The organism is Thioalkalivibrio sp. ALgr1 (assembly GCF_000378285.1).
In the GTDB taxonomy this organism is placed as follows: domain Bacteria; phylum Pseudomonadota; class Gammaproteobacteria; order Ectothiorhodospirales; family Ectothiorhodospiraceae; genus Thioalkalivibrio.
Window position 1 is genome coordinate 167,363 of record NZ_KB905135.1, and the last position, 56,687, is coordinate 224,049.

At 67.2% G+C, this 56,687-nt stretch carries 56 protein-coding genes and 1 tRNA gene (1 of these 57 cut by a window edge); 14 read left to right on the forward strand and 43 right to left on the reverse strand.

Translation table 11 applies throughout. The features are described 5' to 3' along the window. Window positions 1-98 precede the first annotated feature (98 nt). Complete coding sequence (locus F466_RS0110225; protein WP_018175465.1) at window positions 99-512, reverse strand: rhodanese-like domain-containing protein; 414 nt, start codon at window positions 510-512, stop codon at window positions 99-101. A 92-nt stretch (window positions 513-604) separates the two neighbouring features. Next, a complete protein-coding gene (locus tag F466_RS0110230) occupies window positions 605-2,638 on the reverse strand; it encodes a thioredoxin domain-containing protein (RefSeq protein WP_018994066.1) in 2,034 nt (677 codons plus the stop codon). A gap of 72 nt (window positions 2,639-2,710) precedes the next feature. On the opposite strand from F466_RS0110230, the gene lgt reads away from it, so the two are divergent. From lgt to F466_RS0110250, 4 genes are all read left to right on the forward strand, one after another. Further along, the gene (lgt, locus tag F466_RS0110235) at window positions 2,711-3,556 is read left to right on the forward strand and encodes a prolipoprotein diacylglyceryl transferase (RefSeq protein WP_018994067.1); all 846 of its coding nucleotides are present in this window, start codon (window positions 2,711-2,713) and stop codon (window positions 3,554-3,556) included. Between the two features lies 1 nt (window position 3,557). Further along, a complete protein-coding gene (locus tag F466_RS0110240; protein WP_018138440.1) occupies window positions 3,558-4,376 on the forward strand; it encodes a thymidylate synthase in 819 nt (272 codons plus the stop codon). After that, window positions 4,376-4,870: a dihydrofolate reductase gene (locus F466_RS0110245; RefSeq protein ID WP_018138439.1), complete on the forward strand. Its 495-nt coding sequence runs from the start codon at window positions 4,376-4,378 to the stop codon at window positions 4,868-4,870. Before F466_RS0110240 ends, F466_RS0110245 begins: the two co-directional genes overlap by 1 nt. Window positions 4,871-5,076: 206 nt before the next feature. Then, the gene (locus tag F466_RS0110250; RefSeq protein ID WP_018138438.1) at window positions 5,077-5,535 is read left to right on the forward strand and encodes an RT0821/Lpp0805 family surface protein; all 459 of its coding nucleotides are present in this window, start codon (window positions 5,077-5,079) and stop codon (window positions 5,533-5,535) included. Between the two features lie 39 nt (window positions 5,536-5,574). On the opposite strand, the gene F466_RS0110255 is transcribed toward F466_RS0110250, so the two are convergent. Then, window positions 5,575-7,119 (reverse strand): BCCT family transporter, encoded by a 1,545-nt coding sequence (locus F466_RS0110255; protein WP_018138437.1) that lies wholly within the window; start codon window positions 7,117-7,119, stop codon window positions 5,575-5,577. Between the two features lie 24 nt (window positions 7,120-7,143). After that, entirely contained in the window at window positions 7,144-7,575 is a 432-nt protein-coding gene (locus F466_RS0110260; protein ID WP_018138436.1) for a YbhB/YbcL family Raf kinase inhibitor-like protein, read from the reverse strand. 195 nt (window positions 7,576-7,770) lie between these two features. Here F466_RS0110260 and F466_RS0110265 point away from each other — a divergent pair, with 195 nt between their 5' ends. From F466_RS0110265 to F466_RS0110275, 3 genes are read left to right on the forward strand one after another with little or no spacing between them, the layout of a single operon-like run. Further along, on the forward strand, window positions 7,771-9,171 hold the full coding sequence (locus F466_RS0110265) for an MBL fold metallo-hydrolase RNA specificity domain-containing protein (protein ID WP_018138435.1): 1,401 nt from the start codon (window positions 7,771-7,773) through the stop codon (window positions 9,169-9,171). Between the two features lie 21 nt (window positions 9,172-9,192). Then, on the forward strand, window positions 9,193-10,872 hold the full coding sequence (locus tag F466_RS0110270; protein WP_018649297.1) for a Na/Pi cotransporter family protein: 1,680 nt from the start codon (window positions 9,193-9,195) through the stop codon (window positions 10,870-10,872). Further along, a complete protein-coding gene (locus tag F466_RS0110275; protein WP_018138433.1) occupies window positions 10,869-11,969 on the forward strand; it encodes an RNA ligase in 1,101 nt (366 codons plus the stop codon). The genes F466_RS0110270 and F466_RS0110275 overlap by 4 nt, the downstream gene beginning before the upstream one ends. Before the next feature lie 10 nt (window positions 11,970-11,979). Here F466_RS0110275 and F466_RS0110280 read toward each other — a convergent pair whose 3' ends face one another. Next, window positions 11,980-12,570, reverse strand: coding sequence for an RNA ligase partner protein (locus tag F466_RS0110280; protein WP_018138432.1), 591 nt, complete (start codon window positions 12,568-12,570; stop codon window positions 11,980-11,982). Between the two features lie 136 nt (window positions 12,571-12,706). Here F466_RS0110280 and F466_RS0110285 point away from each other — a divergent pair, with 136 nt between their 5' ends. Next, window positions 12,707-13,558 (forward strand): HDOD domain-containing protein, encoded by an 852-nt coding sequence (locus tag F466_RS0110285; RefSeq protein ID WP_018138431.1) that lies wholly within the window; start codon window positions 12,707-12,709, stop codon window positions 13,556-13,558. A 79-nt stretch (window positions 13,559-13,637) separates the two neighbouring features. After that, complete coding sequence (locus tag F466_RS0110290) at window positions 13,638-14,228, forward strand: BLUF domain-containing protein (RefSeq protein ID WP_018994068.1); 591 nt, start codon at window positions 13,638-13,640, stop codon at window positions 14,226-14,228. A 21-nt stretch (window positions 14,229-14,249) separates the two neighbouring features. On the opposite strand, the gene guaA is transcribed toward F466_RS0110290, so the two are convergent. Together guaA and guaB are read right to left on the reverse strand one after the other, a co-directional pair. Further along, a complete protein-coding gene (gene guaA / locus F466_RS0110295) occupies window positions 14,250-15,827 on the reverse strand; it encodes a glutamine-hydrolyzing GMP synthase (protein ID WP_018649294.1) in 1,578 nt (525 codons plus the stop codon). 64 nt (window positions 15,828-15,891) lie between these two features. Next, on the reverse strand, window positions 15,892-17,352 hold the full coding sequence (gene guaB / locus F466_RS0110300; RefSeq protein WP_018994069.1) for an IMP dehydrogenase: 1,461 nt from the start codon (window positions 17,350-17,352) through the stop codon (window positions 15,892-15,894). Window positions 17,353-17,545: 193 nt separating this feature from the next. Here guaB and F466_RS0110305 point away from each other — a divergent pair, with 193 nt between their 5' ends. After that, window positions 17,546-18,301, forward strand: coding sequence for a DUF4197 domain-containing protein (locus tag F466_RS0110305; protein WP_018138427.1), 756 nt, complete (start codon window positions 17,546-17,548; stop codon window positions 18,299-18,301). Window positions 18,302-18,348: 47 nt separating this feature from the next. Continuing rightward, complete coding sequence (gene xseA / locus F466_RS0110310) at window positions 18,349-19,764, forward strand: exodeoxyribonuclease VII large subunit (protein WP_018994070.1); 1,416 nt, start codon at window positions 18,349-18,351, stop codon at window positions 19,762-19,764. Window positions 19,765-19,772: 8 nt separating this feature from the next. Here xseA and gltX read toward each other — a convergent pair whose 3' ends face one another. Next, window positions 19,773-21,200, reverse strand: coding sequence for a glutamate--tRNA ligase (gene gltX, locus F466_RS0110315; RefSeq protein ID WP_018138425.1), 1,428 nt, complete (start codon window positions 21,198-21,200; stop codon window positions 19,773-19,775). Window positions 21,201-21,694: 494 nt separating this feature from the next. Between gltX and F466_RS0110320 the strand changes: the two genes are divergently transcribed. Both F466_RS0110320 and F466_RS0110325 read left to right on the forward strand, forming a co-directional pair. Further along, the gene (locus tag F466_RS0110320; RefSeq protein WP_018137548.1) at window positions 21,695-22,210 is read left to right on the forward strand and encodes a peptidylprolyl isomerase; all 516 of its coding nucleotides are present in this window, start codon (window positions 21,695-21,697) and stop codon (window positions 22,208-22,210) included. A gap of 8 nt (window positions 22,211-22,218) precedes the next feature. Beyond that, window positions 22,219-22,974 (forward strand): UDP-2,3-diacylglucosamine diphosphatase, encoded by a 756-nt coding sequence (locus F466_RS0110325; protein WP_018994071.1) that lies wholly within the window; start codon window positions 22,219-22,221, stop codon window positions 22,972-22,974. Window positions 22,975-23,851: 877 nt separating this feature from the next. Here the strand turns inward: F466_RS0110325 and F466_RS0110330 are convergent. The 17 genes from F466_RS0110330 to rnr form a co-directional block, all read right to left on the reverse strand. After that, window positions 23,852-24,694, reverse strand: a complete 843-nt coding sequence (locus tag F466_RS0110330) for a ferritin-like domain-containing protein (protein ID WP_018994072.1) — start codon at window positions 24,692-24,694, stop codon at window positions 23,852-23,854. 19 nt (window positions 24,695-24,713) lie between these two features. Then, the gene (locus F466_RS0110335; RefSeq protein ID WP_018994073.1) at window positions 24,714-27,218 is read right to left on the reverse strand and encodes a heavy metal translocating P-type ATPase; all 2,505 of its coding nucleotides are present in this window, start codon (window positions 27,216-27,218) and stop codon (window positions 24,714-24,716) included. Window positions 27,219-27,229: 11 nt separating this feature from the next. Further along, window positions 27,230-27,361: a hypothetical protein gene (locus F466_RS13830; protein WP_018138107.1), complete on the reverse strand. Its 132-nt coding sequence runs from the start codon at window positions 27,359-27,361 to the stop codon at window positions 27,230-27,232. A gap of 108 nt (window positions 27,362-27,469) precedes the next feature. Then, the gene (locus tag F466_RS13805; protein ID WP_081601197.1) at window positions 27,470-27,838 is read right to left on the reverse strand and encodes a hypothetical protein; all 369 of its coding nucleotides are present in this window, start codon (window positions 27,836-27,838) and stop codon (window positions 27,470-27,472) included. Window positions 27,839-27,934: 96 nt separating this feature from the next. Beyond that, window positions 27,935-29,407, reverse strand: coding sequence for a cardiolipin synthase (cls, locus tag F466_RS0110350; protein WP_018138105.1), 1,473 nt, complete (start codon window positions 29,405-29,407; stop codon window positions 27,935-27,937). A 27-nt stretch (window positions 29,408-29,434) separates the two neighbouring features. Then, complete coding sequence (locus F466_RS0110355) at window positions 29,435-30,625, reverse strand: O-succinylhomoserine sulfhydrylase (protein ID WP_026182194.1); 1,191 nt, start codon at window positions 30,623-30,625, stop codon at window positions 29,435-29,437. 34 nt (window positions 30,626-30,659) lie between these two features. After that, window positions 30,660-31,769, reverse strand: coding sequence for an alanine racemase (gene alr / locus F466_RS0110360; RefSeq protein ID WP_018994074.1), 1,110 nt, complete (start codon window positions 31,767-31,769; stop codon window positions 30,660-30,662). Between the two features lie 70 nt (window positions 31,770-31,839). Continuing rightward, window positions 31,840-33,198, reverse strand: a complete 1,359-nt coding sequence (dnaB, locus tag F466_RS0110365; protein WP_018138102.1) for a replicative DNA helicase — start codon at window positions 33,196-33,198, stop codon at window positions 31,840-31,842. An 88-nt stretch (window positions 33,199-33,286) separates the two neighbouring features. Next, a complete protein-coding gene (gene rplI / locus F466_RS0110370) occupies window positions 33,287-33,736 on the reverse strand; it encodes a 50S ribosomal protein L9 (RefSeq protein WP_018138101.1) in 450 nt (149 codons plus the stop codon). Between the two features lie 69 nt (window positions 33,737-33,805). Continuing rightward, entirely contained in the window at window positions 33,806-34,753 is a 948-nt protein-coding gene (locus F466_RS0110375; RefSeq protein WP_018175450.1) for a hypothetical protein, read from the reverse strand. A gap of 31 nt (window positions 34,754-34,784) precedes the next feature. Beyond that, window positions 34,785-35,009: a 30S ribosomal protein S18 gene (gene rpsR, locus F466_RS0110380; RefSeq protein WP_018138099.1), complete on the reverse strand. Its 225-nt coding sequence runs from the start codon at window positions 35,007-35,009 to the stop codon at window positions 34,785-34,787. A gap of 42 nt (window positions 35,010-35,051) precedes the next feature. Continuing rightward, the gene (rpsF, locus tag F466_RS0110385) at window positions 35,052-35,456 is read right to left on the reverse strand and encodes a 30S ribosomal protein S6 (protein ID WP_012983301.1); all 405 of its coding nucleotides are present in this window, start codon (window positions 35,454-35,456) and stop codon (window positions 35,052-35,054) included. 166 nt (window positions 35,457-35,622) lie between these two features. After that, window positions 35,623-36,078, reverse strand: a complete 456-nt coding sequence (locus F466_RS0110390; RefSeq protein ID WP_018994075.1) for a cytochrome c — start codon at window positions 36,076-36,078, stop codon at window positions 35,623-35,625. Continuing rightward, the gene (locus F466_RS0110395) at window positions 36,062-36,688 is read right to left on the reverse strand and encodes a cytochrome c (RefSeq protein WP_026296448.1); all 627 of its coding nucleotides are present in this window, start codon (window positions 36,686-36,688) and stop codon (window positions 36,062-36,064) included. Before F466_RS0110395 ends, F466_RS0110390 begins: the two co-directional genes overlap by 17 nt. Window positions 36,689-36,752: 64 nt before the next feature. Further along, window positions 36,753-37,067 carry a hypothetical protein gene (locus F466_RS13515; RefSeq protein ID WP_018994773.1) on the reverse strand — a complete coding sequence of 105 codons (315 nt, stop codon included), beginning with the start codon at window positions 37,065-37,067 and terminating at the stop codon, window positions 36,753-36,755. Window positions 37,068-37,094: 27 nt separating this feature from the next. Next, on the reverse strand, window positions 37,095-37,850 hold the full coding sequence (gene rlmB / locus F466_RS0110405) for a 23S rRNA (guanosine(2251)-2'-O)-methyltransferase RlmB (RefSeq protein WP_018994076.1): 756 nt from the start codon (window positions 37,848-37,850) through the stop codon (window positions 37,095-37,097). An 11-nt stretch (window positions 37,851-37,861) separates the two neighbouring features. Beyond that, window positions 37,862-40,342 (reverse strand): ribonuclease R, encoded by a 2,481-nt coding sequence (rnr, locus tag F466_RS0110410; RefSeq protein ID WP_018994077.1) that lies wholly within the window; start codon window positions 40,340-40,342, stop codon window positions 37,862-37,864. 238 nt (window positions 40,343-40,580) lie between these two features. On the opposite strand from rnr, the gene F466_RS0110415 reads away from it, so the two are divergent. Next, window positions 40,581-40,667, forward strand: a tRNA-Leu gene (locus tag F466_RS0110415). 149 nt (window positions 40,668-40,816) lie between these two features. On the opposite strand, the gene F466_RS0110420 is transcribed toward F466_RS0110415, so the two are convergent. The 18 genes from F466_RS0110420 to rpoE all read right to left on the reverse strand — a co-directional run. Next, the gene (locus F466_RS0110420) at window positions 40,817-42,112 is read right to left on the reverse strand and encodes an adenylosuccinate synthase (RefSeq protein WP_018138094.1); all 1,296 of its coding nucleotides are present in this window, start codon (window positions 42,110-42,112) and stop codon (window positions 40,817-40,819) included. 4 nt (window positions 42,113-42,116) lie between these two features. Then, a complete protein-coding gene (locus F466_RS0110425) occupies window positions 42,117-43,301 on the reverse strand; it encodes an ATP phosphoribosyltransferase regulatory subunit (protein ID WP_018138093.1) in 1,185 nt (394 codons plus the stop codon). A 216-nt stretch (window positions 43,302-43,517) separates the two neighbouring features. Beyond that, window positions 43,518-44,402 (reverse strand): protease modulator HflC, encoded by an 885-nt coding sequence (hflC, locus tag F466_RS0110430; RefSeq protein ID WP_018138092.1) that lies wholly within the window; start codon window positions 44,400-44,402, stop codon window positions 43,518-43,520. Next, window positions 44,402-45,622: an FtsH protease activity modulator HflK gene (hflK, locus tag F466_RS0110435; RefSeq protein WP_038038384.1), complete on the reverse strand. Its 1,221-nt coding sequence runs from the start codon at window positions 45,620-45,622 to the stop codon at window positions 44,402-44,404. Before hflK ends, hflC begins: the two co-directional genes overlap by 1 nt. A 124-nt stretch (window positions 45,623-45,746) precedes the next feature. Continuing rightward, entirely contained in the window at window positions 45,747-46,127 is a 381-nt protein-coding gene (acpS, locus tag F466_RS0110440; protein ID WP_026182192.1) for a holo-ACP synthase, read from the reverse strand. A 7-nt stretch (window positions 46,128-46,134) separates the two neighbouring features. Beyond that, window positions 46,135-46,902: a pyridoxine 5'-phosphate synthase gene (locus tag F466_RS0110445; RefSeq protein ID WP_018138089.1), complete on the reverse strand. Its 768-nt coding sequence runs from the start codon at window positions 46,900-46,902 to the stop codon at window positions 46,135-46,137. 46 nt (window positions 46,903-46,948) lie between these two features. After that, entirely contained in the window at window positions 46,949-47,608 is a 660-nt protein-coding gene (locus tag F466_RS0110450; RefSeq protein WP_018138088.1) for a DNA repair protein RecO, read from the reverse strand. Window positions 47,609-47,624: 16 nt separating this feature from the next. Then, the gene (gene era / locus F466_RS0110455; protein ID WP_018138087.1) at window positions 47,625-48,500 is read right to left on the reverse strand and encodes a GTPase Era; all 876 of its coding nucleotides are present in this window, start codon (window positions 48,498-48,500) and stop codon (window positions 47,625-47,627) included. Between the two features lie 41 nt (window positions 48,501-48,541). Then, window positions 48,542-49,252: a ribonuclease III gene (gene rnc / locus F466_RS0110460; RefSeq protein WP_018994078.1), complete on the reverse strand. Its 711-nt coding sequence runs from the start codon at window positions 49,250-49,252 to the stop codon at window positions 48,542-48,544. A gap of 15 nt (window positions 49,253-49,267) precedes the next feature. Further along, window positions 49,268-49,624 carry a DUF4845 domain-containing protein gene (locus F466_RS0110465; RefSeq protein WP_017925696.1) on the reverse strand — a complete coding sequence of 119 codons (357 nt, stop codon included), beginning with the start codon at window positions 49,622-49,624 and terminating at the stop codon, window positions 49,268-49,270. Window positions 49,625-49,682: 58 nt separating this feature from the next. After that, on the reverse strand, window positions 49,683-50,453 hold the full coding sequence (gene lepB / locus F466_RS0110470; protein WP_018138085.1) for a signal peptidase I: 771 nt from the start codon (window positions 50,451-50,453) through the stop codon (window positions 49,683-49,685). Between the two features lie 51 nt (window positions 50,454-50,504). After that, window positions 50,505-52,310, reverse strand: coding sequence for a translation elongation factor 4 (lepA, locus tag F466_RS0110475; protein WP_018138084.1), 1,806 nt, complete (start codon window positions 52,308-52,310; stop codon window positions 50,505-50,507). Next, complete coding sequence (locus F466_RS0110480) at window positions 52,307-52,546, reverse strand: glutaredoxin family protein (RefSeq protein WP_026182191.1); 240 nt, start codon at window positions 52,544-52,546, stop codon at window positions 52,307-52,309. Before F466_RS0110480 ends, lepA begins: the two co-directional genes overlap by 4 nt. Before the next feature lie 52 nt (window positions 52,547-52,598). Further along, complete coding sequence (locus F466_RS0110485) at window positions 52,599-54,017, reverse strand: DegQ family serine endoprotease (RefSeq protein ID WP_018138082.1); 1,419 nt, start codon at window positions 54,015-54,017, stop codon at window positions 52,599-52,601. A gap of 88 nt (window positions 54,018-54,105) precedes the next feature. Further along, window positions 54,106-54,591 (reverse strand): SoxR reducing system RseC family protein, encoded by a 486-nt coding sequence (locus F466_RS0110490; protein ID WP_018138081.1) that lies wholly within the window; start codon window positions 54,589-54,591, stop codon window positions 54,106-54,108. Between the two features lie 5 nt (window positions 54,592-54,596). Then, on the reverse strand, window positions 54,597-55,580 hold the full coding sequence (locus F466_RS0110495; RefSeq protein ID WP_018175441.1) for a MucB/RseB C-terminal domain-containing protein: 984 nt from the start codon (window positions 55,578-55,580) through the stop codon (window positions 54,597-54,599). Window positions 55,581-55,586: 6 nt separating this feature from the next. After that, window positions 55,587-56,156 carry a sigma-E factor negative regulatory protein gene (locus F466_RS0110500; RefSeq protein WP_018175440.1) on the reverse strand — a complete coding sequence of 190 codons (570 nt, stop codon included), beginning with the start codon at window positions 56,154-56,156 and terminating at the stop codon, window positions 55,587-55,589. 11 nt (window positions 56,157-56,167) lie between these two features. After that, window positions 56,168-56,687, reverse strand: the 3' portion of a protein-coding gene (gene rpoE, locus F466_RS0110505; RefSeq protein ID WP_018138078.1) for an RNA polymerase sigma factor RpoE. It continues 62 nt past the right edge of the window; the window shows 520 of its 582 coding nt (coding positions 63-582); the start codon falls outside the window, past its right edge — the gene reads right to left on this strand; its stop codon occupies window positions 56,168-56,170.

The window sequence follows — 56,687 nt, forward strand, 5'->3', positions numbered from 1 at the left end:
TTGAACTGTCCCGGAGACTACGCCCGCGATTTGACGGCCTCGTGTAACCCGCGTGACGTTCCCGTGAACACGCCACGGGTGTCAGCAGGGAGGGTTTTCTACGGCAGCTGACCGGTATAGGCGCCGGATTCCACCGGCAGGTCCTCGGCCTCCCAGCCCTTTATGCCGCCGGCCACGTTCACGACCTGGCCAAAGCCCATCTCGCGCAGGCGCTGCACCGACATCGCGGCACGTCCGCCCGTGGCGCACATCACGGCCACCGGCTTCTCGCGGGCGTTGACCAGTGCATCGATGCGATGCGGGGTGTTCGGATCCGCCGCGCCTTCGAGCAGGCCGCGCGGGATCAGCAGCGAATTCGGCACATGGATCTTTTCGTATTCATACGGCTCGCGCACGTCCACCAGCAGCCAGTCCTCGCCGGCCTCCATCTTTTCGGAGAGGTCCTCGGGGGAGATCTCCTCGACGTTCTGGCGCGCCTCGGCGACGAAATCCATCAGCTTCTTCTCGCTCATTCGAACCTTCCCTTTTGCAATGATCTGGATGTTTTTGTGGGAGCCTGCTTGCGGGGCTGACCCATTCTACTGTGGGTGCGCGACCAGGCGTTTCAACCCGGTGAGAGCGCGTTGTCCAGCGCCGCGGGGTCGGTTACCGGCGCCTCGCAGTGCAGGCCGCGGCAGAGATAGGCGCGCACGCCAGACTCCGGCGGCGCCTTCTCCGCCAGGGCCGCCGGCAGGTCGTCGACCTCGCCCGCGATGGCGAAGCCCCATGCCGGATGGCCCTGTGACCGCAGGCGCTGCTGCCAGGCCGGCAGCTCGTCCGCCGCGCCGCGCAGCACGACGAGCGGCGGCGGCTGCTGGTGCATATCCAGCGCAATCAGCAGGCTCATGTGGCCCAGCGGGGCCTGCTCGATCATCGGCCCGGCGTTGGCCAGCGTGCGTTCGGCGGCCTCCAGGTAGCGCGGCTCGGCCAGCAGGAAGCCGAGTTTCTGCATGGCCTGCGCGGCGATGCCATTGCCGGCGGCCATCGCGTCGTCGGCGTAGACCTTGGGCCGCTGGATCAGCGCCTCGTGATCGCGCGCGGTGTAGAAGAAGCCGCCGTGCTCGGTATCCTCGAAGTCGTCCAGCAGGGCCTCCGCCAGGGTCGTAGCCCAGCCCAGCAGGTCGCTGTCCCATTCGGCTTCCAGCAGCGCCAGCGTGGCCTCCAGCAGCAGGGCGTGGTCGTCCAGATAGGCCCGTGGCAGCTCGCCGGTCGCCCCTTCGCGGTAGCTGGCAAACAGCCGGCCATCGCGCCAGAGCCGTTCACGCACCGCATCCATCGCCGCGCGGGCGAGTCCCAGCCAGTCGGGCCGCCCGAGCGCGCGCGCGGCGCGGGCGAGCCCGGTAATCATCAGCGCGTTCCAGGCGCCCAGGATCTTGTCGTCGCGATGCGGCCGCACGCGCTGCTCCCGCGCGGCCAGCAGGCGCTCGCGGGCGCGGCCGAGGCGCGCGTTCGCCTCGGGCTCGTCGATGCCCAGGGCATCGGCCACGGTCGCGATCGGGACCACCTCGTGCAGGTGCCAGCGACCCTCGAAGTTCGCCGGGCCGTTCAGTCCCCAGACCCGACTGGCGACCGCCCATTCGTCCTCCGCCAGCAGGCCCTCGACCGTCTCCGGATCCCAAACGTAGAAGCGGCCTTCCTCCCCTTCCGAATCGGCATCGAGACTGGAGTAGAACGCGCCGGAGGGGTCGCGCATCTCGCGCTCCAGCCAGGCGACCGTCTGCTCGGCCACATGCCGCGCGCGGTCGTCACCGGCGGCCGCGCGCTCGGCATACAGGCCCAGCAAAGGCCCGTTGTCGTAGAGCATCTTCTCGAAGTGCGGGATCATCCAGCGCGCATCCACCGAGTAGCGGCAGAAGCCGCCGCCGACCTGGTCGAAAATCCCGCCGGCGGCCATCGCCGCGAGCGTCCGCTCGAGCATCCGGTCGGCCTCGGCGTCATCGTGGCGCGCCGCGTGCCAGGCCAGCCATTCGAGGCTGGCCGGGTGCGGGAACTTGGGTGCGTCGCCGAAGCCCCCGAACTGCTCGTCGAAGGTCTGCGCCAGTTCCGCCCGCGCCTTGTCCAGCACGCCGATCGCCGGGATCGCCCCGCCCGCCGGGCGGTAGATGCGTGCCAGCGCCTGCTGCAGCGATTCGTTCTGGCGCTGGATCTCGTCGGGATGCTCCGCGAGGAAATCGGCCACCCGGGTCATCAGGTCGACGAACGACGGCAGTCCGTGGCGCGGAGTGCTGGGGAAGTACGTGCCGGCAAAGAACGGCACCTGGTCAGGGGTCAGGAACACCGTCAGCGGCCAGCCTCCCGGGCGCTGGGACAGCAGCATGTGCGCGTTCTGATAGATACGGTCGAGGTCGGGACGCTCTTCGCGATCCACCTTGATGTTGATGAAACGTTCGTTCATCACCTCGGCGGTGGCCGGGTCCTCGAACGATTCATGCGCCATCACGTGGCACCAGTGACAGGCGGAGTAGCCGATCGACAGCAGGATCGGCTTGTCCTCACGGCGGGCGCGCTGCAGCGCGTCCTCGCCCCACGGATACCAGTCCACCGGGTTGTCGGCATGCTGTAGCAGATACGGGCTGCTGGCCCCGGCCAGTCGATTCATCGCACGACCTCCCTGGAAAGCGGATTCGCCCCGACGGGTACAGGTGCACGCCAGGGCCAGGCCGGGTAGCATGTGCAGCCGATTTTCCATCCGCAAGCGACCATGCCCACGCACCCGTTTATCGATCCGGTAGCCCTGTCGCTGGGCCCCCTGACCCTGTACTGGTACGGGCTGATGTACCTGATCGGCTTCGTGGCCTTCTGGGCACTGGGCGCCTGGCGTGCGCGCACGCAGGGCTGGGCGCCCCTGCAACCGGTTCAGGTCGGCGACCTGCTGTTCTGGGGCGCGATCGGCGTGATTATCGGCGGGCGCCTGGGCTATGCCCTTCTCTACAACCTGGATGCCACACTCGCCGACCCGGTCAGCCTGTTCCGTGTCTGGGAAGGTGGCATGGCCTTCCACGGCGGCCTGGTCGGGGTACTCGTAACCTCCTGGCTCTATGCACGCCGGCTGGGCGTGGGCTTCTTCCGCCTGACGGATTTCATTGCACCGCTGATCCCGATCGGCCTGGGCGCGGGACGCATCGGGAACTGGATCAACGGCGAGCTGTGGGGCAAACCCACCGACCTGCCCTGGGCGATGATCTTCCCGGCCGCCGACTATGTGCCGCGCCACCCATCGCAGCTCTACCAGGCGTTCCTCGAGGGGCTGGCGCTGTTCGTGGTGCTGTGGATCGTCTCGCGTCATCCGCGCCGCACGGGGCTGGTCTCCGGGCTGTTCCTAACGCTCTACGGCGGCTTCCGCTTCCTGGTCGAATTCGTGCGCGTGCCGGATGCGCATATCGGCTATCTGGCCTTCGACTGGCTGACGCTCGGCCAGGTACTGAGCCTGCCGGTCATCCTGTTCGGGATTGGTCTGATCCTCTGGTCACGCAAGAATGCCGTGCCGGAATCCCGCCCGGCCACCGAGAACGCCTGACATGCAGCAATACCTCGACCTCGTCCGCCACATTCGTGAACACGGCACCGACCGCCCGGACCGCACCGGCACCGGCACGCGCTCGGTGTTCGGCTACCAGATGCGCTTCGACCTGGCCGCGGGCTTTCCGCTGGTCACCACCAAGCGCACCCACCTGCGCTCGGTGATCCACGAACTGCTGTGGTTTATCCGCGGCGAGACCAACATCGGCTATCTCAAGGAACACAAGGTCCGCATCTGGGACGAGTGGGCCACCGAGGACGGCGATCTGGGCCCGATCTACGGGGCACAGTGGCGCAACTGGGCCGGGCACGACCAGCTGGCCGAACTGGTGGACAACCTGAAGCAACGCCCCTACTCGCGGCGCCACATCATCAGCGCCTGGAACGTGGCCGACCTGCCGGACGAGTCCGTCTCACCACAGGAGAACGCGACCGCCGGGCGCATGGCGCTGGCGCCCTGCCACACCCTGTTCCAGTTCTACGTCGCCGACGGCCGGCTGTCCTGCCAGCTCTACCAGCGCAGTGCCGATGTGTTCCTGGGTGTGCCGTTCAACATCGCCAGCTATGCCCTGTTCACGCACATGCTGGCGCAGGTGGCCGGCCTGGAACCGGGCGACTTCGTGCATACCTTCGGCGACGCCCACCTGTATCACAACCACGAACAGCAGGTGAACGAGCTGCTGGGCCGCGAGCCCCTGCCGCTGCCCACCCTGCACCTGAATCCCGAGGTCACGGACCTGTTCGCGTTCACCTTCGACGACATCGAGGTGCGCGACTACCAGTCGCACCCGCCGATCAAGGCGCCGGTGGCGATCTGATGGCGGCCCCCGAGATCCACCTGATCGTCGCGCTGGACCCGGACCATGTAATCGGACGCGACAACGATCTGCCCTGGCATCTGCCGAAGGACCTGCAGCACTTCAAGCGCGTGACCGACGGGCACCCGATGATCATGGGCCGGCGCACGTTCGAGTCCATCGGTCGCCCCCTGCCGAAGCGCCGCAACCTGGTGCTGACCCGCCAGGCAGACTGGCAGGCCCACGGCGTGGAGGTCTATCCGGACCTGGACAGCGCCCTCACCTCCATCCCCGAGGGCCCGGCCTTCGTGATCGGCGGCGCAGGGCTGTTTGCCGAGGCCCTGCCCCGGGCCTCCGTGCTGCACCTGACACGCGTGCACGAACCCCATGCCGGGGACACCTGGTTCCCGGCCATCAACCCCGATGACTGGGACTGCGTCTGGTCCGAACACCACGAACCCGACGACCGCCACGCCTGCGCCTTCACCTTCCAGCGTCTGGAACGTCGCCGCTAACCCCCACCCTGCCATGGGACACTGTGCCGGCCCGGAAAGCCTTCGCGGGCAGGCCGCGCCACTCGTGCCTATACTCGGTAGAAACACCCAGGACCGCAGGTCGCCCTGACGGCGCTGCACCCGATGGTTCCGGACCGGCAAGCTCACAAGCGGCGCGCTGTTGGTCGAGCCCGGTCATATCCAACAGCTTCGCGCGGAGGGATGCCATGCTGCGCAAGACGACCTACACGATCCTTGCGGCCGGGGCGCTTGCCCTTTCCGGCTGTGCACACTACGGGGGACAGGAGCAGGCCGGCATGGTGATCGGCGGCGCCCTGGGAGGCCTGCTCGGCGCCGAGGTCGGCGCGGGGCGTGGGCGCACCGCCGCGATCATCGCCGGCACCCTGGCCGGCGCGGCGATTGGCGGCGCAGTCGGCCGCTCGATGGACGACGTCGACCGCATGAAGACCGCCCAGACCCTGGAAACCGTACGCACGGGGGTGCCAGCGCAATGGGTCAATCCGGATACCGGACACCAGTATGCGGTGACCCCCACCCGGACCTTTGATACCGCGACCGGACCCTGCCGCGAGTACACCATCGATGCGACCATCGGTGGTCAGCGCGAACAGGTCTATGGCACGGCATGCCGCCAGCCGGACGGGAGCTGGCAGGTCCAGAGCTGACCGCAGCACACCCAGCCCGGTCGCTGCCCGAGCGATGGGTCAGCGCCAGGGCGGATCCACGCCCTCGACCCGGTACTCGCGGCCCAGCGCGCGCATCAGGCTGATGCAGCAGAACACCAGGATGATGGCGACCGGCAGCCCGGCGGTCAGGGAACCGGTCTGCAGGCTGTCCAGCGCGCGCTCGCCGCCAACGATCAGCAAGGTGGCGGCCACTGCCCCCTCGGTAATGCCCCAGATCACCCGCTGGCGCTTCGGCGAGTGCTTCGAGCCGCGCGAGATCAGCGCATCGACCACATAGGTGCCCGAGGCCGACGAGGTGATGAAGTAGGTCGCAATCAGCAGGGTCGCCACGCCGGAGGCGATCGTGGTCCAGGGCAGCTGCGCCAGGGTCGCGTACAGGGCCACGGTGGTGTCCTCGGCGACCGCCGCGGCGATACCCGCGCCATCGTCGAACAGCTCCATGTGCAGCGCGGTGCCGCCGAAGATCGCCATCCAGGCGAACACGAACAGGCTGGGCAGGGCGAGCACGCCGACGATGAACTCGCGGATGGTGCGCCCGCGCGAGATGCGCGCGATGAAGATGCCGACGAACGGCGACCAGGCGATCCACCACGCCCAGTAGAACATGGTCCAGTCCTTCTGCCACTGCGAGCCGCCGATGGCATCGGTGTGCAGGCTGAGCTGGACGATCTGCTGCAGATAGCCGCCGGTGGAGTCGAGGAAGAAGCGCAGGATGAACAATGTGGGCCCGGCGATCAGCACGAACAGCATGAAGCTGATCGCCAGTACCAGGTTGAACACGCTGACCCACTTCAGCCCGCGGTCCAGCCCGGAGATCACCGACAGCACCGCCACCGCGGTGATCGCGGTGATAATGCCCACCTGCCACCAGTGCGAGACCGGCATGTCGACCAGCACGTTGAGCCCGGTATTGAGCTGCATCGCCCCGAAACCCAGCGAGGTGGCCAACCCGAACAGGGTGCCGAATACCGCGAGGATGTCGATCACATGCCCGATCGGGCCGTAGATGCGGTCCCCCAGCAGCGGGTAGAAGATCGAACGGATGGTCAGCGGCAGGCGGTGACGGAAGCTGAAATAGGCGACCGACAGCCCCAGCACCACGTACACCGCCCAGGCGTGCAGTCCCCAGTGAAAGAAGGTGTAGACCATCGCCTGGCGCGCGGCCGCGTCGGTCTCGCCATCGCCGGTCGGCGGATGCTGGTAGTGCAGGATCGGCTCGGCCACGCTCCAGAACACCAGCCCGATCCCCATGCCGGCAGAGAACAGCATCGCGAACCACGCGGCAAAGCCGAACTCCGGCCGGTCATCCGGCTGCCCCAGGCGGATGGCCCCGTAGCGGCTGAAGCCCAGCCAGATCAGAAAGCCGAGGAAGAAGGTCACCACCAACAGGTAGCCCCAACCGAGATACTCGGTGATGAAGCCGTGGATCCTGGCGAACACCTCGCTGGCGGTGTCGGGGAAGATCACCCCGAAGGCGACGAACACCACCACCATAATCGCGGAGGCAGTGAACACCGTCGGGTTCACCGTGGCGAAGAAGGCCTCCGGTCGGTAGTGGCTCATGCCGCGGCCTCCCCGCGGGCGGAATCAGGCCGGCGCATCGGGATCCGCGCCCGCGTCCGCCGAGCACAGCGCCCCGGTGAGGTCCGCCTCGTCGAGCACGTGCCCCTCGGCCACGGCATCGAACTGGCTGCGGGTCGCCCCCGCCTCCAGCTCCAGCTCGGCATCCAGCGCCAGCAGGCGGAAGCGGTAGTGATGACAGCCCTCCGGCGGCACCGGGCCGAGATAGCCGACCTTGCCGAAGGCATCCATCCCCACGCGCCCCTCGCGGGGCAGGTGCAGGGCATCCACGCAATGCGTATCCGGTGGCAGGTTCCAGACCAGCCAGTGGGTGACCTCCCCCAGCGGCGAGTCCAGGTCTTCCAGGATCAACGCGAGACTGCGTGCACCCGCCGGCACATCACGAATGTCCAGCTGCGGCAACTCGTTGGCATCCCGCGCCGAGACCTCGATCGGCATCCGTTCTCCGTCTGCAAACGCCGGACTGCTCAGCCGCATCGCCTTGCAACCTACCCCGTGGTCCTGTTGACAGCCTCGCCCGCCGGCCGGGGTGGGTCAACCCATGCGGTCAACTGCCACGCCCGGGGTTGATCCGGATCAAGTGCGAACGCTTTGCTTGCCCATTACACCCACGTCCCGCGTACACTTCCCCTCATGGCACAACTGACCTTTCAGGGGGCAACCGGCGAGGTCACCGGTTCGCGTTATCTCCTCGAGACCGACGACGCCCGCATCCTGCTGGAATGCGGCATGCACCAGGGCAACAGCGAAGCGGACGAGGCCAACCGCGCCTCGCTCGTTGAACTGGCGGAAACACTCGACGCAGTGGTGCTGTCGCACGGCCACCTCGACCACTCGGGGCTCCTGCCCAAGCTGGTGCGCGATGGCTACCGCGGCCCGATCTACTGCACGCCAGGCACCGAGGAGCTGCTCGAGATCATGCTCGAGGACGCCGCGTTCGTGATGAGCAAGGACATCGAGTGGGAGAACAAGTGGCGCCGGCGCGCGGACAAGCCGCTGCTGGAGCCGGTCTATGACATCGACGACGTCGCCACCACCCTCGGGCTGTGCGAGGCCGTGCCCTACGGCCAGGCGCGCAAGATCGCGGGCGGAATTGGCCTGACCTTCCGCGATGCCGGGCATATCCTCGGTTCCGCGATCGTGGACCTGATCGTGCCCTCCGGCGGGCGCGATCGGCACCTGGTGTTCTCGGGCGATCTCGGCAACGCCGACGCCGTGCTGATGCACGACCCGGCACGCCCGGAACACGCGGATCACGTGCTGCTGGAGAGCACCTACGGCGACCGCGACCACCGCCCGATGGAGGAGACGGTCGAGGAGTTCGCGCAGGTCCTGGCCGAGGCCGACAAGAGCGGCGGCAACGTGCTGATCCCAGCCTTCGCCGTGGGCCGCACCCAGGAGATCCTCTACCACCTGAGCATGTTGCACCACGCCGGGCGCCTGCCGCAGCAGAAGGTCTTCCTCGACAGTCCGATGGCGATCAAGGTCACCGAGCTGTACGCCCGCCTGCGCCGCACGCTGGACCCGGAGGACATGGACCGGCTGCACCAGGCCGCGAATGGGGATCCGGCGGCCTACCTGCCGGGGCTGCAGGTCTGCCGCACGGTCGAGGAATCCATGGCGATCAACCGGATCACCGGCGGCGCGATCATCATCGCCGGCTCCGGAATGTGCAATGGCGGGCGCATCCGGCACCACATGAAGTACAACCTGTGGCGGCGCGAGGCGCATCTGGTGATCGTCGGCTTCCAGGCGACAGGCACGCTGGGCCGGCGCCTGGTCGACGGCGCCGAGCGAGTCAAGCTCCTGGGCGACGAGGTCGCGGTGAACGCGAAGGTCCACACCCTGGGCGGCTTTTCCGCCCATGCCGGGCGCAGCCAGCTGATCGACTGGGCGCGCGCCTTTCAGGACCAGCCGGTATTCCACCTCGTGCACGGCGAGCCGGAGGCGCGCGAGGCCCTGGCCACCGGCCTGCGTGACGAGCTGGGGGCCGAGGCGCATGCACCCGCCTTCGGCGAGACCATTACGCTGTAACTGCGCGAAAAATAAGGACCGATGCCGGAGGCCGAAGCCGTCAGCACCTACGCCCTGATCGCCGGCTTCCTCGGCGGTCTCGGGCTGTTCCTGCTCGGGATGACCCTGCTGACCGACGGCCTGAAGACCGCCGGCGGCAGGGCGTTGCAGCACATCCTCGGGCAATGGACCCGCACCCGGCCGCGTGCCCTCGCCTCGGGCATGGGCGTGACCGCGCTGGTGCAGTCCTCCAGCGCGGTCACGGTCGCCACCATCGGCTTCGCCAATGCCGGTCTGCTGACGCTGGGCCAGTCGGTCTGGGTAATCTTCGGCTCCAACGTCGGCACGACCATGACCGGCTGGCTGGTCGCACTGATCGGCTTCAACATCCGCATCGAGGCCTTCGCCCTGCCGGCGATCGGCATCGGCGCCCTGCTCTACCTGTTCATGAAGGCCGCACGGCCGCGCTATCTGGGCCTGGCGCTGGCCGGCTTCGGTCTGCTGTTCTTCGGGATCGACGTGCTGCGCGAGGCCTTCGAGGGACTGAGCGCCACCTTCGACCTGGGCGCGCTGGCGCGTCCCGGTTTCGCCGGGCTCCTGATCATGGTCGGCATCGGGGCACTCCTGACCGTGCTGATGCAGAGCTCCTCGGCCTCCATGGCCATGGCCCTGACCGCCGCGATGAGTGGCGCGGTACCGCTGGAAGCGGCCGCCGCGGCCGTGATCGGCGCCAACCTCGGCACCACGGTGAAAGCGCTGCTGGTCGTAATCGGCGCAACCCCGAACGCCAAGCGCGTCGCTGCGGCCCATGTGATCTTCAACGGCCTGACCGCGATCGTTGCGCTACTGATCCTGCCCTGGTTCCTGGCCGCGATCGCCTGGATCTGGGGCAGCACCGGCGAGGCCCCGGCGCCGGCGGTGCTGCTGGCGCTGTTTCATACCGCGTTCAACCTGCTCGGGGTGGCGCTGATGGTGCCAGTCGCCCCGCCGATGATCCGCTGGCTGCAGGGCCGCTTCCGCACTATCGAGGAGGACATCGCCCGGCCACAATACCTGGACCGCAGCAGCTCCGGGGTCCCGGATCTCGCCCTGCAGTCGCTGATCCAGGAGACCGAGCGCCTGGCCGACATCGGCCACTCGATGGCCCGCGAGGCCCTGCAGACCGCGCCGCCGGCGGCCGGCACCCTGGACCGCAGGCGCCTGGCCGCGGAGCAGCTGACCCAGGCCATCGCCGACTTCGCGGCCCATACCGCGAACCACCCAATGCCGGAACAGGTCGGGCACGGAATCGCCGAAGCCGTGCGCATTGCCCGCTACCATCGCGAGGTCGCCATACTGGCCGACGACATCGCCGACCTGCGCCGCCAGTCCAGCGGCGAGGAGCGCCCGATCGTGACCGAACAGCGCCGCGCCTGGCAGGAACAGGCGATCCGCGCCCTGGACCTGTGCAACCTGGAGGCGGACGATGGCGACAATGGGCATGAACTGGCCGCCGCAGAGGCTGTAGACACGGTGGAATCCGCCTATGCCGAATTGAAGGCCGCCCTGCTGCGCGAAGGCACCTTCGGCTCGCTGAGCATGGCCGAGATGGAACGACAGCTGCGGATCATCAGCATGGCGCGGCGCCTGGTAACCCAGGCCGGCAAGGCCCGCCGCCACACCGAGGCCCTGAAGGATCAGATCCGGGGCCTGAGGAAGACCCCGACAGAAGAGAACGCATGATCGACCACGAAACACTGCAGGATGCCGTCGCAAATCGCCGCGCCGAGGCCCTGACGTTTGACGGGCTGGAGTACGCACGGCTGCTGGAACCGGTTAATCACTACCCGCGCGGATCCGTAGTATTGCCGGACGGTTCAATAATCCCCGGCTACCCGGCAATCGGACGCATCCAGTCGCTGGAAGCCGGGCTGCCCCGTCAGTTCGACCAGCCCTTCTGGGCGGAGGAGAAGATCGACGGCTTCAACGTGCGCATCCTGCGCTGGCACGGGCGCATCTATGCCTTCAGCCGCGGCGGCTACGTCTGCGCGTTCAGCACAGACCGGGTGACGGATTTCATGGACCCGGTGATCTTCGACGCCGAGCCCGACCTGATCCTGTGCGCAGAGATCGCCGGTCCGGATACGCCGTACCTGGAAGGTTCCACCCCCCGGGTCGCACACGATGTGGGCTTGTTCGTCTTCGACTTGATGCGCCTCGGCCAGCCCGGCTTCGTGCCCCAGCCAGAGAAATTCTCTTTGATCGAGCACCACGCACTGCCCCCGGCGCCCCTGCACGGACAGTTCACCCCACACGACACCCAGGCGCTCGGGCAATTGATACGGCGGCTGGACGAGGAAGGGGCCGAGGGGCTGGTCCTGAAGACCGTGGACGGGCAGCACCGCGCCAAATATGTCACCGGGAGCTCGTGCATCTCCGATATTCGCGTATGTTCGGAACAACTGCTCGACCTGCCGCCAGAGTATTTCACCAACCGCCTGACGCGCCTCGCCATTTTTCTGTCCGAGCACCCGTCCCGGCACCACACCGATCTGGAACAGATTCTCGGCGATGCGCTCCTTTCAGGGCTTTACGGGGCGGTCGGGCAGCACCGCCGGCAGGGCCATGTCGGCCATCGCTATCGCTGCCGCTTCCGCGAGCGTGCCAACGCGCTGCATTTCATGAACCACATGCGTGCCACCGGCGGACGCCACGTGGCCTTCGCCGACGACGCACCGCGCCAGGAAGATGGCTACTGGCTGCTGGAATTCGACCGCCAGTTCGACCGCATCACCGGCACACTGGCCTCCGCCCTGGCCGGCGAACGCCAGTACGATTGAGCCGGCGCGCTCAAATGCCGGGGCGCTCCGCCTCTGCGAGGTTCTCCATCACCCGGCGCAGATAATCGGCGGTGACGAGCTTGATGCCCATGCGGTTGCCCAGTTTGCGCATGCCCTCATCGGCACTGGCCAGCTCCGCATCCAGCTCCATCGCCAGCAGAACGGCATCGACGTCCTCGCGCGAGTCCACCAGGCCCTTGCGCATGGCCTCGCGAAAGCGCTCGCGCAGCTGGGTGATGAGCTCGGGTTTGAGCGACTCCGCCGCACCCGCCTGGCGCGTGTGCTCCTCGGCGATGCGCAGCCCGCGGTCGATACGCGTGCGCACCTCGTCGATGAACTCGTAGAGGATGTCGCTGGGTAGTGTCAGGGCGAAGCGACGCGGCGAGCGCACCCAGACCACGGTCTCAAAATCCGCGGCCAGGGCCTCCAGGTCGCGCATGCCGCGGAATTCCTCGTACACCGACAGCGGCATGTAGAACTCGGCCGGGCAATCGCGCGCCAGATGCAGAAAGGTGCGCAGGATGTCCTCCGCGTCCGCGCCAAACTGGCCCGCCACATGCGGGTTGGTGAACACACTGGTATCCAGCACGAAGCGGCGCATCACGACCTCCTGTCGGGTTCTTTCTCCATCATCGGCGGCGACCGCAAACCCGTCAACCAAGGCCATGTTCGGATCGGCGCCAGGGGCACCCTGTGGCATAATCCCGCCTGACCTCCCAGCCATACAGGGACGACCCTTGGCCACCCGCGCGGAAGTGGAAAAATTCCTCGAGCGACTGCGCTCGGATCTGGAACGTCAGCAGATCGATATCCCGACCCTTCCGGATATTTCCGTGCAGGCGCTGTTTATCGTGCAGGACGACACCAGCTCCATCGCCGATCTGGTCAACCTGATTTCGCGTGACACGGCGCTGGCGACTCGGCTGGTGCGCCATGCCAACAGCCCCGCCTATCGGGGACTGAGCCGCTGCGCGACCATCCGCTCCGCGGTGACCCGACTGGGCATGGAGCGGGCGCGCCAGACCATCATCGCCCTGTCGATGAAAGAGGTCTTTCAAAGTGGCAACGACGCGATCCGGCAACGCATGGAAGCATTGTGGAACCACAGCCTCGAGGTCGCGATCATCAGCTATCTGCTGGCGCGCCGGCATCCGCATCTGGACCCGGACACCGCCCTGCTCGCCGGCCTGGTGCACGACATCGGGATGATCCCGATCCTGCGCCGTGCGGAGAAGACGCCGGCGATCTACGAGGATCCACGCGCCCTGCAGGCAGCGGCAGATGCCGCACACGTCGCGATCGGCCGAGCGATGCTGAAGAACTGGAACTTCGAGCCGGAGATCATCCGCGCGGTCGCGGACCACGAGAACCTCCAGCGCGAACCAGATGCCGAGTCCCCGATCAGCTACAGCGACGTCGTACAGGCCGCCAACATCGAAAGCCATGTCGGCACCCCCCACCGTCTGGCCCACATCGATCGCGAAGGGGTCGCTTCGCTGCGCCGCCTGGCCCCGCGTTCGTCCACCCGGGACCTGGACTGGGAAAGCGACGCGATTGGCCTGGAGCACGTCAACCAGATCATCGAATAGGGTCGACGCTCATCCCACTGCGGAACGTCCGACCCCGGGCGTGGTCTTCCCTACATATCCATTCAGAGATGTTCCGCTGATGACGCTCCAGCTGGTGTATGTCAGCCGCGCGGCCTTTGCGCGCCACGAACATCCCGCCCAGGGCATCGAGCCCGAGGTCGGGCGGATCCTGCTGCAGTCGCGCCAGAACAACCCCCGGGCCGGCATCGTGGGTGCCCTCTATTACGGCGACGGCCACTTCTTCCAGTGCCTGGAGGGCGAGCCCAAGGCCGTCTACGCGACTCTGGAGCGCATCCGTTGCGACCCGCGCCACGAAGAGATCACCGTACTGCGCGAACGCGAGCTGGAGCGCGCAGGCTTCGGAGAGTGGTCGATGAAATATGTCCCCGCGGCCGGCGAGGTACGCGCCCTGTTGCAGCAATTCGGGCAGCGCCGGTTCGATCCCTTCGGCTTCGACGACCAGCAGATTGAAGCGATGCTGGATCTCCTGCGCAGCGGACGCGACAGCGAACTGGAGACGACACCCGCGATCAGCGGGAGCACGCCTTCAACGAGCCCCGCCCCGCCGGGCGATCGGCGTCGCCTGCTAGCCCTGGCGGGCTGGGTCGCGGCCGCCGTGGCCGCAGGCATCGCCGGTACGGCGGGCTATCTGTTCCTGGCCGGGGGCTGAGTTAGCCACCCCCCGCAGCGGCTATTCCCACTCGATCGTGGCCGGGGGCTTGCCGGAGATGTCGTAGGTCACGCGCGAGATGCCGGGGATCTCGTTGATGATCCGGCGCGAGACGTGGTCGAGGAAGTCATACGGCAGGTGCGCCCAGCGCGCGGTCATGAAATCGATGGTCTCCACCGCGCGCAGCGCGACCACGTAGTCGTAGCGCCGGCCGTCGCCCATCACCCCAACGGACTTCACCGGCAGAAACACCGCAAACGCCTGCGAGGTCTTGTCGTATAGATCCGCGGCACGCAGCTCCTCGATGAAGATGGCGTCCGCCCGGCGCAGTAGCTCAGCGTATTCTTTCTTCACCTCGCCCAAGATGCGCACGCCCAGACCCGGCCCCGGGAACGGGTGGCGGTAGACCATCTCGGTGGGCAGGCCCAGCTCCACACCGATCTTGCGCACCTCGTCCTTGAACAGCTCGCGCAGTGGCTCCACCAGCCCCAGCTTCATGTTCTCCGGCAGCCCGCCCACGTTGTGGTGCGACTTGATCACATGCGCCTTGCCGGTCTTGGAGTCGGCCGACTCGATCACGTCCGGGTAGATCGTGCCCTGGGCCAGCCACTGCACGTTGTTCAGCTTCGCGGCCTCCTCGTCAAAAACGTCGATGAACAGCCCGCCGATGACCTTGCGCTTGGCCTCCGGGTCCTCGACCCCGGCGAGCGCGCGCATGAAGCGGTCTTCGGCGTCCACGCGGATCACGTTCACGCCCATGTGGCGGGCGAAGGTCGCCATCACCTGGTCGCCCTCGCCCAGGCGCAGCAGCCCGGTATCCACGAACACGCAGGTCAGCTGGTCGCCGATCGCCTTGTGCAGCAGCGCCCCGACCACCGAGGAGTCCACCCCGCCGGACAGGCCCAGCACCACGTGGTCGTCCCCGACCTGCTCGCGCACCCGCGCGGCCATGTCGTCGATGATGTTGTCCGCAGTCCACAGCGACTCGCAGCCGCAGATCTCGTGCAGAAAGCGCTCCAGGATGCGCTGGCCCTGAGTCGTGTGCGTGACTTCGGGGTGGAACTGCACGCCGTAGAAGCCGCGCTCCGGATCGGCCATGCCGGCGATGGGCGCGGAGTCGGTGGAGGCCATCAGGCGAAAGCCCTCCGGCAGCTCAGTCACGTGGTCGCCATGCGACATCCACACGTCCAGCAGGCCGTAGCCCTCCGGTGTGGTGTGGTCCTCGATGTCGCGCAGCAACGGGGTGTGGCCGCGCGCGCGTACCTGGGCATAACCGAACTCGCGGCGCTCGGACGGCTCGACCCGCCCGCCCAGCTGCGCGGCCATGGTCTGCATGCCGTAGCAGATACCCAGAACCGGCACGCCCAGTTCGAACACCGCATCCTCGGCGCGCGGCGGCTGGTCGACGTTCACCGACTCCGGGCCGCCGGACAGGATGATGCCGGTGGGATTGAACGCGCGGATATCCGCCGCCGGCATATCCCAGGCGTGCACCTCGGAGTAGACCCCGGCCTCGCGCACGCGGCGGGCGATCAGCTGGGTGTACTGGGAGCCGAAGTCCAGCACCAGAATGCGGTGGGCGTGAAGATCCTGGGTCATGAGGTCATCCGCTATACCGGCCGGACGGCCGGTGGGGTATCGGGACCGGGCCGTGACGGGCCGGTCAGTCCATTCGGTAGTTCGGGGCTTCCTTGGTGATCGCCACGTCGTGCACATGGCTCTCGCGCATGCCGGCGGCGGTCACGCGCACGAAGTGCGGCTTGCTGCGCATCTCCTCGATGTCGTGCGCGCCGACATAGCCCATGGACGAGCGCAGCCCGCCCATCAACTGGTAGATGATCGCGACAATCGAGCCCTTGTACGGCACCCGGCCCTCGATGCCCTCGGGCACGAACTTGTCGGCCGAGCTGTTCGGGTCCTGGAAATAGCGGTCCGAGGAGCCCTGCTGCATCGCACCCAGCGAACCCATACCGCGGTAGATCTTGTAGGAGCGGCCCTGATAGAGCTCGACCTCGCCCGGGGCCTCCTCGGTCCCGGCGAACATCGAACCCAGCATCACGCAGTTGGCGCCGGCGGCGATGGCCTTGGCCAGGTCGCCAGAGAAGCGCACGCCGCCATCGGCGATCATCGGCACACCGGTACCCTTCAGCGCCTCGGCCACATCCGAGATCGCGGTGATCTGCGGCACGCCCACGCCGGCCACGATACGGGTAGTGCAGATCGAGCCCGGGCCGATCCCGACCTTCACGCCATCGGCCCCGGCCGCGACCAGATCCTTCGCGGCGGCGGCGGTGGCGATGTTGCCGCCGATCACCTGCACGTCCGGATAGTGCGTTTTCACCCAGGCCACGCGATCCAGCACGCCCTGCGAGTGACCATGCGCGGTATCCACCACCAGTACGTCCACCCCGGCCTCGACCAGCGCGGCCACGCGCTCGTCGGTACCGGCACCCACGCCGACCGCCGCGCCCACGCGCAGGCGACCGCGATCGTCCTTGCAGGCGTGCGGGTGTTCGGTGGACTTCTGAATATCCTTGACGGTGATCATCCCGCGCAGCTGGAAGTCGTCGTTGACCACCAGCACCTTCTCGATGCGGTGCTTGTGCAGCAGCTCCAGCACGTGACCGCGGTCCGCGCCCTCGGGCACGGTGACCAGCCGCTCGCGGGGGGTCATGATCTCGGTGACCGGGGCCTCCATGCGAGTCTCGAAGCGCAGGTCGCGGGAGGTCACGATGCCAACCAGGTCATTGCCGTTCACCACCGGCACGCCGGAGATGTGATTGGCCTGGGTCAGCTCCACGACCTCGCCGATCGTCGCGGTCGGGCCGATGGTGATCGGCTCGCTGATTACCCCGCTTTCGTGCTTCTTGACCTGCTGAACCTCGGCGGCCTGGGCCTCGACCGACATGTTCTTGTGCACGATCCCGAGCCCGCCTTCCTGCGCCATGGCAATCGCCAGACGCGCCTCGGTCACCGTATCCATCGCGGCGGAGACGACCGGCGCGCTCAGCTGGATTTCGCGGGTGATGTTCGTGGTCAGATCAACATCGCGGGGGACGACATTCGAATGCCCCGGGATCAGCAGCACGTCATCGAAGGTCAGGGCTTCACCGAGTATCCGCATGCATCGCTCCAGGACAGTCCAGCGGGGGAAAGAACCGATATCTTTCCCGGAATGATAAATAGCCGTTCAGTATAAATTTTCCGGCCACCTCCCGACAAGCAGACCGGGCGAACGCCGTACATGTCGCCCGGCAGACGCGAAATCGGCACCCTGCTACGATGACCGTCCTCGTTTCAAGCCACCGAGCCCCTTCATGCCCTGCCTGAGCCGCCGCCGACTGCTTGCCCTGATGCTCGCACCCGGGCTGCTGACGGTTGCCGCGGCACCGACGGCCAGCGCCAGCTGGTGGCCCTTCAACCCCGACGTGCTGCGCGCGCTGACCCGCCGCCCGGACGCCTCCGACCTCACGACGGCCGAGATCATCGAGGCAGTACACGAGGCCCTGATCATCGCCTCCCATTCGGCCACCGAGACCCTGTCCCAGCGCAACGGCTTCTTCGGCAACCCGGACGTGCGCGTCCCGCTGCCGGAGGTACTCGCGACCGCCCGTCGGTCGCTGGATCGCATCGGCATGGCCACGCCGCTGAACCAGCTTGAGGAGCGGATGAACCGGGCCGCCGAGGCCGCTATACGCGAAGCCCGCGAGCCACTGGTACGGGCCGTCTTCGCGCTCGACCTGGACAACGCCCGCGAAATCCTGGTCGGCGACGACGACGCCGCCACCCGGCATCTCGAACACCACGCACGCGCCGAAATCACCGAGACGATGCGCCCGGCCATCCAGCAGAGCCTGGAGCAGGTGGAGGCCCTGGACACCTACGGTGAGCTGAAGGAGCGCATGCGCGACATCCCCTTCCTCGCGCGCGTGCGCTTCGACCCGGTCGAGCACGTCCTGGAGCATGCGATGGAAGGCCTGTTCTTCATGCTGGCGGAGGAAGAGGCCCGCCTGCGCGCCAACCCGCAGGGACGCGGCACCGATGTCCTGCACCGCGTGTTCCGGCGACAATAGCCCTTCGCCACGCACATCCCGAACACCACGTCCGTGAATCCCGAACCATGAGCGACGCCCCCGTACTGACCGTCACCGAACTCAACCAGTGTGCCGACGGCCTGCTGCGCGACGGCCTGGGCCGGGTACGCGTGGAGGGAGAGGTCTCCAACCTGCGCCAGTACGCCTCCGGCCACCAGTACTTCTCGCTCAAAGACGCGAACAGCTCGGTCAGCTGTGTGCTCTTTCGCGGCAATGCCCGCAACGCTGCCCGCTTCGCCGATGGCGACGCGGTGCAGATCCAGGGCCGTGCCGGGATCTACGCGGCACGCGGCCAGTTCCAGATCATCGTCGAGCAGCTGCAGCCGGCCGGCGAGGGCCAGCTCCTGGCAGCCTTCCAGCGCCTGAAGGAAAAGCTCGCCGCCGAGGGCCTGTTCGACCTCGAGCGGAAGAAGCCCCTCCCCACCTGGACCCATCGCCTCGGCGTGATCACCTCCACCCAGGGCGATGTGCGGCACGATATCGAACGCACCCTGGCGCGGCGTTTCCCTCTGCTGTTGCCCTTTACCCTCTACCCCACCGCGGTACAGGGCGCGCAGGCCGCCAGCCAGATCGTCGCGGCCCTGGAGCAGGCCGCCCGCGAGGGCATCGTGGACGTGATGATCCTGGCGCGCGGCGGCGGTTCGCTGGAGGATCTGCAGGCGTTCAACGAGGAAAGCGTGGCCCGCGCCATCGCCGCGTCGCCAATCCCGGTCGTGACGGGTGTCGGGCACGAGACCGATACCACCATTGCGGACTTCGTCGCCGACCTGCGCGCCTCCACCCCGACCGCGGCGGCCGAGGCAGTCAGCCCGGATGGCGCCACCCTGCGCCACCGGATCGAACGGGCGCGCGACCGGATGACTACACTTGCAGGCCAGCGCGTTGCCCAGCACCGGCAGACGCTGAACGCCCTGTGGACCCGACTCGAACGGCGCCACCCGCGCCAGCTGATGGAACGCAACGCGCAGCGCCTGGACGACCAGCACGAGCGCCTGCAACGCGCCTGGCAGCGCCGGCACGAGCAGGCCGGCCAGCGCCTGCAGCATCTACGCCTGCGCCTGGCCGGGGCCTCCCCCGGCAACCGCATCGCCTCCGCGCGGATGCGCCTCGACCATCTGCACCAGCGTCTCGCGCGCGCCGCCCCGGCACACGACATCCGCACACACCGCGAGCGCCTGGCACGCCTGCACCGGGATCTCGAATACCAGATGCGTCAGGCCCTGACGATCCGCCAGCAGCGGCTGCAGGCCACCCGGCGCCAGCTGAGCGCCCTCGGCCCCCAGGCGGTCCTGGAACGCGGCTATGCGATCCTGCAAACGAAAGAAGGACAGGTCCTGCGCGACGCCGCAAGAACCGAGATCGGCGCGCCGCTGCAGGCCCGCCTGGCGCGCGGCGCACTCGAGCTGAAGGTGACGGCGACGAAATCGCCCGAGGGAGACTGAAGGGCGCTTCAGCCCGCCTGCTCAAGCGCGGCCTGCAGGCGCGCACGCACCCGTTCACGCCCTAGATACTCGAAGATGCGCGGCAGCTCGGGCCCATGCGTCTGGCCGGACAGCGCCGCACGCAGCGGCATGAACAGCTTGCGCCCCTTCGCACCCGTCGCCGCGCCGACAGCCTTTGCCAGGGCCGGGAAATCCTCGGCCTCTTCCAGGGCGTCCAGGGCGGCGCGGTAGAAATCCGCGCCCGCCTGCTGCAGCTCGGCGGCGGCCGCCTCGCTCAGTGGGGCCGGATCGGCGGCGAAGGCCTCCACCCAGATACGGGCGTCCTCGGCGCGGGTGATGTTGTCACGCAACAGCCCCGCCAGTGCCGGGCGCTGGTCCTCTGACAGCTGCCCGAACACATCGAAGTCATCGAGATAGGCCAGCAGATCGGCATCGGACAGCTGGCGCAGGGCCTCGGTCTGCCAGTGTTCCAACTGCTGCGCATCGTGGCGCGCAGCGCTGTGACCAATGCGCTCCGGGCTGAACCCGGCCGCGAGTTCCTGCGCACTCAGTAACTCGTCCGACTCGTAGCGATGCCCGAGGCGTGCCAGGTGATTAAGGATCGCGAGCGGCAGGTAACCCGTAGTGCGCAACTCCTCGACACTGGCCGACCCATTGCGCTTGGACAACGGCGCACCGTCGTGCCCCATCACCAGCGGCAGGTGATGGTAGGCCGGCGCCGCCAGCCCCAGCGCCTCCAGCAACAGCATCTGGCGTGGGGTGTTGGCGATATGGTCCTCGCCGCGCACCACATCGGTCACGCCCATCAGGGCGTCGTCGATCGCATTGGAGAAGAAGAAGGCGGGCGTGCCGTCGGAGCGGCGGATCACGAAATCGCCGATCTCGTCGGTCCGAAAGCTCACCGGCCCGCGTACCCCGTCCTCGAAACGGACCGTCCGACCCAGCGGCACACGAAAGCGCAGGGTCGGCTTCTGCCCCTCGGCCGCGCGCCGCTCGGCCTCCTCCGCGCTCAGGTGGGAGCAGGTCCCCGGATAGCGCGGCGGCTTGCCCTGGGCGCGCATGCGCTTGCGTCCCCGCTCCAGCTCGGCGGGCGAGCAGAAGCAGGGGTAGGCCTGACCGGCATCAATCAACTGCTGGTAATAGCCATCGAAGATCCCGCCGCGCTCGGACTGGGCATACGGTCCGGCATCGCCACCGGCGTCAACGCCCTCGTCCCAGTCCAGCTTCAGCCAGCGCAGGTCGCGCATCAGCGCGACCACGAACTCCGGGCGCGAGCGCTCGGCGTCGGTGTCCTCGATCCGCAGCAGAAAATGCCCGCCGCGCGAGCGGGCGAACAGCGCGCTGAACAACGCGGTGCGCACGTTGCCGAGGTGGAGAAGCCCGGTGGGACTGGGCGCGAAACGGGTCTTGGTCGGCGGTGTCGTCATCGCGCGCATGGTAGCGGAGCACCCCGCGGGCCACCAGCCGGGCCTGCCGTGGCCCTAGGGCGACGCTGATTGAATCGCGCGTCCGCGCTCGAGTCGCTTTTGCGTGCGAACAAGGCGCGGTGACTGCCGTGCAGTCATTCTGCACAAGGGAACCGCAACGCCGTTCCCGCGCAAAAGCGGCCGAGCCCCTGCACTAAATGTCTTGTGGGGTTGGTGCCCCCTGCTCCTCGATCCTGCGTTGCGCCCCGAATCCATCAAAAACGGGCGGGTAGAACCACTACCCGCTGCACGACGCGCCTTGTCTCGGAAAACAGGGGGCACCAACGCGGACGTGCGATTCAATCAGCGTCTCCCTAGTAGCGTTGCTGGCAGGCACCCCGCCTGCCGGGTACCATGGCCGCCCGACACTCATCCGGAGGGCCAGTCCCGTGCAGCGATCCCGTTTCCGGCTCGGCATTGTGCTGGCCACCGCCCTTCTTGCCCTACTGCTTTCAGGAGCCCCCATGGCCGATACCAATCCGCAGGTCGCGATCGAAACCAACCATGGCCGCATCGTGCTGGAACTCAATGCCGAGGCCGCCCCGGAGACGGTCGCCAACTTCATGTCCTACGTGGATGACGGCTTCTACGACGGCACGATCTTTCACCGCGTGATCCCGGGCTTCATGGTCCAGGGCGGCGGCTTCGACAAGAACATGAGCCAGAAGTCCGCTGGCGAGCCCATCCGCAACGAGGCGGACAACGGCCTGAAGAACGAGGTGGGTGCGATCTCCATGGCCCGCACCCAGGATCCGCACTCGGCCACCGCGCAGTTCTTCATCAACGTGAACGACAACGACTTCCTCAACCACACGGCCCCGAATGCGCAGGGCTGGGGTTATGCGGTCTTCGGCAAGGTGACCGAGGGCATGGACGTCGTGCGCCAGATCGAGTCCGTACCCACCGGCCGTTCCGGCATGCACCAGGATGTGCCGCAGGAGCCGGTCGTGATGGAAAGCGTGAAGCGCGTCGAGGACTGAGCCACCCCGTGGCTTCCAGCGCGCCGGCCCTGGTCATTTCCGACCTGCACCTGGATCGCGAGCCCGGCCCCCTGCTGGAGGCCACACTCGCCTTCCTGAAGGGACCGGCGCGCAGCGCCTCGGCGCTGTACATCCTCGGCGACCTGTTCGAATACTGGGTCGGCGATGACGCCGGATTCCCGGCCGCCGAACAGCTCGCCGAGGCCCTGCAGACACTCGAGATCCCGGTGGCCTTCATCCATGGCAACCGGGATTTTCTCGTGGGCCCGGACTATGCCGCCCGCGCCGGGATGCAGCTGGCGCCCGAGCCGCTGCACGCGGCCCTGCCCTGCGGGCCCGCCGTGCTGCTGCATGGCGATTCCCTGTGCACCGACGACACCGAACACATGGCCTTTCGCCAGCAGGTACGCGGCGGCGAATGGCAGCGGGCCTTCCTGGCCCAGCCGCTGGAGGAACGCATCCGGCAGGCGGAGTCCATGCGCGCCACCAGTCGTGACAACAGCCGGATGAAGGCCGACGCGATCATGGATGTGAATGCCGACGCCGTAGCGGATACCTTCCGCGACGCCGATGTCCCGCTGATGATCCATGGCCATACCCACCGGCCCGCGATCCACGACCTGACGGTCGACGGCCAGCCACGGCAGCGCTGCGTGCTCCCGGCCTGGGACGAGCATCCGGGCTACCTGGAGGTCGCGGCGACCGGCCCCGTCCTGCGCAAGCTGGACGGCTCGCCCTACCCCGCGCACCTGCTGCACGCCTGAACCGCTGTCACGCCTCGGCCATTCTTGGCTGGGCCTGGTTCGGAATCTGGTGTTTCCGTGCCTTAGTCCGGCCGCCTGCCTGCGCTGTCTCGGCAGCGCACCCCGAGGTACTTTCTTGCTTGCCCAAGAAAGTACCCAAAGAAGGGCACCCGGACTCCGCCCGGGGACCTTGCTCCAGGGCCCTCGGGCCGGCGGCGCTGAAACTCGCTACGCCTTTGGCTTCGCTCAGACAGTCAGCGCCTCTCTTCCGTCCCGAGAACCCTTCCGCAAGGGGCTTCATACGGGGGGATGAAGGTCAAAACAGAAGTTATCCCCGCGCCTGCAGCCAACTCCAACGCCGTAGGGTGCGGTTGAGCACAGCGAAACGCACCGTTCCGACGTCGGGGCAACCCTGATGCGATTCGCTGCGCTCATCGGCATCCTACTCCCCCCCCGGCGCCCGCTGGCGGGCGCGGCACGCTATGGCCGAAGGCCGCGCGTGCCGAAGATGTCCGAAGACCTAGCCTCCATCCGTAAGCACAATCGTTGGGACAGCCGTTGTCTTGACCTTCACCCCCGTTGTCGTCGCGCGGAGTGGAGAGGGTTTTCGCGGGAAGAGAGGCGCTGACTGTCTGAGCGAAGCCGAAGGCGCAGCGAGTTTCAGCGCCGCCCGCGAAAACCCTCGGAGCGAGGGAAACCCCGGCCCGCATAGCGGGCCGGGGTCGCGGCAGTCGGGCGTGTTTCTTGGTTACTTCTTTGCACGAGCAAAGAAGCCCGTTTTTGATCAACAACGGGCGCGGTGCGCTGGCGAGACAGCGCATGGCAGGCGGCGGCCCGAAGCCACCGTAAACACCGGATGCCGAACCAGGACCAGCCTCATCAAGGCAGGCGGTCGGGGCTATGGCGACGGCTCGGCGGTGGCCTGGGCCTCCAGTTGCACCATCTCGGAGTCGGTGAAGCCGGCGGCGCGGCGCGCCTCGTGGGCAAAGGGCGGGCGTACGCGGCCCGGCATGTACTCGGCCAACAGCTCGAGGAAGAGCGGCTCGGGATCAAGCCCGCGTACGTGCGCCAGCTCGCGAAACCAGCGCGAGCCGATCGCCACGTGGGCGACCTCCTCGCGCTGGATGATCTCGAGAAGCGCCACGGTCGCGTGATCGCCCGCCGCCGTCAGGCGCTCGATCATGCCCGGGGTCACGTCCAGCCCGCGCGCCTCCAGCACGCGCGGCACCAGGGCCATGCGGATCATCACGTCATGGTCGGTCGCGAGTGCGGCCTCCCACAGTCCGTTGTGGGCCGGCAGCTCGCCGTAGTCCGCCCCCAGCTCGTGGAGCCGCGCGCGCAACAGCCGGAAATGACGCGCCTCCTCGGCCGCCACCTGCAGCCAGTCGCTGACAAAGGGTGCCGGCATGTCGCGAAAGCGATAGACGGCATCCAGCGCCAGGTTGATCGCGTTGAACTCGATATGCGCGACCGCATGCACCAGCGCCACCCGCCCGGCCGTCGTGTGCAACCCGCGTCGCGGCAGGTCCTTCGGGTGCACCAGCACCGGCCGTTCCGGACGCCCGGGCACCTCCAACCGTTCCGGCCCGGAGCTGGCGACCGCCTCCAGCTCATCGGACCACCAGGCCTGCATCAGCGCCAGCACGCGCTCGCACTTGGTCTCGGGATCGCACTCGCGCAGCGCCATTTCGGCCGCTTGGTAGAGATCCGGGCTCGCGGGATGGGTGATCGGCTGACTCATGGCGGCCAAGGATACCCGTTCAGCGCTCGTCGGTCGGCATGCTGCGGCGCAGCAGGATGGAGTTGCCGATCACCGAGAGGGAGCTGGCGGTCATCGCGATCACGCCGATCATGGGGTGCAGCAGGCCGGCCGCGGCGATCGGGATTGCGGCGGAGTTGTAGCCCCAGGCCCAGAACAGGTTCTGCACGATCTTGCGGAAGGTCAGGCGCGAGAGCTGCACGGCCTCGACCACCTTGGTCAACTCGCCGCGCACCAGGGTGACGTCCGCGGCCTCGATGGCCACATCCGCGCCGGCCCCGATCGCGATGCCGACGTTCGCCTGCTGCAGCGCCGGGGCATCGTTGATGCCGTCGCCCACCATCGCCACGTGGTCGCCGTACTGCGCCTGCAGTTCGCGGACCGCTTCGACCTTGCCCTCCGGCAGCACGCCGGCTCGGACCTCGTCGATCCCCACCTGTGCGGCCACCGCGTTTGCGGTGCGCTCGTTGTCGCCGGTGACCATCACGCAGCGTATGCCGAGGCTATGCAGCTGCTCAATGGCGCTCTGCGACTCCTCCTTGAGGGTGTCGGCGACCGCGACAATGCCGGCCGGTCGCTCGCCAATGGCCACCAGCATCGCGGTCTTGCCGGCATCCTCGAGCCGCCGCAGCGATTCCAGCAGGCCGGACGGATCCAGGCCCTGCTCCTCCAGCAGCCGCTGGCTGCCGACCAGGACGCGTTCCCCGTAAAGGTGAGCCTCCACCCCGCGCGCGGTGTGCGACTGGAACTGTTCGACCTCGGCGATCGCCAGCTCCCGGTCGCGCGCACCCTGCACGATGGCCTCGGCCAGCGGGTGCGCGGAGCCGGCCTCCACGGCCGCGGCCGCACCGAGCACGCGAGCGTCATCGAAGCCCTCGGCCGCGATCACGTCGGTCAGTGCCGGCTGCCCGCGGGTGATGGTCCCGGTCTTGTCGAGCACGATCACGCGGATGTCCTTCAGCGTCTGGATCGCGGAGCCCGAGCGGATCAGCACGCCGCGCTCGGCGCCCATGCCGGAGCCCACCATCAGCGCGGTGGGCGTGGCCAGTCCCAGCGCACAGGGGCAGGCAATGACCAGCACGGCGATCGCCGCCAGCAGCGCCAGCACGATCGGCGGCCGTTCCGAGTCCACCCAGGGCAGGAAGCCCTCGCCCCAGATCAGGATCGGCTGCAGCGCCCCGGAGAACGCCAACCAGGCCGCAAACGCGGCCAGCGCAATGACCAGCACCGCCGGCACGAAGCGCGCGGTGATGCGGTCCGCCAGCTCCTGCACCGGCACCCGCGAACCCTGGGCCTCGTTCACCAGACGGATCACCTGCGACAGGAAGGTGTCGGCCCCCACGCGGGTCGCACGCACCTTCAGCCGCCCCTGCTGGTTCAGGGTCGCGCCGAGCACGCTATCGCCCTCGCCCTTGTCCACCGGCACCGACTCACCGGTGGCGATGGATTCGTCCACCGTGCTCTCGCCGGCGACCACTTCGCCATCGGTGGGGATCTTCTCGCCCGGGCGCACGATCATCAGCTCGCCCACCTGCAGCGATTTCACCGGCACCTCGACCTCTTCGCCATCGCGTTCGACCCGGGCGGTCTTCGCGCCCAGATCCAGCAGCTTGCGGATCGCGGAGGAGGCCTCGCCCTTGGCGCGGTACTCCAGATACCGCCCGAGCATGTGGAAGGCCATGATGGTCGCGGCCATCTCGATGAACGAGGTCATCGGATAGAAGAAGCCGATCAGCCCCAGCAGGTAGGGTGGCAGCGAGCCCATGGAGATCAGCACGTCCATGTTCAGGCTGCCGCTTTTCAGCGCGCGCCAGGACGAACGGTGGGTGGCCGCACCGCCCGCCATGAACACCACCGGGAAGGCCAACACGGCAATGATCAGCAGATAGCCGGGGATCTCCTGCCAGAACATGTGCGGCATCATCAGCACCATGATCGCGATGGTCGGGATCATCGCGATCCACAGCCGGCGCCAGGCCTGCTTCAGATAGGCGGCGTCAATCTCGGCGTCGTCCGCCTCGCTGCCGGCCTCCTCGGTCTCCACCGCCGCCACGTCATAGCCGGCCCCCTCGACCGCGGCGCGCAGGGCCTTGGCATCGGGGCCGCCGGGACCGGGCTCTACGGTCACACGGTGATCGCCGATGTTGGTGCGCACCGCCTGGATGCCGTCCAGCTTCTCGATCGCACCGCGCACGATCCCCGCGCAGTGATCCGACCCCATGCCGGGCACCACCAGGCGCACCGCACCGGCACCGCCCGCCGCGCCCTCGACCTGGGCAACGTCGTAGCCGGCCCCCTCCACGGCGGCCCGCAACCCCTGCGGGTCCACCTGCTCGGGGTCGTATCCCACGGTCACCCGGTGGCGGGCGATATTGGTCCCCACCGAGGCTACACCCGGGGTCTTCTCCAGCGCCGCGCGGACAATCCCCGCGCAGTGGTCCGACCCCATGCCGGGGACGATCACCACCGCCTCGCGGGCGTCCGCTGGCTTCGTTTCCGTCGTCATCGCGCGACTCCTCAGCGATTACTGAACAGATACTTGATCAGGGCCGCGATCCCGAGGATCAGTAGCGCCAGAATCAGTAGACCAATCCAGCCATGGCCGAAGCCGAGGCCCGTCATCCAGCCAAAACCTTGTTCATGCATCATGGTGTAGTCCTCCCAGGGAACTAGTGACAACCGCAATGCGCGACACCGCGCACCGAGTGGGCGATCCACGATCACCCGGGGCCGGGCGGAACCCCGGCCAGGGAGGACTCAGAGGGGTGGGCGAAGATCCGGTGCCGCAGGGATACCGGGGCCCATGGCGACGGGAAGGGGGGCGAAAACGGGCGCGGCCGCCGTGACCGGCGTGCCGGCGGGTGAAGGCAAACCCGAGACCCCGCAGGCGCCACAGACCGCACAGGGCATCTCGCAGGCCGAAGGCGCAGCCTGGATCACAAGGTCCGGCGAAAGGTCCGATGACATGGGGTCTGCAGGTGATCCCGCTCCATGATCCAGGCAGTGGTCCGCCGCGGTCATGCCGCCCGCGGCGCCACCGTGCATCATCCCCGCACCGGCGATCGGCGCCAGCAACAGGGCGGCGACGATCAGTAGATTCAGCAGATGGCGCGAGGCTCGTGACACGGGCTGGTCTCGAAAAGGTATTCTGCCTGCAAGTCTAGCAGCCGGTCCGGCGTTCGGCGTGACACAGATCAAGCCGCCCGTTCATCGCCCAGAGCGCTACAGCACAGGCGCCAGCAGATAGGCGGCCCGCGCGGCCACGCGGCGCCACAGCGGCAGGTCGTCCACGTCCTGCCGGGTCATCTCGCGCGAGCGGGCGAAGTCGGCCTCGAACATGCGCGCCGTCTCGCGGGCAAATCCCGGATCCAGCACCAGCGCGGTGACCTCGAAGTTCAGCCGAAACGAGCGGTTGTCCAGGTTCACGGTCCCCACCGCCGCACCCATGTCGTCCACCACGAAGGCCTTGCCGTGCAGGAAGCCCTCCTGATAGCGGTAGACGCGCACGCCGGCATCCAGTAGCGGGCCCAGGAAGGCGTAGGCCGCATGCGTGGTCAGCGGGTTGTCGGTGACCTCGGGGATCAGCACGCGCACGTCGACGCCACTGAGTGCCGCCAGCTTGAGCATGCCCTGCACGCCCTCGTCGGGCACGAAGTACGGGCTGGCGATCCAGATGCGCCGCTCGGCCGAATGGATCGCCTGCTGCATCATCAGGCTGGCGGTCTCGAACTCGTCGGCCGGTCCTGAGGGCAGGATCAGCACCGGGACGCCATCGTCCGCCATGGTCGCCGGCTGCCAGTCCAGCTCCGGGATCTCTTCGGTGGCCCAGTGCCAGTCCTCCAGGAACACCGACTGCAGGGCCAGGGCGGACGGCCCCTCGATGCGCAGGTGGGTGTCGCGCCAGGGGCCGATCTTCGGGTCCCGCCCGAGGTACTCGTCCCCCACGTTCAGTCCGCCGACCCAGCCCTGTTCGCCATCGGCCACCACGATCTTGCGGTGATTGCGGAAGTTCAGCTGGAAGCGATTGCCGCGCCCGCGGGTCGAGTGAAAGTGCTGCACATGCACCCCCGCCTCGCGCAGGGTGTCCAGATAGCTGCCGGGCAGGCGGTAGCTGCCGATCTCGTCGTAGAGAAAATAGACCTCGACCCCGTCCTGCGCCCGCTCCACCAGCCGCCGCTTGAGTTCGCGCCCGATCGCGTCGTCGCGCACGATATAGAACTGCACCAGCAGGTAGCGCTCGGCCTGCTCGATCCCCTCGAAGATACTGTCGAAGGTCGCCTCGCCATCCACCAGCAGCTCGACCTCGTTGCCGTGGAGGAACGGCCAGCGGGCGAGTTGCTGCACCCCGTCCAGGTGCTTGCTCGGCTCTTGCGCGATGTACTGGTGTGACCACAGCTCCTCGGTCTTCGGCTGCAAGGCCCGCGCCAGAGCGGAGTCCTCGTCACGGCGCGCGACCACATAGCCGCGAAACTCGCTGGCGCCGAATACCCAGTAGGCCGGCACAGCCACATAGGGAACGGTGTTGAGCGACACGATCCAGGCCACCGCGCCCTGCGGCGTGCGGGTGGACATCAGCGCATCCAGCGACGACAGGAACCCCAGCAGGTGAAAGCCAATTACAACCGTCAGCAGCACGCGCCAGCGCGGACGCCGGCGCGGCTTCGGATGGGCATCACCGGACTCGGGTCTGGACATATCCGTGCGGTCGACCCGGGAGCCGCGTCAGAGCGCGTCGAGCCCGCGGGCCAGGTCGCGCTGGATGTCGGCGACCGCCTCCAGCCCCACGGCGACCCGCACCAGAGCCTCGGTAATGCCCTGGGCCTCCCGCTTGTCCGGGTCCACACGACCGTGGGTAGTGGTGGCCGGGTGGGTGATGGTGGTCTTGGCATCGCCCAGGTTCGCGGTGATCGACAGGAATTTCGTTGCGTCGATCACCGACCAGGCGGCCTCGCGCCCGTCGGCGACCTCGAAGCTCAGCACGCCGCCGAAGCCGCTTTGCTGGCGCTTGGCGATCGCATGCTGCGGGTGGGATTCGAGCCCCGGGTAATGCACGGCGGTGATCTTCGGGTGGGCTTGCAGCCACTGCGCCAGGGCCAGGGCGTTGTCGCTGTGGGCGCGCATGCGCAGGGCCAGGGTCTCCAGCCCCTTCAGGAACACCCAGGCGTTGAACGGCGACAGGGTCGGCCCGGCCGTGCGCAGGAAGCCGTAGACGTCCTTACCGACGCGCTCGGCATCGCCGACTACCGCGCCGCCCAGGCAGCGCCCCTGGCCGTCGAGGAACTTGGTCGCCGAGTGGATGATGATGTCGGCGCCCAGATCCAGCGGACGCTGCAGGATCGGCGTGCAGAAGCAGTTGTCCACCGCGAGCAGCGCGTCGTGCCGATGCGCGATCTCCGCCAGCGCGGCAATGTCCACCACCTCGCCCAGCGGGTTGGACGGCGTCTCGCAGAAATACAGCCGGGTATTGGGCTGCGTGGCGGCCTCCCAGGCCTCGAGGTTCGACAGCTCGACGTAGGTCACCTCGACGCCGAAACGCCCGAGGTAATTGTTGAACAACACGGTCGTCGTGCCGAACACCGAACGCGAGCAGACCACATGATCGCCGGCCTTCAACAGACCCATCATGGTCGCGAGGATCGCGGACATGCCGGAGGCGGTGGCCACACAGGCCTCGCCCCCCTCCAGCGCCGCCAGACGGTCCTGGAAGGTGCGCACGGTCGGGTTGGTGAAGCGCGAGTAGATATTGCCGGGCGACTCCCCGCCGAAGCGCGCGGCGGCCTCCGCGGCCGAACCGAACACGAAGCTGGAGGTCGGGAAGATCGCCTCGGAGTGCTCGCCCTCGGGCGTACGCCGGTAGCCGTGCCGGATGGCTACAGTCTGCGGGTCGTAATCAGCGGGGTCGAAGTCGGTCATCGCGGCATCCTTGAATGCGGAATGCCACAGTGTATCAGCGCGCCGGCTGCAGCCGGTCGGCCACACGCGTCAGCAGCTCGTAGCTGATCGTCCCCGCCGCACGCGCCACGCGTTCCACGGGAAGGCCTTCGCCCCACAGGGTCACCGGGTCCCCGACCTGCGCATCGGGCACCCCGGAGAGATCCACCGCCAGCATGTCCATGGACACGCGCCCGATCAGCGGGCAAAGCGCCCCCTTCACCAGCACTGGTGTGCCCGACGGGGCATGGCGCGGGTATCCGTCGGCATACCCCATCGCGACGATCCCGGCCCGGCCCGGCACATCGGCAGCCCAGGTCGCCCCATAACCGACGGTACTGCCGGATTCGAGCGGCTGGGTGGCGATGATCGGGGCCTGCACGGTCATCGCCGGGCGCAGGTCGCTGTCCGGACCCTCCGGGAGGTGCTCGGTGGGTACCGAGGCCGGATGCGCGCCGTAGAGCATGATACCGGGCCGGCCCCAGTATTCACCGGGGGCATCGGACGTCCCGCCCCGACCCCAGCCGGCAAACAGGGCCGCCGAATTGGCCACGCTGCGGCGTCCCGAAAATTCCGCCACCGTCGTCGCGAAACGGTCCAGCTGGCGGGCATTTTGTGGATGCTCCGGCTCGTCGGCACAGGCCATGTGGGTCATCCAGTGCAACCCGCCCTGCCCGTGGCCGGTAACCTGCAGTCGCCTGGCGACCGAGGCCGCCTCCGCCGGCACGAAACCCAGCCGGTTCATCCCGGTATTCAGTTTGATCCAGACGATGGGAAGCGTGACTCGGGCGGTCTCGAGATGGTCGAGTTGTGCCGCGTCGTGCAGCACGGGCTGCAGATGGAATTCGGTGCAGGCATGCACCTCGGAGGGATCGCGCGGACCCTGCAGCACCAGCAACGCGCCGTCGAAGCCGGCATCGCGCAGTGCCCGCGCCTCACCGACCTGGGAGACGGCCAGCCCGTCGCTTTCGCTGGCGAGTGCCTCGGCCGCCCACAGCAGTCCGTGGCCGTAGCCTTCCGCCTTTATCACCGACCACATGGGGACACCGGGTGCGAGGCCTCGCGCCACGGCCAGGTTGTGCCGCAGGGCCTCGGGGTGGAGCTGGATGCTGGCCGCGCGCCTCACGCGCCGCCTCGGGCCAGGGATCGAGAAGCATTGGGCGCCAACGCAAGTGTGTACATGGCTGGGTGTCCCCCTACTGCTCCATCCCGCCGTAGACGTCGGGGGCGTAGTTCTCGAAGCGAGTGAACTGCCCGCGGAAGGTCAGGCGCACGGTACCGATGGGGCCATTACGCTGCTTGGCGATAATGATCTCGGCCGTGCCCTTGTCCGGGGACTCCTCGTTATAGACCTCGTCGCGGTAGACGAAGGCAATAATGTCGGCGTCCTGCTCGATGGCCCCGGACTCGCGCAGGTCGGACATCACCGGGCGCTTGTTCGGGCGCTGTTCCAGCGAGCGGTTGAGCTGTGACAGCGCGATCATCGGTACGCTCAGCTCCTTCGCCAGGGCCTTCAGCGACCGCGAGATGTCCGAGATTTCATTCGCGCGATTCTCGCTGCTGCCGGGCGACTGCATCAACTGCAGGTAGTCGACCACGATCAGCTTGAGCCCCTTGTGCTCGCGCATCAGCCGGCGCGTACGGGCACGCAGTTCGGTGGGTGACAGCGCCGGGGTGTCGTCGATAAACAGCGGCGCCTCGGAGAGCATCTGCACGGCGCTGGTCAGTCGCGGCCAGTCGCCATCCTCCAGGCGCCCGGAGCGCAGCTTCTGCTGGTTGATCCGACCCATGGACGACAACAAACGCATCGCCAACTGCTCGCCGGGCATCTCCATGGAGAAGATCGCCACCGGTTCGGCGTTCTTCATCGCCACATACTCGGCGATGTTCATGGCAAACGAGGTCTTGCCCATCGAGGGCCGGCCGGCAACGATCACCAGATCGCCGGGGTTCAGCCCCGACGTCAGGGCATCCAGGTCCTGATACCCCGTCGCCACGCCGGTGATCGGGTTCTGCGTCTCGTAGAGGTACTCGATCTGCTCGACCGCGGCGGTCAGCAGCGGCTTCATGCCGCGGAAACCCCGGGCTCCGCGCGCACCCTGCTCGGCGATGCGGAACACCTTCTGCTCGGCCTGGTCCAGCAGCTCCTTGGATTCCCGACCCTCGGGCACAAAGGCCGAGTCGGCGATCTCGGTGCCCACCGAGATCAGGGAACGCAGGATGGACCGCTCGCGAACGATATCCGCGTAGGCCACGATGTTCGCGGCACTGGGGGTTTCGGCCGCCAGACGGCCCAGATAGGCCATGCCGCCCGCGTCTTCCAGCTCGGAGCTGCGCTCGAGCTGCTCCGACACGGTCACCATGTCGAACGGGGCGTTGCGTTCGGCCAGCGCGGCCACCGCCCGGAAGATCAGGCGGTGGTCGTGGCGATAGAAGTCTTCATCGGTAATGCGGTCCGCCACCCGATCCCAGGCGGCGTTATCCAGCATCAGCCCCCCGAGGACCGACTGCTCGGCCTCCTCGGAGTGCGGGGGGATGCGCGGATTCGGCGTCATTGGCCGGTTCATGCCCGAGGGCACCGTGTGAACCGGCCAGCCTGCCGGGCGTCAGCGACCTGCGGCCACTCTCCCGACATGCGGAGGATCACTCCTCGCCGATGACCACGACGTGAATGTCGACATCCACGTCCGTATGCAGATGCAGTCCGACCTCGAACTCACCCGTAGTACGCAGCGGTCCTTCCGGCATGCGCACTTCCTTCTTCTCCACCTCGGTGCCCTTGGCAGTCAGCGCATCGGCGATATCGGCGGGCCCGATGGAGCCGAACAGCTTGCCTTCGCCACCGGACTTGGCGGTGATTTCCAGCACGGTGCCTTCCAGCTGTGCCTTGCGCGCCTCGGCGGCGGCCAGCGCTTCGGCGGCGGCCTTTTCCAGCTCGGCACGGCGGGCCTCGAACTCGGCGATGTTCTCCGCGGTGGCGAACTTGGCCTTGCCCTGCGGCAGCAGGTAGTTGCGGGCGAAGCCGGAGCGCACGGTCACGCGGTCACCCAGACCACCCAGGTTATCGATCTTTTCCAGCAGAATGACTTCCATCTTTCGGTATTCCTGTAACGTTGGGTCAGCCCCAAAAACGAGGCATTCTACACCGGTCGCCGACCGGTCTCACGAATTGTTGTCACCGTCCGGTCCGTCACCCGGACCCTTTCGCCCGCCCAGCGCGCCAAGACGCGAGCGGATGTCCGCCCAGGCATCGATCACCCCGATCGTCGCCAGCAGCAGGAACATCTGCGGCAGGGCCAGCGCCATCAGCACGTACATGCCCACCAGCCAGAAGCTGCTCATGCCCTGGTGATGCGTCAGTGCATGCACCAGTGCAATGCCCTGGAGGAAGAACAGCACCCCAAGGATGAACGCCAGCTCGGTGGCCAGCGGCACCGGGCCGAGATGCCCGACCAGCCCCAGCGCGACGGTCACGCCGCTCATGGCGCGACCGAACTGCAGCGCGCGGAACTCCTCGCCAAACGCCCCCGGGTTATACAGAAGCGCCTGCCAATAGCGGCCGATCAGCAGACTCAGCGTCAGACTCAGCAGCACGATCCCGGCAAAAAGCCCCGTCAGGTAGGGCGCCGCACGGCGCAGCGCGGCCTCCAGCTCCTGCGCCCCGGTATCCGTACCCTCGACCAGCGGTCCCAGCAGGGCCATGCCCGCCTCGGACCAGGCCGTCTGCAGATCCGGTACCAGGGCATGTACTGCCAGTACGCCAAGCCCGGCGACCATCGCGCCGGCCTTCAGCGTCATGCGCCAGGACACCGTACGGCGCAGGACCTCGGCCAGCAGGACCACGGGTGCCCACTGCACAAACCCCGCGGCCACACCCGCCATCGGCGGGGCCTCCGGGATCAGCACGAACATCGCAGCTCCGAGCACCAGCGCCGACAACGCGGCGACGAGCAGGGCCTGCCCCAGACCGACACGCAGGCCGACCAGTGCGATCAGGGCACTGCTGACGATCGCGATCGGCGGCAGGAAGAGCCCCGCAACGCCAAAGCCGGAGACCGCGCCCACGGCGCGGCCCCGGCTTTTCATCACGAATTCGGCCAGTACACGCATGGCCGTGCGTCCGGGCGAACCGGAGCGCGGATCAGTGGTTGTCGCTGTACGGCAGCAGCGCGAGGTAGCGCGCGCGCTTCACGGCCGTGGCCAGCTGGCGCTGATACTTCGCGCTGGTGCCGGTCACGCGGCTGGGCACAATCTTGCCGGTCTCGGTTACAAAACCTTTCAGCAGGTTCAGGTCCTTGTAATCGATGTACTCGATGCCTTCGGCGGTGAACTTGCAGTACTTGCGACGACGCGGAAAACGGGCCATGTCAGATCTCCTTCAAAAATTCGGTCAACGGACGGGCGGGACTTACTCGGCGGAGGCCGAGTCGTCAGAGGCGGCCTGGCCACCTTCGTCGTCACGCTCGCGGCGACGGCCCTTGGCACCTTCCTCTTCCTGGCCCTTGGCCAGCGGGGAGGTTTCGGTGACGGCCTCTTCCATGCGCATGGCCAGGTGGCGCAGCACGGCATCGTTGAACCGGAAGGCACTGACCAGTTCTTCCAGCGCCTCTTCCGAGGCCTCGATGTTCATCAGCACGTAGTGGGCCTTGACCAGCTTCTGGATCGGGTAGGCCAGCTGACGACGGCCCCAGTCTTCCAGGCGGTGGATCTTGCCCTCGTGACCTTCGACCAGGCCCTTGTAGCGCTCGATCATCGCCGGGACCTGCTCGCTCTGGTCCGGGTGGACCAGGAACACAACTTCGTAATGACGCATTGTTCGACTCCTTGCGGGTATCAGCCTCCCGACGCAGCGGTGAGGCAAGGATTCCGCCCGCCGGAAAACCGGCAGACGGAAAGGCGCGATACCTTAAACGAACTGGGCCCCGGCAACAAGCCCGACGGCCCTCGGCAGCGCCGTCGCGCCGAGCCGGGTGACGATGTCAGTCCTCGTCCACCGGCCACTCGTCGTCCGGGATGATCCCGTCGTCACGCTGTTCGTGCCGCACCCAGGCGACGATATCCGCCACATCCTGATGATCCAGCCCGGGAACCGGCGGCATGTCGCCGTATTCCCAGTGATGCGCGACCACCCCGCGCTCGACCGCGATAAAGAAGGTGATATCGGCATGATGCGACGGCTCGTAGATCCGGTGGATCAGCGCCGGCCCTTGCTCGGTACCGCGGGCATCGGCACCATGACACTCTGCGCAGCTCTGCGCGAAGCGCTCCCGACCCACCTGCGGATCGCCATACAGCTCGATATTGGCCAGCCCCTGGATCGGATACGGCGCGCGCTCCTTCGCTGCCTCCGGGGCCTCGTCGCCACACCCGGTCAGCAGACCGGCAAGGGCCAGCGTGACCACCGGTGCCCCGACCGACTTAATGCGCATGCCCATGATGGCCCCCGCTGTGCTGATCATGGTCGTCGTGCCCGTCAGGCGCGTGATGACCATCGTGGTCATCCGAGGGGGCGTCGTCGACATCGGCCAGCTCGTAGCGGATGTAATTGACCACGTGCCAGATCTCGTCGTCGTCCAGCACACCGGCAAAGGCGGGCATCTCGCCCGAGCCCTCGCGAATCACCCAGTGGTATTCGCCTGCGGTGTGTCCCCCGGCGTGTTCCCGTAGATCGGCTGGACGCGACTCCAGCGCACGCGCCTGCGGGCCGTCACCGGCGCCGGCCTCCCCGTGGCAGGCCAGGCACTGGGCCCTGTAGGCCTCCCGCCCCATGCGTATGGATGAATCGTCCGCCGCGTGGGGGTTGTCCCGCTCGGCTGCGTCGGAAGGCGCTTCCCAGCGATGCTCGTGCGCGTCGTGGTCGTGCATGTGGTCATCGTGCGCGTGATGGTCATGGCCGTGGTGGTCACCCTGGCCGGAATGGTCATGGTGATCGTGGGTCGGCTCGCCATGATGGTGGTCGTGGGCCTCGCTCGCCGCGAGTGGCGCAGCCAGGGTCAGGCTCATGGCCAGCAGGGTGCTGACCGGAAAAACGGTTGCAAAAGACATCTGGATTCCTCGCTGTCGCAATCATCAAAACGGACACGGCCAGGCCGCATCCAAGACAGGGGAATCAGGATCTAGGTGGCGGGCTCGGGGGTGCGGCGGATGACCGGGCCGGTCGCAACAGCGATTCGGCGGGTACCCGGGCCAGTTGCGGCGTGAGCGAGACAACCGTCGCCAGCGGGGCCATGCAACAGCCACCGTGGCTGGAACACTCATGTTCGGCGTGATGATCGCAGTGCGCACCATCGCAGTGCATGGCGGCGTCCATCTCCACGGGCTCGATGTGCATGGTCGCCATGTCGGCCGCATGCACGGTTTGCGCCATCACCAGCAGGGGCAACAGCAGCAACAGCCAGAGGAACGGTCGAGGATGCACGCGCATGTACCGAGTGTATCAGGGCCGGCGCCGTCAGGATTGGCGCTGGCGCCGGACCTCGAACAGTGTGATCCCGGTCGCCACGGAGACGTTCAGGCTCTCCACCGTGCCCCGCATCGGGATTTTCGCGAGATGATCACAGGCCTCGCGGGTCAGGCGTCGCATGCCCTCGCCCTCGGCCCCCATCACGATCGCGGTCGGCGGCCGCAGATCCACCGCATAGAGGTCCTCGCGCGCGGCACCGTCCAGACCCACGGTCCACATGCCAGCACCCTTCAATGCCGCCAGGGTCCGCGCGAGGTTGCCGACCGCGACCACCGGCACGGTTTCCGCCGCGCCCGAGGCGACCTTGATCGCCGCCGGCGTGAGCGCCGCGCTGTGGTGTCGGGGTGTCACGATGGCACCGGCGCCGGCCGCGTCCGCGGTGCGCAGGCAGGCGCCCAGGTTGTGCGGATCGGTGACCCCGTCCAGCACCAGCACGAGGTCCAGCCCATCCTGTACCCGCCGGACCAGGGTCTTTTCGTCCACTACCGGGCGCGGGGCGCAATGCACGATCACGCCCTGATGCTGGAAGCCGGGATGGTGCTGGTCGAGCTTGTCGCGCCCCGCCCGCTCGATCGAGATCCCGCGCGCCTGGGCCTGCTCCAGCAAATGAGCCAGCGCGGGCTCCAGGGTGCCGCTCGCCAGCTGCAGCAGACGCACGCGCTCCGGGGCATGCTGCAACACGGCGGCGACCGCATGGATCCCGCCGAAGGACTCGCCGCGAGGCCCCTTGCCGCCCTTGCCCATCGCCTGGATTCTTAGGAGGCGCTGGACGAACGGCGCCGCCGACCACGACGACGCCGGCCGGACTTGCCGCCGGGCTCGCCATCGGCACCCGACGGCGTCTCTGAAGTGTCGACAGCCGGGGCCTCGGTCGGGGCCTCAGCAACAGACTCCGGCGACTTGCCACGACCGCGCCCACCGCGGCGGCGGCGCTTCTTCTTCGGCGGGCCGTCGTCCTGGGCCTGCTCGGGCGCGGCCTCCGGTGCCGGCTGCACGGCCTCGGCGTCCTTGCGCTTGCGACCACGGCCGCCCTTCTTCTTTGGCGCGGCCTCGACTTTGGACTCTTCGGCCAGAGCCAGATCGATCTTGCGATCGTCCAGGCTGACGCGCACGACCTGCACGCGCAACTCATCGCCAATACGGAATACGCGACCGCCGCGTTCGCCGGTCAACGTGTGGCGCGACGGCTCGAAGTGATAGAAGTCGTTATCGAGGGCGGTCACGTGCACCAGGCCCTCGATGTAGACGTCCTTGATCTCGACGAACAGGCCGAACCCGGTCACCCCGGAGACGACGCCGTCAAAGGTGTCGCCGACCTTGTCCTGCATGTATTCGGCCTTGAGCCAGGCGACCGCGTCGCGCGTGGCATCATCCGCACGGCGTTCAGCCATGGAGCAGTGCTCGCCGAGCGATTCCATGTCGTTGTGCGAATACGGGAAGGCCTTGTTGCTGCCCTTGCGCAGCACATGGCGAATCCCGCGATGCACCAGCAGATCCGGGTAGCGCCGGATCGGCGAGGTGAAGTGGGCGTAGTCATCCAGCGCCAGCCCGAAGTGGCCGTCCAGTTCGGGCGCGTACACCGCCTGGCTCAGCGAGCGCAGCAGCACGGTCTGGATCAGCTGCTGGTCGGGACGCTTCTTCGCCGCCTTCAGGACCTCGGTGTAGTCGCGGGGGCTCGGCTCGCTGCCCCCGCCGAGCGCCAGACCCACCCCATTGAGGAAGTCACGCAGGTCGTCGACCTTGTCCGTCGGCGGCTGGTCATGGATACGGTAGAGCGCCGGCACCTTGTGCTTCTTGAGAAAGCGCGCGGCCGCCACGTTGGCCATGATCATGCATTCCTCGACCATGCGATGCGCGTCGTTGCGCTCGGTCGGCACGATCTGCTCGATCTTGCGATCCTCGCCGAACAGGATCTTGGTCTCGGTGGTATCGAAGTCGATCGCCCCGCGGCGGTTGCGCGCGGCGTGCAGCGCCTTGAAGACCTCGTGCAGGACCTCCAGGTGGGGCATCACATGCCCATTCTGCTCGCGCAGCTGCTCGTCGCCACCGAGCATCGCGGCGACGTCCTCGTAGATCAAGCGCGCATGCGAGCGGATCAGCCCCTCGTGGAAGCGATAGTTCTTCAGGGCACCGCGAGCACCGATCTCCATCTCGCAGACCATGCTCAAGCGATCGACCTTCGGGTTCAGCGAGCAGAGCCCGTTGGACAGGACCTCCGGCAGCATCGGGATCACGTTGTTCGGGAAATACACCGAGGTCCCGCGCGTACGTGCCTCGCGGTCCAGCGCCGCATCCCGCTCGACGTAGTGCGACACGTCCGCGATGGCCACCCACAGGCGCCAGCCCTTGCCGTCGCGCTCGCAGTACAGCGCGTCATCAAAGTCCCGCGCATCGTCGCCATCGATAGTCACAAATGGCTGCTCGCGCAGGTCCAGGCGGCCCTTCTTGGCCTTCTCGTTGACCTCGGCCCCCAGCTCATCGGCTGCGGCAGCGACCTCCTCTGGCCACTCGTGCGGCAGACTGTGCGCACGGATCGCGATATCGATCTCCATGCCGGGCGCCATGTGTTCGCCCAGCACCTCGATGACGTCCCCGCGCAGGCGTGCCGTGCGCGACGCGGACTCGCGGATACGCACGACCACGATCTGGTCGTCTTCGGCCTCGCCCAGACCATCGGGCGGCACCAGGATGTCGTGCGTGATGCGCTTGTTGTCCGGGGTCAGGATGCCCACCCCGTCCTCGATGCGCAGGCGCCCGACCACCTGGGTCGTGTTGTGTTCGAGGACCTCGACGATGCCGCCCTCGCGGCGACCGCGACGATCCACGCCCATGACCCGCGCCAGCACGCGGTCACCATGGAACACACCGCGCATCTGGCGCGGCGAGAGAAACAGATCGTCGTCCTGTTCATCCGGCACCAGAAAACCGAAGCCGTCCGGGTGGCCGATCACGCGACCGCGAATCAGGTCTTCCTGGTTGACCGGGAGATAGGCGCCGCGCCGGTTGCAAAGGGCCTGCCCGTCGCGCTCCATCGCCTTCAGGCGACGGCGCAGGGCCTCGAGACGGTCGTCGTCGACGATCTCCAGCCGCTCGGCGATCTCGTCGTAGGACAGGGGGTTGTCGGCTTCCTGCAGGAGCCCGAGGATGAACTCGCGGCTGGGGATGGGATTGTCGTACTTCTGCGCCTCGCGCTCGAAATTGGGATCGGCCGGCGCCTTGCTTCTTTTTCTTGGCATTCAAACAACTCGTTGGATGATTCGGTGGCCGCCAGCGGAAGGCTGGCAACGCAAGCGCCCTATTATGCGGCAAGTAAAGATTTGCTGCCGGAAGCGCCGAGGGACGCGCGAACCCAGCCTCACGTCCGCGCCCATGGCACAGGACATTCTTGCGGGCGTTGACAGGCTTTTGGCCGCGCACTATATTGCGCGCTCCTGAAGCGCAGGACCCGGTCTCGAACCGGCGATCCGACCTCGTGCCGAGGTGGCGGAATTGGTAGACGCGCTAGCTTCAGGTGCTAGTGAGCGAAAGCTCGTGGAGGTTCAAGTCCTCTCCTCGGCACCATTTCTCTGCTTCCCGATCCCCCGAGACGAAAATACCCGCCCCGTTCTCCGCACGGATCTCCGTGTAGCGGTGGAACTATGTCTGTCCGCGCGTACGGCACGGGCCTGGCCCGCACCGCACGTCCAAGCGATATCCCAAACGCGCCTGGATCAGCAATCGAACGGGTCGCGCAGCACAAGCGTCTCGTCGCGATCCGGCCCGGTGGAGATCATGTCGATCGGGACACCCACCACCTCGGACAGGCGCTCCAGATAGGCTCGCGCCGCGGCCGGCAGCTTTTCGTATTCGCGAATCCCCACGGTGGATTCCTGCCACCCCGGCATCTCCTCGTAGATCGGCTTGCAGGCCGCATAGGCCTCGGCTCCGGACGGCGGTACCTCGTGGCGTTTGCCGCCACAGTCATAGCCGACACAGATCTGCACGCTCTCCAGCCCGTCCAGCACATCCAGCTTGGTCATGCACAGGCCGCTGATGCTGTTGATCGCGACCGCGCGCTTGAGCGCGACCGCATCGAACCAGCCACAGCGCCGTGCGCGCCCAGTGGTGGAACCGAATTCGTTGCCGCGGGTGGCCAGGTGCTCGCCCATGTTATCGAACAGCTCGGTCGGAAACGGGCCGGCCCCGACACGGGTGGTGTAGGCCTTGGTGATCCCCAGCACGTAGTCGATATCGCGCGGACCGACACCGGAGCCCGTCGAGGCGCCCCCGGCGGTGGTATTGGACGAGGTGACGAACGGGTAGGTCCCGTGGTCGATGTCCAGCAGGGTGCCCTGTGCCCCCTCGAACATCACGTCCCGGCCCTGGGCCCGCAACTCGTGCAGTCGCCCGGCGACATCCGCGACCATCGGCTGCAGGCGCTCGGCGTGCGCCAGGCACTGTTCCAGCACCTCCTGCTGGTCGATCGTGGGGGCCTTGAAATAATGCTTCAATGCGAAGTTGTGATAGTCCATCACCTCGCCCAGCTTGGCGGCCAGACGCTCGCGGTGGAACAGGTCGTCCAGGCGCAGGCCGCGACGCGCGACCTTGTCCTCGTAGGCGGGGCCGATCCCGCGCCCGGTGGTCCCGATCGCAGCCTTGCCGCGCGCCTTCTCGCGCGCATGGTCCAGCGCCACGTGATAGGGCAGGATCAACTGGCAGGCGTCCGACAGCCGCAGGCGGTCGGCAACCGGCACGCCCTTGGCCTCGAGCTCTTCCATCTCGGTAATCAGCGCCTCGGGCGAAAGCACCACCCCGTTGCCGATCATGCATTCCACGCCTTCGCGCAGGATCCCCGACGGGATCAGGTGCAGCACGGTCTTCTCGCCATCAATCACCAGGGTATGCCCGGCATTGTGCCCACCCTGAAAACGGACAACAGCGGCTGCGTCCTCGGTCAGGCGGTCGACGATCTTGCCCTTGCCCTCGTCACCCCACTGACTGCCCAGTACGACTACGAAACGTCCCATCGGCTCAGTACTCCACTACCGTCCAGGCCCCGTCGCGCAGCTCCAGGCGCGCATCGGCGGGGGGTTCATTGGTTTGCCCTTCCAGATCGCGCACCACGCGATTACCGCGCGCACGCAGGTCGGCGATTGCGGCCTCCATGGCCACGTCACCCGAGGCCGGCGCGCGCACCGTACGACGCGGCACCGGCGGCGCCACCTCGGCGCGGCGCAGCAACTCGCGCAGATCGGTGCTGAAGCCGGTCGCGGCGCGCGCCCGGCCAAAGACGCGACCAATATCGTTGTAGCGCCCGCCGCGTGCAATTGCCTGCCCGGAGCCTGGCACGAACACCGCGAACACCAGGCCCGTGTGATAGGCATAGCCGCGTAACTCGCCGAGATCAACGTGGAGGTCCACGTTCGGCTGTGTCGCCTCCAGACGTTCCGCCACCGCCTGCAGGTGATCCAGGGCCGCCTCGACCTCGGCCGGCGCACCGGCCAGGGCCTCACGCGCCGCGGCAATGACACCGGCGTCACCATTGAGATCCACCAGAGCGCGCAACCGCCGGCAGACAGCCGCATCCATGCCTTCCGTCTCCCATGCCTCGAGGGTCCCCTCGATCTCGGGGACGCTTTTGCGCTGCAACTGGTCGAAGAAGGCCTCTTCGCGCGCGTTGTCCAGACCGGCCTCGCGCGCCAGCGCGCGATAGATACCGACATGACCCAGATCCATGCTGGGCTGATAGACCCCGCAAACCTCCAGTGTGGCGAGCATCAGGCGGATGATCTCAAGGTCGGAATCCAGACCATCATGGCCGAACAACTCGGCCCCGGCCTGCAGGGGACTGCGCGATCCGGACCACTCGTCCGCACGCGTACGCAGCGTACTGCCGACATAACAGAGGCGGTTGGGGCCTTCGACCTTCAGGCGATGGGCGTCGATGCGTGCCACCTGTGGGGTCAGGTCCGCGCGCACCCCCATCAGCCGACCGTTCATCTGGTCGGTTAGCTTGAAGGTCTGCAAATCCAGCGCATGGCCCGCGCCCACCAGCAAGGACTCCAGGTATTCCGCCAGCGGCGGCATTACCAGGTCATAGCCCCAGGTATCGAACTGGTCCAGCACCCGACGGCGCAGTCCTTCCAGGCGCCGCGCGGCGTCCGGCAGCGCCTCGTCGAGGCCATCCGGCAGTAGCCAGCGGTTGATCTCGGTCATCTCGTCCCTGCCCTTGTCCTAGGGAAACACTGATCAATGTCCACGCTCGCACTCAAGGCGCTTTTGCGTCCGGCGAGTGTGTACATTGATCAGTGTTTCCCTTGTGTCACCCAATGCGCGCCGGCCGGGTCCCGGCATGACTCGGGCCCGGAAGACCGGGCCCGAGTCAAACGGTCACCGCGCACCGGACACCTGCGATGGCGCCCGGCCCCGGTGTTACTGGGTCGGCAGCGGCGCCGGCCGCTCCCCGCCCGGCGCGTTGAAGAACTGGAAGAACTCGGAGTTCGGCTCCAGGATAAAGGTGCTCTTCTCGCCGCTCATGCTGTTGCGGTAGGCGATCAGGCTTCGATAGAAGCGGAAGAACTCCTCGTCCTCGCCGAACGAGCGGCCCAGCGTCTCGGTGGCACGCGCATCACCGGCACCCCGGATCTCCTCGGAGTCGCGATAGGCGTTGGCGAGGATGACCGTGCGGTCACGGTCGGCGCGCGAGCGGATGCGCTCGGCCTCCTCCTGGCCACGGGCACGGAAGTCCTGCGCCACGCGCTCACGCTCGGCACGCATACGTTCGTACACCGACTCGGAGACCTCGTCGGGCAGATCCATCCGGCGTACGCGCACGTCGACCAGGTCAATCCCCAGCTCCAGCGCCGTCTCCAGCGCGGTCTGCCGTACCGCCCCCATGATCGCCAGGCGCTCGCCGGCGACGACTTCCTGCAACTCGAAGCGTGCGAACTCGTTACGCATGCCGTCGCGCAGGATCTGGGCCAGACGCTCCTCGGCCAGCCGCTCGTCACCGCGGGTAGCGCGGTAGAACTGACCAATATCATCGATACGCCACTTGGCGTAGAAGTCGACGATGATGTTCTTCGCCTCGGAGGTCAGGAACCGATCCGGCGGGATGTTCAGCGTCATGATCCGGGCATCGAACTTCTCGACGTTCTGGATCAGCGGAAACTTGAAATGCAGACCAGGCTCGGGATCGACCTGACGGATCTCCCCCAGGGCAAACTTGATCACGCGCTCGCGCTCATCGACGGTGTAGGTCGACAGCGCCACCACGATCCCGATGACAACAACGGCGATACCGGCTATGCGTAGCATTAGCGCACCTCCCGCGAGCGCTGGGCCGCCGGATCACGGCTACCCAGTCGATTGACACCTGACCCAGGAGTGGCACCGAGGCCACCGCGGCTGGTATCGATGGGTTGCGGGGTCGGCGTATCACCCGAGTTGGATCGGGTACCGGTACCACGGAACAGCTGATCCAGCGGCAGCATCATCAGGTTGTTGCTGCTGCCCACGTCGAGCATGACCTTGCGCGAATCCTCGAGCACGGCCTCGACGGCCTCCAGATACAGACGGTCGCGGGTCACTTCCGGGTACTGCTGGTATTCCACCAGCAACTGATCGAAGCGCGCAGCATCACCGTCGGCCTGCGCAATGACCTGATCACGATAGGCCTCGGCCTCCTCGATGATACGCGCCGCCTGACCACGGGCCCGCGGGATCACGCCGTTGGCGTAGGCCTCGGCCTCGTTGCGGAAGCGAACCTCGTCCTCGCGGGCGCGGATCGCGTCGGCAAAGGCCTCCTGGACCGGCTCGGGCGGCTGGGCCTGCTGCATGGACACGGCGGTAACCGTAACCCCGGCCCCGTAGGAATCCAGATTCTCCTGCATCACCACACGCGCCGACGAGGCAATCTCCCCACGCCCTTCGCCGAGGATGAAGTCCAGGTTGGAACGCCCGACACGTTCGCGGATCGCGGATTCCATTACGTGATTCACAGTGGAGTCCGGGTTGCGCACGTTGAAGAGGAAATCGACCAGATCGAGGATGCGGTACTGCACCGCGATATCGATATCGATGATGTTCTCGTCTCCGGTCAGCATCAACGCGCGGTGCTCGATGGTTCGCACGTTATCGACGTTGACGATCTCGACCCGCTCGATCGGATAGGGCAGATGCCAGCCGGGACCCGGGTTCTTCACTTCCTGGAAGGCGCCAAAGCGCAGCACAACACCGCGCTCGCCCTCGGAGATGATATGGAAGCCGGAGGCCAGCCAGACGACCAGAGCGATGATCAGCCCGAGACTGACCAGGGCCTGGGTACCACGGCCCATGCCACCACCGGAGGAACCCCCGGAGCCACTGTCGCCACCACCGCCGAAGATTCCATTCAGCTGGCGCGACAGCTTGCGCATCATTTCTTCCAGATCGGGAGGCTGGTTGCCCCCGCCGCCACCGCTACCACCACCGCGCTGGCCACCGCCGCCCCCACTCCAGGGGTCGCGGTTACTATTTCCCGGTTCGTTCCAGGGCATGGACTGGACTCCGTCACTCGCTCAGGGCTGGCACCATCCGTTCACCCGACACGGATGGGCATAAGGGGCCATATTCTAGGGAGCCGGTCCCACCCGGGCAACCACGACCGGAGGGAAAAGCGGGTTACTCACCACCCTCGAGGACCACAAAGGCCTGGGCATACTCGCGCTCGTCGCTAATACTGAGGTGAATGGCGCTCACCCCAAGGCGTTCGGCGGTCGCCCGTGCGCGGCCTTCCAGCACGAATTCGGGGCGCCCGCGGGCATCATGGGTCACCCCGGCTTCGGCCAGCCCCATGTCGGCCCCGACCCCACATCCCAGCGCCTTGGCGAGGGCCTCCTTGGCCGCAAAGCGCCGGGCGAGAAATCCCGCCGGATGCTCCGACGGCAGGTCGGCGTGCTCGACCGGATGCAGGATACGCTCGGCCAGCCGCCGGCCATGGCGCTCCCACATGCCCTGCATGCGCGCCACCTGGACGAGGTCGGTGCCGATCCCGAGGATCATGCGGCGATCACACCGGGTACTGGCCGACTGGCAGGCCAGCGCGGGCGGCATCCATCAACCCGCGCATGTGGCTGACTGCCTCCGGCAACCCCGTAAACAACGCCCGGGCCACGATGGAGTGGCCGATATTCAGCTCGTGAAAGACCGGATTCGCGGCGATCGGACGTACATTGTCGTAGTCGAGCCCATGACCGGCGTTGATCACCAGCCCCATGGCCTGACCGGCAGTGGCGGCCTGGTTGATCCCGGCCAGCAAACGTTCGCGCTCGGCTGCATCACGGGCATTGGCATAGGCGCCCGTATGCAGCTCCACCACCGGAGCGCCAATCTTGACCGCCGCCTCCATCTGGCGAACATCCGGCTCCACGAACAGCGAGACCTCGATCCCGGCCGCGGTCAGCGGGGCCACGAAATCACGCAGCCGCTCCAGCTGCCCGGCCGCATCCAGCCCGCCCTCGGTGGTCAGTTCCTCGCGCTTTTCCGGCACGATGCAGCAAGCCTCGGGGAGCAGCTTCAAGGCGATCGCCTGCATGCCCTCGGTGGCGGCCATCTCGAGGTTCATCGGCACCGTAAGCCGCGGCTTGATCCCGAAGACATCGTCATCCTGGATATGGCGGCGATCCTCGCGCAGGTGCAGGGTGATCGAATCCGCGCCGCTGGCCTCGGCCAGGCGTACCGCCTGCATCAGGTCAGGATACGGCGTGTGGCGGGCCTGGCGAATCGTGGCGATGTGGTCGAGGTTGACCCCCAGCTTGAGCGGTGCGGGATGCGACATGGTACGTGTGGCCTTGTATGGGCTTGAATGCGTGTCAGGGCCGGGGCTACAGCAGCGCTCGCGTGCGCAGCACGCGGCCGGCCAGGTGATGGTCAATCAGGGCGCGCATGAAGTCACGCGCCGGACGGGCATGATTATCGGGGACCGGCTGCCCCGAAGCGAGCGCCCACAGGGCCTCCCCGGCGATGGCACCCGCGCGCCCCGGTGCCGTGGGCTCCAGGCCCATCTCGGGCTCGTACCGATACCAGGCCGCCGGATCAAGCTCGGCGGCATCGACATGCTCGAGCCCGGAATCGATCGGCAGCAGCAGCGCCCACTCGGCGCGGCGCAACACCACGTCCGCGCGCTCCCGGGCCGCCAGCCGCGCGTAGGCCGTCAGCAGGGCCGGCAACGCCTCGGGGATCGGCGCGTCACGCGGATAGAGACGCAACACCAGCTCATTCAGATACAAACCGCAGACCAACGCCCGCCCGGTCAACGGAAAGACCCGCTGCTGCTCCGCCACCTGCAGCGTGGGAAGCTCGCCACGGCCGCGCCAGGCCAGATCCAGTAGCACAAAGGGCTGTACCGACCCCGCCTTGCCACGCACCACCGCCGCCACACGCCCGGCCTCGCCCGTCAGCAGTTCCAGCACGCGGCTGTTCTCGCGCAGTGCCCGCGCATGCAGCACCACACCCTGGGTGACGGCCGTCGCCGCGCCACTCATGCGCGCCGCGGCGCCTTCACCGGGGTTCTTCGATGCCCAGCTCGCGCAGGGCGCGGGGATTCCGGGTCCAGTCCGCCTCGACACGTACCGTCAGGCGCAGCATGACCTTCCGCCCCAGCAGCTCTTCCAGCTGCAGACGCGCCGCCTGCCCGATCCGCTTCAGGCGCTGTCCACCCTTGCCGATCACGATCCCCTTCTGGCTGTCGCGCTCGACCATGATGACGGCATCGATATGCGTCGTCCGCGGCTCGTCGGACCACTGCTCCACGCGCACCGCCACCGAGTACGGGACCTCCTGCCCCAGGCTCTCCAGCAGGGACTCGCGGATCATCTCCTCGGCGCGGAAGCGCTCCGGGCGATCGGACAGCTGCTCGGGGTCGTAGAGGAAGGGCCCCGCGGGCAGGTGGCCGCGGATCTCGTCGATCAGGCCCGCGACGTTGGAGCCCGTCTTCGCCGACAGAGGGACAACACCTGCATACGGCATCGCCTCCATGCGCGCCGCGATAAACGGCAGCAGTTCTTCTTTTTCCCGCGCCCGATCGACCTTGTTGATCACCAGCAGCGCCGGCCGCTCGGACTGGCGAATCAGCTGCTCGATGCGCTCGTCGCCCTCGCCAAAGCGTCCCGCCTCGACCAGGAAACACACCAGATCCGCGTCGGCCAGGGCCTGACTGGCCGTGCGGTTCAGCACCCGGTTCACCAGACGCGTGCGCTCGGTATCGATCCCCGGGGTGTCCATCAGCACGATCTGGTCGTTCCCCTCGGTCACGATGCCGAGGATGCGATTGCGCGTGGTGTGGGGACGCCGCGTCGTGGCTGCGAGCTTCTCGCCCACCAGGCGGTTCATCAGCGTAGTCTTGCCAACATTCGGGCGGCCGACCAGCGCGACCATACCGCACCGCGTTCCGGACTCGGAAGTGCTATCCATGCCGTTCACTGCTCCTGTGCCTGCTGCTGCAACCGCTGCAGCGCGGCCTCGGCCGCGGCCTGCTCCGCGCGGCGCCGAGAGGAGCCCTCGCCCTGCTGCCCCCAGCCCTGAGTAGGCAGGTGTACGAAGACGGTGAAGCGGCGCTGGTGATCGGGGCCAACCACCTCCAGCACTTCGTAAACGGGCAGTTCCGCATTGCGACCCTGCAATTGTTCCTGCAAACGGGTCTTCGGGTCCTTCAGGGATTCGGCGGAGGGCAGATTCCCTAGGCGCTCGGCATAAAGTGCCAGGGTGAAGTCGCGCGCAGCCTGCATGCCGGCCTCGCGGTAGGTCACGCCAATCAGGGCCTCGACCGCGTCGGCGAGGATGGAATCGCGCCGCTGGCCGCCGCTCTTGCGTTCGCCCTGGCCGAGATTGAGCGTGCCTTCCAGTCCCGACTCTCGCGCCAGGGCCGCCAGCGATTCGCGGTTGACCAGCGCCGCGCGCAGGCGCGTGAGATCCCCTTCTGGCGCGTCCGGCAGCTGCTCGTACAGGGCATCGGCGATGACCAGACCCAGGACCGCATCGCCCAGAAACTCCAGGCGCTCGTTGTTGCGCCCGCCGGCACTGCGATGGGTCAGGGCCTGGCGGACGCCATCGCCCTCGCGCACCGCCTCCGGCAGCAGATCGCGAAAATCGCGACTCGCACTCGATCGTTGAAGGTTACGGTCCGACAATCCCACAGCGTTTCCCTAGGGCGCCAGGGTTTCGCTACGCGAGAAACGCGCGACCACGTCGACGTTCCCCAGGAACTCGCGGCGGACTTCGTATTCCAGATGCATCTGCCGGCGATCGCCCTCCTCGGTCACCGAGAAGTCGTCCTCCTCGATCCCGTCGTACACCGAGTTGATCTGGAAGCGGCGGTTCATCTCGCGCCACAGCTCGCGCTCGCTTTTCTCGGCCGCACCGGGCTGGGTCGCCACGTCCTGCATGATCGAGCGCACCGTCAGGTACTGGGTGTACTGCGTACCCATCTTGATCACGAAGGTCCCGACCAGCAGCGCCAGCAGGATCAATGCCATCACCGTCAGGGCACCCGCCCCGCGCATGGAATGTCTGGAATGCCGCATCGCCCTACCCCTGGTTGCCTGCGCCCGCGAAACAGGCCTAGCGAATCGCCTGGCCAATCCGGGAAAAGTCCCTGTGCCCTTCATTGTAATCCCAATGCAGCCAGATAAAGAGGGCACGCCCCACCAGCAGATCCTCGGAGACGAACCCCCAGGTCCGGCTGTCGTTCGAGTTGTCGCGATTGTCGCCGACCATGAAATAGTGGCCGTCGGGGACCGTCACCGAGCCATCCAGGCTCGGGCGTTCCTCGCGCATCAGCGTCGTGTAGGTGCGCCCGTCGAGGGTCTCTTCGTACAGTGAGGCACCGGACATCATCTCCCCGGACCCCTCGCCCTCGAAGGTACCCACGCGCTCGGCCGACTGTGCCTCGCCGTTGACGTACAGCACGCGATCGCGGAACTCGATGGTATCCCCCGGCAGCCCAATCACTCGCTTGATGTAGTCCTCTTGCGGGTTGCGCGGATACTTGAACACCACGACCTCGCCACGCTCGGGCTCGCCCATATCGAAGACCTTGGTACGCGTAACCGGCAGGCGAATCCCGTAGGAAAACTTGTTCACCATGATGAAGTCGCCCACCAGCAGGGTCGGCATCATGGAGCCCGACGGGATGCGGAACGGCTCGGCCACGAACGAGCGTAGCACCAGCACAATCAGCAGCACCGGGAAGAACGAACGCGAATAGTCCACGAACCACGGCATGCGCGCCTGACGCTCGGGGCTCAGCCGCCGCCGCAGGAGCACCCAGCCCAGCCAGATCAGGCCCGTTGCGGCCGTGGCCAGTACCAGGATCAGTTCCAGATTCGCCATGTATTGTCCTCGATCACCGCCTTGCGGCGTGCCCGCTCCGACCCGGGCGCGTTATTTGTCGTCGCCGACCGACAGCACCGCCAGGAAGGCCTCCTGCGGCACATCTACCTTGCCAATCGACTTCATGCGTTTCTTGCCGGCCTTCTGCTTCTCCAGCAGCTTGCGCTTGCGCGAGACGTCGCCGCCGTAGCACTTGGCCAGCACATTCTTGCGCATCGCCTTGACCGTGGATCGCGCGATAATCTTCGAGCCGATCGCCGCCTGGATCGCCACCTCGTACATCTGCCGCGGGATGATCTTGGCCATGCGCTCGGTCAGCTCGCGACCGCGCGACTCCGCATGGTCACGATGCACGATCCCGGACAAGGCATCCACCCGCTCGCCGTTGATCAGGATATCCACGCGCACCAGCGGCGCCGCCTGGAAGCGCCGCGGCTGGTAGTCGAACGAGGCGTAGCCACGGGTTGCGGACTTCAGCCGGTCGAAGAAGTCCAGCATCACCTCGGACATCGGCAGCTCGTAGGACAACTGCACCTGACGCCCCAGGTATTGCATCTTGGTCTGCACCCCGCGCTTCTCGATGCACAGGGTGATCACCGCGCCGACGTAGTCCTGCGGCACGAGGATGTTCGCCTCGATAATCGGCTCGCGGATCTCGGCAATCTCGTTGCTCGGCGGCAGCCCGGATGGGTTGTGCACCATCACCACCTCGCCGTCGCTCTTTTCCACCTCGTAGACCACCGTGGGCGCGGTGGTAATCAGGTCAAGGTCGTACTCGCGCTCCAGGCGCTCCTGCACGATTTCCATGTGCAGCATGCCGAGGAAGCCGCAGCGAAAACCAAACCCCAGCGCCTGCGAGGTCTCCGGCTCGAAGGACAATGCGGCATCGTTCAGGCGCAGCTTGTCCAGCGCCTCGCGCAGGTCGTTGAAGTCATCCGCGCTGACCGGGAACAGGCCGGCGAACACCCGCGGCTGGACCTCCTGGAAGCCCGGCACCGGCTCGGAGGCCGGGTTGTTGAAGTCGGTGAAGGTGTCGCCCACCTTGGCCCCGGAGATGTCCTTGATGGTCGCGATCAGGTAGCCAACCTCGCCGACCTCAAGGGTCTCGCGGTCCACCGGCTTCGGCGTGAACACCCCGACCCGGCTGACCTCGTGGGCGCGCCCGACCGACATCGCCTTGATCTTCTGCCCCGCGTAGAAGCGCCCGGCCTTCACCCGCACCAGCGCGACCACGCCCAGGTAGTTGTCGTACCAGGAGTCGATCACCAGCGCCTTGGGCGAGGCCTCGGCGTCCCCCTCCGGCGGCGGGATGCGGCGCACGATCTCCTCCAGCAGCTCGGCAATCCCCTCGCCGGTCTTCGCGGAGACCCGCACGGCGTCGGTGGCCTCGATGCCGATCACATCCTCGATCTCGGCCGCCACCCGATCCGGCTCGGCCGCCGGCAGGTCGATCTTGTTAAGCACCGGGACGACCTCGAGCCCCTGATCGATCGCGGTGTAGCAGTTGGCCACACTCTGCGCCTCCACACCCTGGGAGGCATCGACCACCAGCAGTGCGCCCTCGCAGGCATACAGCGAACGCGAGACCTCATAGGAGAAGTCCACATGCCCCGGGGTATCGATGAAATTCAGCTGGTAACGCTGTCCGTCCTGGGCGTCGTAGAACAGTGAGACGCTCTGCGCCTTGATGGTGATCCCGCGCTCGCGCTCCAGGTCCATCGAGTCCAGCACCTGCTCGGACATCTCGCGCTCGGTCAGGCCATGGCAGCCCTGGATCAGGCGGTCGGCCAGCGTGGACTTGCCGTGGTCGATATGCGCGATGATGGAAAAATTGCGGGTCAGGCGAGTTTCGGTCATGCAGGGGCCAGTAGGTCCAGCAGTGCCTTTCGGTCGAGGAAATGGCAGCAAAGAATGTCGCCGTCGACCGCAAGCACCGGGACCTTCGCGTTGAAACGCACGCGCAGGTCCCGGTCCTCGTCGATGTCGACGATCTCGAGGGCGAAAGTATAACGACTTTTGAGGGCCGAAAGCTCCGCGAGCATCTGCTCGCAAAGCCCGCAGCCTTCGCGGTGATACAGCGTCAAAGTACGCATCATGATCGCTGCCGCCGCCCGGGCGCACAACGCCCGGGCCAGGGCACGACCATCATTCGGACGGGATGCGCAGGGCGATAAAGGTCGGGTTGCCGTCGCGCTGGATCAGGACCGGCACCGTACGCCCGGTGCCGGCCGCCTCGATCTGCTCTTCCAGCTCTTCCAGCGAATCCACCGAGTGGCGACCGAACTGCACAATCACGTCGCCTGGCCGAATGCCGGAGGAACGGGCCGGATTACCCGTCACCTCCGTAACCACCAGCCCGCCGTCCAGCCCGAGCTCGTCGGCCTCGGCGGCATCCAGCGGCTCCAGGTGCATCCCGAGCAGGCTTTGCGGCTCGGCACGCTCCTCCTGCTCCGGCTGGCGACCGCCGCGTTCCGCCGCCACATCGTCCGGCAGGCGTTCGATCTCGACCGTCAGGGTCCTGGTCTCCTCGCCGCGACGAATCTCCACCTCGGCCTCGGTACCGACCGGTGTACGTCCCACGATCGGCGGCAGCGCGGAGGAGTTCGGGACCTCGATCCCATTGAACTTGAGGATCACATCTCCCGTCTCGAAGCCGGCCTTCTCCGCCGGGCTGTCCGACTGCACACGGGCGACCAGGGCGCCGCTGGGCTTGTCCATGCCAAACGACTCGGCCAGATCGCGCGTAACCTCTTGGATCAGCACGCCCAGCCAGCCCCGCGTGACCTCGCCGTGCTCGCGCAGCTGCTTGACCACGTCCTCGACCATCTCGATCGGGACTGCGAATGACAGCCCCATGAAGCCACCGGTACGGCTGTAGATCTGGGCATTAATCCCCACGACCTTGCCGTCCAGGTTCAGCAGCGGGCCACCCGAGTTCCCGGGGTTGATCGCGACATCGGTCTGGATGAACGGGACGTAATTCTCGGTCGGGAGGTTGCGCCCCTTGGCGCTGACGATCCCGGCCGTCACGGAGTGATCGAAGCCGAACGGCGAGCCGATCGCCAGCACCCACTCGCCGACCTTGAGGTCGTCCGAGGAACCCAGCTCCAGCGTCGGCAGGTCATCGGCATCGATCTTCAGCAGGGCCACGTCGCTTTGCGGGTCCTTGCCGACCACCTCGGCGTCGAACACGCGCCGGTCGGAGAGATGCACGACGACCTCGGAGGCCCCCTCCACAACGTGATTCGCCGTGATGATGTAGCCATCCTCGGTGTAGATGAAGCCGGACCCCAGCGAGCTGCGCTCCGGCATCCGGCCTTCGCCGCCCTCGCCTCGTCCGCCACCTGGGGGGGCGCCGAAGAAGCGTTCGAACAGGTCCTCGAACGGGGAGCCCTCGAAATCGGGGTGTCCGCCCGTCTGGCCACCCTCACGCTCACGCGTGGTGGAGATATTGACCACCGCGGGGCTGTGCTCCTCCGCCAGCGGGACAAAATCCGGCAGCATGCGCGCCGAAGCCGGCAGGGAGAAGGCAAACAGGATCAGCCCCAGCAGGGCCCATTGCATCGGTCGCGTCATGATTGAACCCGCTCTTGCTCGTGCGTTCATGCTCTAGAAAATTCGTACCGGGACAAGTTCCCGGCGATTGCCTGCATTATTCGATCGGACGCGGACGGCCCTGCGCCCGGACCACACCGGCGTCGGGCTCGCGGCGCAGGAATACCGGCGCCAGATCCGGTGCGCGGTGGCGCATCCAGTACCGAACCCCGCCGAGCCCCAGCACGAAACCCGCCGCACCGGCCAGCATCAGCCAGCCCTCGCCCAGCAGCGGCCAGGCCAGCATCAGCAGCCCCGGCACGGCGACCAGGCCCAGCAGTGGCAGCAGATACATCGCCAGGGCCCCCGAGACCAGGGCCTGGTCGCGAATCCCGATGATCACACGATCGCCGGCGCGGAGCTGACCCGGGTGGCCGATGGTCACCTCCACGGCCTTTCGCCCCAGCACCTCGGACAGCACACCGCTACCGCAGCCGGTGCGGGCCGAACAGCTTCCGCAGGTGGACTGGCGCTCGATGCGCACGCGCGCGCTGTGCGCCTCGGCCGCGAGCACGACACCTTGTTCCTCGATCCAGTGCCCCACCGGCCTTACTCGCCCGCGGCGCCTTGGTAATAGACCGCGTCCAGCACCTGCTGGACCGTAATATGGGGGACATCGCCGACCGCCGTGACCTGATGTCCGGCCATCACCCGTGCAGCGGCATGCGTGGCGCCGGCACGGGTTGTACCCTCGAAACTCTTCTCGCCATCCGCCGGCTCTACATAGACCGACACCGAGGCCAGACCATCACTCAGCACGAAGTGGCGCGAGACCTCGTCCCCGTTACCCAGCGAGCGCTCCGTGGCGGCGACTGCCTGAAAGCCAGGGGGGAGTTCACCAAACTTCCAGCCACCCAGGCCATTGTCGTCGTCCCACTGGGGCTTCTTGTGGCCGCGATCGGCGCGCACCTCGATGTGCTCGGCCTGATCGGTCGTCGGCTCGAGTTCGCTCTCGGCGATCTCGTCACTCAACTCCAGATCGGTGAAGGCAAGCCGTTCCAGCAGCTTGCCCTTGGGATCGTACAGCTCGCTCAGGAGCGGCAGGGCGCTGTCCATATGGAGACAGTAGCGATGGCTGTAGCGCAGGGCATCCCGCGCGCGCGCCATAATCAGGGTGCATGGATAACCGGCCACGCGGTCCAGGCCCTGGATCTTCAGCGCATAGAGGTCATGTGTTTCCAACAGGGAGACCGGCGCGCCGGCAGGGCCCAACGGTGACTGCGCCCCGTCTCCCGAGGCACCGCGCGCGCCCTTGATTGCACTCAGGCGATCCACCGAGCGCAGGATCTCGCGTTCGGCGCCAGTCAGGGTCTCGAGGCGTTCTCGGTAACCGCCATCATCGGCGACATGTACCACACGGATGGTATCGATGCGGTCATCGCGCTGCAGCACGAAGGTGCCTTGATAGCTCTCCGCATGCAGGCTTGTCGTCATGCGCTCAAGCCATTCCGACGGCGAGACCTCGTCCGCCAGCACCTGCGCCGGAAGGCAGAGCGCGGTTGCGGCCAGAACGAGCGGCAGCCCACGCCACATGACGTATTACTCGTCGCTGACCGAGTAGCGTACGCGTCCCAAGGCCGAAGAGCCCGGGCCGGTCAGTTCGGCATGATTTTCGAGGTAGCGGGCAAACCGCGGATCCAGGGACTCGCCAACTTCCGCCTGTGCGGGATCTTCGGCACCGGCGCGGGAGCTGGCCGTCTGCACGTCGCCCGTAGCCGCCGGGGTACCGCTTTCCACGGCCACCGGGGTCGCATCCTGACCGGGTTGATCCCCCAGCATCTGCATACCCACCAGCGTGACCATCGCCACGGCCGCGGCCACTCCGGTGCCGGCGACGGGCTTCAGCCAGCGCGGCGATTCGCGCCGGGGCACACCCTGCAGGGCGGGTTCGTCCGCCAGGGCCGTGCGGATGTCATCCATGAAATGTGCGGGGGCCGTGTTGCGCAGCCCGCCGCGGAGACTGTCACCGATCAGGTGATAGCGTTCCCACTGATTGCGATCCTCTTCGGACTTGACCAGCTCGTCGATCAGGCGCCGCGTCTCGAAGTCATCCGTTTCTCCGTCTACGAGGGCGGATAGACGTTCATTCTTGGTGACTTGTTCTTTCATGGTGCTTCTCGTCATTCTTCGTCTAACAAAGGACGCAAGGTCCGGTCGATGGCCTCGCGGGCCCTGAAGATGCGCGACCGTACGGTACCGATCGGACATCCCATCGTCTGCGCGATTTCTTCGTAACTCAGTCCCTCGATTTCGCGCAGCGTAATCGCCATGCGAAGGTCGTCGGGCAGTTTCTCGATGGTGCGCTGCACCGCGCCTTCTATCTCCTCGGACAAGAGCTCCCCCTCCGGGGTTGCATTGTCCTTGAGAGCGGAGTCACCGCTCATCTGTTCCGCGTCCTGTGCGTCGACTTCGGCCTCCGGCCGCCGCCGTCCCTGGGAAACCAGGTAGTTCTTGGCCGTATTGATCGCGATGCGGTAGAGCCAGGTGTAGAACGCACTCTCGCCGCGAAAGTTCGCCAGTCCCCGGTACGCCTTGATAAAGGCCTCCTGGGACACATCCTGGGCGGCAGCCTGATCATGCACGTAGCGCCCGACCAGGTTGATAATCTTGTGCTGATACTTCAGCACCAGGATGTCGAAA

Coding starts and splice junctions, on each gene's coding strand:
- F466_RS0110225 (WP_018175465.1), bottom strand. CDS start 512: ATGAGCGAGAAGAAGCTGATGGATTTCGTCGCCGAGGCGCGCCAGAAC.
- F466_RS0110230 (WP_018994066.1), bottom strand. CDS start 2,638: ATGAATCGACTGGCCGGGGCCAGCAGCCCGTATCTGCTACAGCATGCC.
- F466_RS0110240 (WP_018138440.1), top strand. CDS start 3,558: ATGCAGCAATACCTCGACCTCGTCCGCCACATTCGTGAACACGGCACC.
- F466_RS0110245 (WP_018138439.1), top strand. CDS start 4,376: ATGGCGGCCCCCGAGATCCACCTGATCGTCGCGCTGGACCCGGACCAT.
- F466_RS0110250 (WP_018138438.1), top strand. CDS start 5,077: ATGCTGCGCAAGACGACCTACACGATCCTTGCGGCCGGGGCGCTTGCC.
- F466_RS0110255 (WP_018138437.1), bottom strand. CDS start 7,119: ATGAGCCACTACCGACCGGAGGCCTTCTTCGCCACGGTGAACCCGACG.
- F466_RS0110260 (WP_018138436.1), bottom strand. CDS start 7,575: ATGCCGATCGAGGTCTCGGCGCGGGATGCCAACGAGTTGCCGCAGCTG.
- F466_RS0110265 (WP_018138435.1), top strand. CDS start 7,771: ATGGCACAACTGACCTTTCAGGGGGCAACCGGCGAGGTCACCGGTTCG.
- F466_RS0110270 (WP_018649297.1), top strand. CDS start 9,193: ATGCCGGAGGCCGAAGCCGTCAGCACCTACGCCCTGATCGCCGGCTTC.
- F466_RS0110275 (WP_018138433.1), top strand. CDS start 10,869: ATGATCGACCACGAAACACTGCAGGATGCCGTCGCAAATCGCCGCGCC.
- F466_RS0110280 (WP_018138432.1), bottom strand. CDS start 12,570: ATGCGCCGCTTCGTGCTGGATACCAGTGTGTTCACCAACCCGCATGTG.
- F466_RS0110290 (WP_018994068.1), top strand. CDS start 13,638: ATGACGCTCCAGCTGGTGTATGTCAGCCGCGCGGCCTTTGCGCGCCAC.
- guaA (WP_018649294.1), bottom strand. CDS start 15,827: ATGACCCAGGATCTTCACGCCCACCGCATTCTGGTGCTGGACTTCGGC.
- guaB (WP_018994069.1), bottom strand. CDS start 17,352: ATGCGGATACTCGGTGAAGCCCTGACCTTCGATGACGTGCTGCTGATC.
- F466_RS0110305 (WP_018138427.1), top strand. CDS start 17,546: ATGCCCTGCCTGAGCCGCCGCCGACTGCTTGCCCTGATGCTCGCACCC.
- xseA (WP_018994070.1), top strand. CDS start 18,349: ATGAGCGACGCCCCCGTACTGACCGTCACCGAACTCAACCAGTGTGCC.
- gltX (WP_018138425.1), bottom strand. CDS start 21,200: ATGCGCGCGATGACGACACCGCCGACCAAGACCCGTTTCGCGCCCAGT.
- F466_RS0110320 (WP_018137548.1), top strand. CDS start 21,695: ATGGCCGATACCAATCCGCAGGTCGCGATCGAAACCAACCATGGCCGC.
- F466_RS0110330 (WP_018994072.1), bottom strand. CDS start 24,694: ATGAGTCAGCCGATCACCCATCCCGCGAGCCCGGATCTCTACCAAGCG.
- F466_RS0110335 (WP_018994073.1), bottom strand. CDS start 27,218: ATGACGACGGAAACGAAGCCAGCGGACGCCCGCGAGGCGGTGGTGATC.
- F466_RS13830 (WP_018138107.1), bottom strand. CDS start 27,361: ATGATGCATGAACAAGGTTTTGGCTGGATGACGGGCCTCGGCTTCGGC.
- cls (WP_018138105.1), bottom strand. CDS start 29,407: ATGTCCAGACCCGAGTCCGGTGATGCCCATCCGAAGCCGCGCCGGCGT.
- F466_RS0110355 (WP_026182194.1), bottom strand. CDS start 30,625: ATGACCGACTTCGACCCCGCTGATTACGACCCGCAGACTGTAGCCATC.
- dnaB (WP_018138102.1), bottom strand. CDS start 33,198: ATGACGCCGAATCCGCGCATCCCCCCGCACTCCGAGGAGGCCGAGCAG.
- rplI (WP_018138101.1), bottom strand. CDS start 33,736: ATGGAAGTCATTCTGCTGGAAAAGATCGATAACCTGGGTGGTCTGGGT.
- F466_RS0110375 (WP_018175450.1), bottom strand. CDS start 34,753: ATGCGTGTACTGGCCGAATTCGTGATGAAAAGCCGGGGCCGCGCCGTG.
- rpsR (WP_018138099.1), bottom strand. CDS start 35,009: ATGGCCCGTTTTCCGCGTCGTCGCAAGTACTGCAAGTTCACCGCCGAA.
- rpsF (WP_012983301.1), bottom strand. CDS start 35,456: ATGCGTCATTACGAAGTTGTGTTCCTGGTCCACCCGGACCAGAGCGAG.
- F466_RS0110390 (WP_018994075.1), bottom strand. CDS start 36,078: ATGGGCATGCGCATTAAGTCGGTCGGGGCACCGGTGGTCACGCTGGCC.
- F466_RS0110395 (WP_026296448.1), bottom strand. CDS start 36,688: ATGTCTTTTGCAACCGTTTTTCCGGTCAGCACCCTGCTGGCCATGAGC.
- F466_RS13515 (WP_018994773.1), bottom strand. CDS start 37,067: ATGCGCGTGCATCCTCGACCGTTCCTCTGGCTGTTGCTGCTGTTGCCC.
- rlmB (WP_018994076.1), bottom strand. CDS start 37,850: ATGGGCAAGGGCGGCAAGGGGCCTCGCGGCGAGTCCTTCGGCGGGATC.
- rnr (WP_018994077.1), bottom strand. CDS start 40,342: ATGCCAAGAAAAAGAAGCAAGGCGCCGGCCGATCCCAATTTCGAGCGC.
- F466_RS0110420 (WP_018138094.1), bottom strand. CDS start 42,112: ATGGGACGTTTCGTAGTCGTACTGGGCAGTCAGTGGGGTGACGAGGGC.
- F466_RS0110425 (WP_018138093.1), bottom strand. CDS start 43,301: ATGACCGAGATCAACCGCTGGCTACTGCCGGATGGCCTCGACGAGGCG.
- hflC (WP_018138092.1), bottom strand. CDS start 44,402: ATGCTACGCATAGCCGGTATCGCCGTTGTTGTCATCGGGATCGTGGTG.
- hflK (WP_038038384.1), bottom strand. CDS start 45,622: ATGCCCTGGAACGAACCGGGAAATAGTAACCGCGACCCCTGGAGTGGG.
- acpS (WP_026182192.1), bottom strand. CDS start 46,127: ATGATCCTCGGGATCGGCACCGACCTCGTCCAGGTGGCGCGCATGCAG.
- F466_RS0110445 (WP_018138089.1), bottom strand. CDS start 46,902: ATGTCGCATCCCGCACCGCTCAAGCTGGGGGTCAACCTCGACCACATC.
- F466_RS0110450 (WP_018138088.1), bottom strand. CDS start 47,608: ATGAGTGGCGCGGCGACGGCCGTCACCCAGGGTGTGGTGCTGCATGCG.
- era (WP_018138087.1), bottom strand. CDS start 48,500: ATGGTCGCGCTGGTCGGCCGCCCGAATGTTGGCAAGACTACGCTGATG.
- F466_RS0110465 (WP_017925696.1), bottom strand. CDS start 49,624: ATGCGCGGGGCGGGTGCCCTGACGGTGATGGCATTGATCCTGCTGGCG.
- lepB (WP_018138085.1), bottom strand. CDS start 50,453: ATGGCGAATCTGGAACTGATCCTGGTACTGGCCACGGCCGCAACGGGC.
- lepA (WP_018138084.1), bottom strand. CDS start 52,310: ATGACCGAAACTCGCCTGACCCGCAATTTTTCCATCATCGCGCATATC.
- F466_RS0110480 (WP_026182191.1), bottom strand. CDS start 52,546: ATGCGTACTTTGACGCTGTATCACCGCGAAGGCTGCGGGCTTTGCGAG.
- F466_RS0110485 (WP_018138082.1), bottom strand. CDS start 54,017: ATGCAATGGGCCCTGCTGGGGCTGATCCTGTTTGCCTTCTCCCTGCCG.
- F466_RS0110495 (WP_018175441.1), bottom strand. CDS start 55,580: ATGTGGCGTGGGCTGCCGCTCGTTCTGGCCGCAACCGCGCTCTGCCTT.
- F466_RS0110500 (WP_018175440.1), bottom strand. CDS start 56,156: ATGAAAGAACAAGTCACCAAGAATGAACGTCTATCCGCCCTCGTAGAC.